Below are 56,104 nucleotides of genomic sequence, written 5' to 3'. Positions count from 1 at the left end.
GCGCCCACCGGCGCGGCGCAGCCGGCCTCGAGGGTGCGCAGCAGCGCCCGCTCGGCGACGACGGACAGGCGGGTGGGTACGTGGTCGATGGCGCGCATGATCTCGCCGAGCGGGCCGCCGTCCAGGTCCTCGGTGCGGCATTCCACGGCGAGGGCGCCCTGTCCGGGGGCGGGCAGCATGACCTCGGGGCCGAGCGTGTCGGTGACGTGCCCGAGCAGGCCCAGGCGCGCGAGGCCGGCGCGGGCCAGGACGACGGCGTCGAGGTCTCCGCGCGCGACCCGGCCCAGGCGGGTGCCCACGTTGCCGCGGATGTCGACGATCTCTAGGTCCGGGCGCGCGACGCGGAGCTGGGCGGCCCGCCGCGGGGAGCCGGTGCCGACCCGCGCGCCGGCGGGAAGGGTGGCCAGCGTCCAGCCCTCGAGCGCGCACAGCGCGTCGCGCGGGTCGGCGCGCCCGGGGGTCGCGCCGATGCTCAGGCCGTCCGTGGGCGCCGTGGGCAGGTCCTTGAGGGAGTGCACGGCGACGTCGCAGGCGCCCTCCAGCAGCGCGTGACGCAGCGCCGCGGCGAAGACGCCGGTGCCGCCGAGGCTGGAGAGGGACGCCTTGGACCGGTCGCCCTCGGTGCGGATGCGGACCAGCTCGACCTCGCGCCCGGAGGCCGCGGCCAGCGCCTCGGCGACGGTGGTGGTCTGTGTCAGAGCCAGGTCGCTGCCACGGGTGCCGATGCGCAGGGGTGGGGTTGACGGGCTCATCCGAACAGTTTGCGCACGCCCCGCAGAAAAGTCCACGCGGCCCTTTTCTGACAAGACGTCAGAAGGTTGCTGACAATCGGTCAGAACAATTCCCGAGACCGTCGAACAATGCCGACGACCTGCGCCAGGTAATCCTCGGTGCTCGTCGGTATGACGGATTCTCCGGCCCTCGCGCGGCACGTGGCGCGACGCATCTCACGTCCGGTGCGGGTCTCGCGCCCGGTGCGGGCCTCGCGCCCGGTGCGAGTCTCACGCCGGGCGGGGCGCGGACGGGTTGCTGGCACGGCGGGCGAGGCGCGCGGCCACCTCCTGGGCGTGCGGCACGACGGCGGCCAGCCCCGTTCCCGCGACCCACGCCCCCGCCAGGCCGAGCCCCGGCAGGGCGTCGGTGCGCGCGACGAGCGCGGCGACCTGGTCGCGGTGCGCTGGGGTGGCGGCGGCGAGCGCGCCCTCCCGGTGGACCACCCGGGCGTCGAGCACCTGGCCGGCCTGCAGGGGCACGCCGAGCAGGGCGGCGGCGTCGCGCAGCGCGAGGGCGGCGTCGACGCCGGCGAGGTCCTCGCCGGGCCGGCCGTAGGACAGGCGGAGCACGTGCACCCCGGGCGGCGTGGCCTCGGCCAGCCAGCGCCACTTCGCCGAGGCGTGGGTCAGGGCCTTGGCGCGCACCGGCCCGGGCCCGGGCGCCACGAGCAGCCCGGCGCCACGCGGGGCGGCGTCGAGCTCGGGGGCGCGGACCACCAGCGTGGCGTGGGTGATGGCGCTGCCCGTGGACAGCGCCACGTGGCTGACGTCGAGGACGCTACCGAGAAGGCCGAGCGCCACGCCCGCCGGCGCGGCGAGGACCACGGTGTCCGCGCGCACGCCCGCCTCGCCGGCGACGCGGACCTCCCACGTGGCGCCCGCGCGGCGCAGCCCCGTCACGGCCGAACCGGTGCGGACCTGCCCGCCCGCGGCCGTCACGGCGGCCGCCAGGGCACGCGGGAGGCGGAAGAGGCCGCCCGAGGTGGTGGCCACGGCCGCGCCGGGCGGCGCGGCCGCGCGCAGCGCGCGCACCGCGGCTGCGAGGGAGCCGTGCCGCACCAGGGCGGCGCGCAGGCCCGGGGCGACGGCGTCCACGACCAGGTCGGCGGGGTCGGCGTTGTGGATGCCGCCGGCCACGGGCCGGACCAGGCGCTCGAGCACCGCCTCACCCATGCGTGCGCGCACCAGGGCGGCCAGGTCGGTGGCGTCCGCGCCGACCTCCGGCGCCAGCTCGGCGTCCCGCGCGGCGCGGGCGGCGCCCTCCGCGCCCAGGGCGGCCACGACGTCCGGGGAGCCCGGGTCGGCGGGGATGCCGAGGATCGACTCGGCCGGGATCGGCGTGGCGCGCCCGCCGTCGGACGAGGACACCCACGAGCCGCCCGCCGGCTGCTCGACGGCGAGCCCCAGGGACCGCGCGAGCGCGCCGACCTCGGGCCGGCGGAGCGCGAACGCCTCCGCGCCCAGGTCGAGCTCGACGCCGCCCACGGTGCCGCCGGTGACGAGGCCCCCCACGCCGTCGCCCGCCTCCAGGACGAGCGGTCGCACGCCCGCCGCCACAAGGGCGTGCGCGGCCGTCAGGCCCGCCATGCCCGCGCCGACGACGACGGCGTCGACGCGGACCGGGGACGCGCCGGGGGTCACAGGGAGTGCACGAGCTCGACGACGCGCGTGAGGACCCCCGGATCCGTCGTCGGCGGGACCCCGTGACCGAGGTTGACCACGTGTCCGGGGGCCGCCCGGCCGCGCTCGACGACGTCGCGGACGTGGGCCTCGAGGACCTCCCACGGCGCGGCGAGCAGCGCCGGGTCGATGTTGCCCTGCAGCGGCGTCTGGCCGCCGAGGCGGCGGTTCGCCTCGTCGAGCGGGAGGCGGTAGTCCACGCCCACCACGTCCGCGCCGGCGTCGCGCATGGCCACCAGCAGCTCGGCGGTGCCCGTGCCGAAGTGCACGCGCGGCACGTCGAGGTCGTCGATGTGGCCCAGGGCGCGCGTGCTGAACGGGGCGGCGTGAGCGGTGTAGTCGCGCAGCGACAGCGCGCCGGCCCACGAGTCGAAGAGCTGCACGGCCCGCGCCCCGGCCAGGACCTGCGTGCGCAGGAAGGCGCCGCTGAGGTCCGCGGCCCAGCGCATGAGCCGGCGCCACGTCTCGGGGTCCGCGTGCATGAGCGTGCGGGCCGCGAGGTGGTCGCGGGAGGGGCGCCCCTCGACCAGGTAGGCGGCGAGCGTGAACGGCGCCCCCGCGAAGCCGATGAGCGGGGTGTCGCCGAGCTCGTCAACGACGAGGCGCACGGCCTCGGTGATCGCGCCGGCGTCGCCCGGGCGGTGCTGGACGAGGCGGTCGACGTCACCGGCGGTGCGCACCGGCTCCGCCACCACGGGCCCCACGCCGGAGACGATCTCGACGTCCACCCCGGCCAGGCGCAGCGGCACCACGATGTCGGAGAAGAAGATGGCGGCGTCCACGTGGTGGCGGCGGACCGGCTGCAGGGTGATCTCGGCCGCGAGGTCGGGGCGCAGGCACGACTCGAGCATGCCCACGCCCTGGCGGGCGGCTCGGTACTCGGGCAGCGACCGGCCGGCCTGTCGCATGAACCACACCGGGGTGCGGGCGGGACGGCGGCCGGAATAGGCCTCGAGCAGCGGCGGCGCTGCCTTTTTCGCGGGGTCGGCCGGGAGGGCGGCGGTATTTGTCACGTGGACATTGTGCCTGGCCCGCGGACAAATGGTTCACTATGGATGCTGTGGTGCTCATCCTCCTCTCCGCGAATCACCACGACCTGGACCTCGCCGACATCGAGCGGCTCAGTGCCGGCGCCAGCGACGTCGGCCGCCAGGTCGTGGCCGACTGGCCTGCCGTGCGCGGGGCGGTCGTGCTCGCGACCTGCAACCGCTTCGAGCTCTACCTCGACGCCGGCACCGACGCCGAGGACGCCGTGCGCGCGGCGCACCAGGCCGTCGCCAGCACCAGCGGCACCGACCCCGCCGAGGTCGCCCGGCTCATGCGCGCGCAGGCGGGCGAGCCCGCCGTCCAGCACCTGTTCGAGGTGGCCTCCGGGCTCGACTCCATGGTCGTGGGCGAGCGGGAGATCACCGGTCAGGTCCGCCGCGCCCTCGACGCCGCCCGCGCCGAGGGGCTGACCTCGCCGCTGCTCGAGCGCACCCTCCAGCACGCCACGCGCACGTCCCGGCAGGTCGCGGTGGACACCGACCTGGCCCGCGCCGGCCGCTCGGTGGTCGCCGTCGCCCTCGACCTGGCCGCCGCGCGCGTCCAGGCCCACGCGTGCGAGCGCCACGGCGGCGCCTGGCCGCAGGACCCCCACGCGAGCCCCGTCCCGCACGGCAGCTGGGCCGGCCGGCGCGCCCTGCTGGTGGGGACCGGCTCCTACGCCGGCGCCTCCCTCGCCGCGCTGCGCGAGCGCGGCGCCACCGACGTCGCGGTGTGGTCCGCCTCCGGCCGCGCCCACGCCTTCGCCGAGAGCCACGGCACGGCCGAGGCGCCGCAGGACCTCGCGACCGCCCTGGCCCGCACGGACCTCGTCGTGACCTGCCGGGGCACGGGCACCCCGGTGCTCGGCGTCGCCACCGTCGCGGAGGCCGTGCGCGCCCGGCGCGAGCGCGGCGAGACCGCCCCGCTCGTGCTCGTCGACCTCGCCCTCCAGCACGACATCGACCCCGCCGCCGCCACGCTCGACGGCGTCGTGCACGTGAACCTGCCCACCGTCCGGGAGCACGCGCCCGCCGCCACCGTCGGCGAGGTCGCCCGCGCCCGCGAGATCGTCGCCGACGGCGTGCGCGCCCTCGCGGACGACGGCGCCGAGCGGCGGATGGCCGACGCCGTCGTCGCGCTGCGCACGACCGTCGAGGAGGCCGTCGCCGCGGAGATCGCCCGGCTGCCCGCCGACGGCACGATGCCGGCCGAGGACGCCGCCCGCGCCCTGCGCCGCCTGGCCGCCCGCCTCGTGCACACCCCGACCGTGCGCGCCCGCGCCGCCGGTCGTGAGGGCCACGGCGCCGAGCACCTGCGCGCGCTCGAGCAGGTCCTGGGTGTCACGGTGCCCGGTCCGGGAGACCCCGCGGCCGGTGCCCCGGCTCCCGCCGCCCCGGGGCCCGGCACCTCGGCTCCCGACGCCACCGGCGCCGCACTCGCGTGTCCCGCCGACGCCGCGGACCGGGCACTCACGTGCCCCGTCGACACCTCCTTGCCGGCACGCCCCGAGGGCGCCGGCACGGATCCCTACCTGGCCGTCGCGACGACGGCCCCGCACCCGGCTCTCCGGCCGGCCGACCTGCAAGGACGCCGTTGATGTCTTCGCTCGCCCCCTACGACGCGGTGCTGCTCCTCTCCTTCGGCGGGCCCGAGGGCCCCGAGGACGTGGTCCCGTTCCTGCGCAACGTCACGGCCGGGCGCGGGATCCCCGACGAGCGCCTCGAGGAGGTGGGCGAGCACTACTACCACTTCGGTGGTCGCAGCCCGATCAACGACCAGAACCGGGCGCTGCTCGCCGCCCTGCGCACCGCGCTGGCGGGGCACGGGCTGGACCTGCCCGTCGTGTGGGGCAACCGCAACTGGGCGCCCTACCTCACCGACACTCTCCGGGAGCTCCACGACTCCGGAGCCCGGCGCGTCCTGACGCTGGTGACCAGCGCCTACGCCTCCTACTCCGGCTGCCGGCAGTATCGCGAGAACATCGCCGCGTCGCTGTCCGAGCTGGCCGCCGAGGGGCGCGAGCTCGCCGTCGACAAGACCCGCGCGTACTACAACCACCCGGGATTCGTCGCCGCCAACGTCGACGCCGTCGTGGCCGCGTACGAGAGGCTCGACGCGGCCACGGACCCCGCCGGCGCGGACCCCGCGGAGGAGACGCCCGCGCCGCTCGTCTTCGTCACGCACTCCATCCCCACGGCGATGGAGATCGCTTCCGGCGCGCAGGCCCCGGGCGGCGCCACGTACAGCAGGCAGCACCTCGAGATCGCCGCCGACATCGCCGCGGAGGCGGCCCGGCGCCTCGGGCACACGGTCCAGTGGCAGCTCGCGTACTGCTCGCGCTCGGGCAACCCGGCCACGCCCTGGCTGGAGCCGGACATCAACGCGACCCTGACCGCGCTGCACGGCGACGGGACCGACCGGGTCGTCGTCGCACCGATCGGCTTCGTCTCCGACCACATGGAGGTCATCTACGACCTCGACACCGAGGCCCGCGAGACCGCCGACGGCCTCGGGATGACCATGGAGCGGGCCGCGACCGTCGGCACCGCGCCGGCGTTCGTCGACGGGCTGGTCGACCTCCTGCTCGAGCGGGCGGCCACCGAGCGCGGCGAGAACCCCGACCGGGCGGCCGTGGGCGCCGTCGGGCCCTGGCACGACGTCTGCTCCCCGGGCTGCTGCCTGCTGCGCGCCGGGGAGCCCACCGGTGTGCCGGCCGCGTGCGAACGACCCGCGGTCGGCGCGGCCGGCTGACCGGCCGCCCCCACACCGCACCGCCCCGCCGCCGACCCATCGAGTACATCCCTCAGCGCATGGCCGAGGGATCTACTCCGGAGCGGGGCACCAGCTCTTGCCCGCGCACGACACCCGAGTCCATGGAGGACCACATGAGCCAGACCAGCCACGCCCTCATCGGTGAGGGCGCCGACAGCGAGCGCATCAACACCGAGATCAACTACACGATGTGGAGCGTCTTCGCGACGGCGTCGCCCCTGCCCGAGAGCGCGCAGGAACGCGCCGCGCTCGTGCGCTCGGCCGAGACCGCCGTGGCGGGCGCCGGCGTCGTGGTGCGCGGCTGGTACGACGTCGCCGGCCTGCGCGCCGACGCCGACCTCATGGTCTGGTGGCACGCCGAGACGATCGAGGCGGTGCAGGAGGCCTACCACCGCCTCCTCGCCTCCGAGCTCGGCGCGTTCCTCGCCCCGGTGTGGTCCGTCGTCGGACTGCACCGCCCGGCCGAGTTCAACAAGCGGCACGTTCCCGCCTACCTGGCCGGCGAGGAGCCGGGCGCGTACCTGAGCGTCTACCCGTTCGTGCGCTCCTACGAGTGGTACCTCCTGCCCGACGACGAGCGGCGGGACATGCTCCGCGAGCACGGCATGGCCGCGAAGGACTACCCCGACGTGCGCGCCAACACGGTCTCGGCGTTCGCGCTGGGGGACTACGAGTGGATCCTGGCGTTCGAGGCCCCGGAGCTGCACCGCATCGTCGACGTCATGCGCGAGCTGCGCGCCGTGGGCGCCCGCCGGCACGTGCGCGAGGAGGTCCCCTTCTACACGGGGCCGCGCGTGGCCCTGGCCGACTGGGCCGAGCGCCAGCCGCGGGGCTGAGCCGGCGGCGCGCCCGGGCTGCGGCGCGCACCGTCGGAGGACCGGTCAGGCGTACCGCGCCGCCGTGCGCACGGTCTGCGCGCCGTAGGGGCCGCCGAACAGGGCCGCGTGCACGACGAGCATGTGGAGCTGGTGCAGGCCCACCCGCTCGCGCCACCCCGGCGCCGGCGGGGACGCCTCGGCGTAGGCGCCCAGGATCCGGTCGAGGTGCGGGGCGCCGAAGAGCGCCAGCTGCGCGAGGTCCGACTCCGCGTGGCCGCCGTGCGCGGCGGGGTCGATGAGCGTCGCCACGACGCCATGCCCCGGCTCGCCGGGGCGCGCGCGATCGCTCGTGCCCGCGCCGTCGCGGGCCCAGAGCACGTTTCCGGACCACAGGTCGCCGTGGACCCGCGCGACCGCCCCGCGGACCAGGCCGGGTTGCGGGGCGTCGAGCGCTCCGTCGGCGACCCGGGCGGCGCAGCGCTCCACGGTCCGCGCGCCGGCGGAGTCGATCGACCCGTTCGCGGTGGCCGCGGCGAGGTAGGGGAGGATCCGCTCCTCGGCGTAGAAGCGCCCCCAGGAGTCGCGACCCGCCGGCGCCGCCGCGCGCAGCGGCAGCGGGGCGCGCCCCATGAAGCCCTCCGCCGACCACCCGGCCGGCGGGGCGCCGAAGTGCGGCGCCCCGGCGGCGTGCGTGCGGGCCACTGCGCGCCCGAAGTCCTCGGCCGCGGCGGCGTCGGGGCGCCCCTCGCTCACGCGCCGCGTCTCGAGCCACCCCGGCCCCTCGGCCAGGACCTCGACGACGGCGGCGCCGCCGCCCGGTACGGCCTCGCCGAGCCAGCGCAGGCCCGCCGCCTCGAAGCGCACCGTGGCCGGGTCGCCGTGGTCGCCCTTCCGGAAACGGGTCATGCGCCCATCATCCACAGGCGCCGCTGACGCCACCGGTCCCACAGGCGCCCACCCGCGCCGGGCCGGCGGGCGCGCCCGCCGGCCTAGCGTTTCCGTGCCGGCCACCGACAGGGCCGGCCCGCCGTCGCCGTGCGACGGGCGCGGGTCACACCCGCGTGCGCACCAGGAGGATGCCATGAGCCAGGACCCCGTGGACCCGGCCGGCTCCGACGCCTCCGCGATGCGGGCGGACGTGCATGCCGCCCTGGGCGCCCTCGCCCTCGCACGGGCGCAGATGCAGGCCTGCTTCCCCAGCGGCTGGGGCGGCTCCGGCGCGGCGGCCTACGCGGACGCCGTCGCCGCCCTCCTCCACCACGCGCAGCAGGTGGCGCGCGAGCTGCGCGCCCTGGACCGGGCGGTCGCCGTCGCGGACCGGGAGCGCGAGCTGCTCCGCGCCGGCGGCGGCGCCTACCTCGCGCTCGGCGGTGGCGCCGCCGCGGCGGCCGGCGGATGAGCCCGGGGACCGGGGCCGTCGACGGCGCACCGGAGTGGGCCGCGCCGGCGCCGCGGCCGTGGACCACGCGCGTGATGGTCACCGGCGGCTCGTCGCCGACGCGGGTGGACACCGCCGAGCTCGCGGCGCTCGGCGCCCGCCTGGAGGAGGCCGCCACCCTCGTCGAGACTGCCACCCGGCACACGCGCGCCGCGGGCGGGCACGTCCTCGAGTACGCCTACCCGCTCATCCCCTCGTTCACCCCGCTCACGGACCGGCTCAACGCCGCGCTGTACCTGGGCCAGAGCCTGATGACGCTCCCGGGCCGGCTCCGCAGCCTCGCCGCCGACCTGGAGATCCAGCGCCAGTGGTACGACGAGGCGGAGCGGCGTGCCGTCCGGGGCTTCCGTCCGCCGCTGTGGCGCTTCCTCGTCTACCTCGCCCCGGGCCCCCTCCGGGCGGCGGTGGGGGCGCTGGACGTCCTGAACGTCGCCGGGCACGTCTCCACTGCGGCCGCGAGCCTCGCGGATCCCCGTGTTCCGCGTGCCATCGTCATGCAGGAGCACGTCGCGGCGCTCGCCCCGGACCTCCAGTACCTCAAGCCGGAGTCGCTCGTGGGCGGCATGCTGGTCGGCGGGCAGTGGGTCGACATCCGCGACAAGACGTCCGTGGAACGAGCCGCGCTGGGCGTGTCCTCGATCCTGGGCACCGCCAGCCTGGTCGCCCGCGGCGGACGCCGGCTCCCCGGTCTCGCGGTCATCCCCGTGCGCGCGCCGGGTGCTCCGCCAGGGCCCGCCGCTGCGCCCTCGCCCGCCGGCGTGCCCGGCCCCCGCGGCGTGCCGGGTCCACGCGGCGGCCGGCCCCCGCGCGGCGCCGCTCCACCACCCAGGGCCGGTGCCGTCCCGACGACCTTTCCGCGCCCCTTGACCGCCCCGCCCACCACGGCGGCGCAGGCGCTCGGACGCATCGCCGCCCTCGAGCGGCACGTCGCGATCTCCGGCACCGGTGTCGTCGAGATCCTGCGCACCACCACCCCCGAGGGGCGGCGGCACTGGACCGTCGTCGTCCCCGGCACCCAGGAGGAGTCGGGTGGCGGCGTCAACCCCATGGACAACGAGACCAACCTGCTGGCCATGGGCGGGGTGGTCAGCGACATGGAGACGGGGGTGGCCACCGCGATGCGCCAGGCCGGCATCGCGCCTCGAGAGCCGGTGGCCATGGCCGTGCACAGCCAGGGCGGGATCGTCGCCGCCCGGCTGGTGGCCGACCCCGTCTTCGCCGCCCACTTCCACGTGACCACCGTGCTGACGGCGGGCAGCCCCATCGGCGCGATCGAGCTCCCGGCCTCGGTCGCTGTGCTCAGCCTCGAGGACGTCAACGACCCCACGGTCGGCCTGGACGGGAATCCCAACGTCCCGGCACCGGGCCACGTCACCGTCGCGGTGGCCCCGGAGCGGCCACCCCACCTGGGCGACGCCCACCACCTGCCCGGCTACGTCGCGGCCGCGGACCTCCTGCCCGACATCGAGGACGACGCCGTCCGCTCCTGGCTGGCGCTCAACGCCCGCGCCATGGGCACCACGGCGCCCGGCGCGCGCACCGACTCCCTGCTGTTCGAGATCCGCCGGACGAGGTGACCACCCGCCCGGCGCCCTAGCGCTTGCCGGGGATCAGGAGGTGGAGGACCCAGCTGATGACGGCGATGATCAGGCCGCCGATCACCGCGGTCCAGAAGCCGTCGACGTACAGGCCGAAGCCGGTCAGCCTGGCGATCCAGCCGGTGAGCAGCAGCATCAGGGCGTTGACGACGAACCAGAACAGCCCCAGCGTGAGGATGTAGAGCGGCAGGGAGAGCAGGTTCACGATCGGGCGGACGAGGCTGTTCACGAGCGTGAAGACGAGCGCGACGACGGCCAGGTCCACCAGGCGCATGGCCGTGGTGGTGGCCGGCGGCACCGTGATGCCGGTGACCAGCAGCGTGCACAGCCAGATCGCCAGGGCGTTGACCAGGAACCTCACCAGGAACCGCATGGCCCGATCCTGCCACCCGCGCCCCGGTGGTAGGCGCAGTCCGGCAAGGCGCGGTTCGGGCGCCGGCCGGTGGTGGGTGCATCCTTGGTGCATGGCCTCCAAGAGTTCCTCGGTCCGGTTGCGCCCCGACGTCGAGAGCCTGCCCGCCTACGTGCCGGGCGAGCGGGCGACCGCCGGGCTCCAGGTGTTCAAGCTCTCGAGCAACGAGATCGCCTACCCGCCGCTGCCCGCCGTCTCGGCGGCGATGGTCGACGCCGGCGCGGACCTGAACCGCTACCCCGACATGTACGCGACCGACCTGACCGAGGCGCTGGGGGAGAAGTACGGCGTCGGCGCCGAGCGCGTGACCGTGGGCAACGGCTCGGTCGCGGTCCTCGCCCACGTCCTGGCGGCGGTGTGCGAGCCCGGCGACGAGGTCGTCATGGCGTGGCGCTCCTTCGAGGCCTACCCGATCGCCGTGCAGGTGGCCGGGGCCCGCCCCGTGCTCGTGCCCGTCGACGCCGCCGGCGGCCACGACCTCGCGGCCATGGCCGCCGCCGTCACCGACCGCACCCGCGCCGTCATCCTGTGCAGCCCGAACAACCCCACCGGTCCGGCGCTGACGCAGACGGAGGTGCGCGAGCTCCTCGCGTCCCTCCCGCGCTCGGTGCTCGTGATCCTCGACGAGGCCTACATCGACTTCGCCACCCTCCCCGACGCGACGGACGGTCCGGCCCTGCTCGCCGAGAACAAGAACCTCGTGGTGCTGCGCACCTTCTCCAAGGCGTACGGGCTCGCCGGGCTGCGGGTCGGCTTCGCCCTGGCCCGCCGCCGCCTCACCGCCGGCTTCCGCGCGACGTCCACCCCCTTCGGGGTGAACTCGCTCGGCATGGCCGCCGCCCTCGCCTCGCTGCGCGTCGAGGACCAGGTCCGCGCGCGCGTCGCCGAGGTGGTCCGCGAGCGGGACCGGGTCGCCGGGGCGCTGGCCGAGCAGGGCTGGACGATCCCGGACCCCCAGGGCAACTTCGTCTGGCTCGACCTGGGCCGCGACGCCGCCGCCTTTGCCGCCCGGGCGCGGGCTGGCGGGGTGCTCGTGCGGGCCTTCGCCGGCGACGGCGTGCGCGTCACCGTCGGGGAGCGGGAGGGCAACGACCTGTTCCTGGCGCTGGCCGGGGAATGGGTCAAGGGCGCCCAGCGGACGCTCGCCCGCGCCTGACCATGTAAGTCGCTGACGGCCTTGCCCGCGCCCGATGGGCGCGGCGCTGTGGTCTCCCACCACGATCGTGCGAGGCCGCCAGTGAACCCGCCGTATTTTTGTGAGATGTCCACACGCGCAACTTACGGTTGCGTAGCCTACGCTGGCGTAGGTTAGCGGCTCGTCGCCACCCTGAGGGGCCGCTCGCTCTCCTGCCGCGCCGTCGCCTACCGGCGACCGGCGCGGCAGGAGCATCACGCGTCCTCCCGGGGCGCCGTCGCCGAGGAGGTACCGCTCCATGCAGCTCGAGTCCACCGTCGTTCCCCAGACCCGACCCGATGAGATGGTCCAGCTCCTCGACCCCGCGGGCCACCGGCACGAGGACCCCCTGTACGGCCCGATCGCCGCCCAGCTGGACGCCGAGGCCCTGCGCGCCATCTACCGTGACATGGTTCTCACGCGGGCCTTCGACGACGAGGCCACCGCGCTGCAGCGCCAGGGCGAGCTGGGCCTGTGGGCGCAGAGCCTGGGCCAGGAGGGGGCGCAGGTCGGCTCGGCCCACGCCCTGGCCGGCCGGGACTTCGTCTTCCCGTCCTACCGCGAGCACGGCGTGGCCGTGGTGCGCGGGCTGGACCCGAACCTGCTGCTGCCCGTCTTCCGCGGCGTGCGCCACGGCGGGTGGGACCCCGCGGCCCACAACTTCCACCTGTACACGTTCGTGGTCGGCGCCCACGCGCTGCACGCCGTCGGGTACGCCATGGGCGTCCAGCGCGACGGCGACGTCGGCACCGGGGACGACGCCCGCGACCGCGCCGTCGTGGCGTACTTCGGGGACGGCTCGACCTCCCAGGGCGACGTCAACGAGGCCATGATCTTCGCCGCCTCGAACAACGCCCCGGTGGTCTTCTTCTGCCAGAACAACCAGTGGGCGATCTCCGTGCCCACGACCACCCAGAGCCCGGTCCCGCTGGTGCACCGCGGCGCCGGCTTCGGCATCCCGTCCGTGCGCGTGGACGGCAACGACGCCCTCGCCTGCTACGCCGTGACCCGCGCCGCCCTCGAGCGGGCCCGGTCCGGCGGCGGACCGACCTTCATCGAGGCCGTGACCTACCGCATGGGTGCGCACACCACCTCCGACGACCCGACGCGCTACCGCGCGGGCGCGGAGGAGGAGAGCTGGCGCGCCAAGGACCCGATCACCCGCCTGCGCCGCTACCTCGAGGACGAGCGGCTCGCGGACGAGGCGTTCTTCGCCGCGCTCGACGACGAGGCCGCCACCCGGCGGGACGGCACCCGCGCCTTCTGCCGCGCGCTCACCGGCGGCCCGCACACGGAGATGTTCGACCACGTCTACACGGCGGCGCACCCGCTGGTGGAGGAGGAGCGCGCGGCGCTCGCCGCGTACGAGGCGGGCTTCGCCGACGCCGGACCCGGCGCCCACGACGATCCCGACCCTGGCGCCGGAGCGCCCGCCGACACCCGGGGCGCCGCGCGCGAGGAGGTGGCCCGATGACCGCCATGCCCCTGGCCCGCGCCATCAACGCCGGGCTGCGCCGCGCCATGGAGCGCGACCCCAAGGTCCTCCTCATGGGCGAGGACATCGGGCCGCTCGGCGGCGTCTTCCGCGTCACCGACGGTCTCCACAAGGACTTCGGGAGCCAGCGCGTGGTCGACACCCCGCTGGCGGAGTCCGGGATCGTGGGCACCGCCGTCGGCCTGGCGATGGCCGGGTACCGGCCGGTGTGCGAGATCCAGTTCGACGGGTTCATCTTCCCCGGATTCGACCAGATCACCACGCAGCTGGCGAAGCTGACGTACCGCTCCCAGGGTGACCTGTCGATGCCGGTCGTCATCCGCGTGCCGTTCGGCGGGCACATCGGCGCCATCGAGCACCACAGCGAGTCGCCCGAGTCCCTGTTCGCGCACACCCCGGGCCTGCGCGTCGTGGCCCCTGCCACCGCTGCCGACGGCTACTCGATGATCCAGCAGGCCATCGCCTCGCCCGACCCGGTGCTCTTCTTCGAGCCCAAGGCCCGCTACTGGGAGAAGGGCGAGGTCGACCTGGAGGCGGAGGTGGACCTCGGCGCGACCGGCGTGACCACCGGCCTGCACGCCGCGCGGACCGTGCGCGCCGGCACCGACGTCACGCTCGCCGGGTACGGCCCCACGGTGAAGACCCTGCTGGCCGCCGCGGACGCCGTGGCGGCCGAGGGCAAGAGCGTCGAGGTCATCGACCTGCGCTCGGTCTCGCCGATCGACTTCGACGCCGTGGCCGCCTCCGTGGAGCGCACGGGCCGCCTCATCGTCGCCCACGAGGCGTCCACCTTCTTCGGGCCCGGCGCGGAGATCGCGGCCCGCATCACCGAACGCTGCTTCTACTCCCTCGAGGCGCCCGTGCTCCGGGTCGGCGGGTTCCACACCCCCTACCCGGCGAACACGCACGAGGAGGAGTACCTGCCGAACCTGGACCGCGTGCTCGACGCCGTCGACCGGGCCATGGCCTACTAGGCCTACCCCGCACCACCCGAGCACCACCCGCGAACACAAGGAGCCCCACCGTGCCGAGCTACCAGCAGTTCCGCCTTCCCGACGTGGGCGAGGGCCTCACCGAGGCGGACCTCGTGGCCTGGCAGGTGGCGGTGGGCGAGACCGTGGCCGTCAACCAGATGATCTGCGAGATCGAGACCGCCAAGTCCGTCGTCGAGCTGCCCAGCCCCTACGCGGGGGTCGTCCACCAGCTGCTCGTGGAGGAGGGCGCGACGGTCGACGTCGGCACGCCCATCATCGTCGTGGACGTCGACCCCGGCGGTGCGACCGCCCCGGCCGGCGACGCCGGTGAGGCCGCGTCCCCGGACGAGCCGGCCGCGACGGCGGGGGAGCCGGAGGGCTCGGGATCCGTGCTGGTCGGCTACGGCACGCGCGCCGGCTCGTCGGCCCGGCGCCCGCGCAAGGGCCCGACGTCGCCCGCGCCGGCCGCCGCCGCGCCCGCCCCCGCGCTCGCGTCCGCACCCGTCTCCGTGCCGGCTCCCGCGCCGGTCGTCTCGGCACCGGCACCGGCGCCCGTGGGCAACGCCGGCGCGTCCGCCGTCGCCGGGACCGCGCTGGACCCCGAGCGTCACGGCGCGCGGGTGATGGCCAAGCCGCCCGTGCGCAAGCTCGCCAAGGACCTCGGGATCGACCTCTCCGCCGTCGCCGGCACGGGCCCGGGCGGCATCATCACCCGCGAGGACGTCCAGGCACAGCACGAGGAGGCCCAGCCCCGCGCCCTGGCCACGTACCCCGGCGACGACGAGCCCTGGCTGGCCGGCGGGACCGTCTCCGCGGACGGGCGCCAGACCCGCGTGCCCGCGAAGTCGGTGCGCAAGCGCACCGCCGAGGCCATGGTCCACTCGGCCTTCACCGCCCCGCACGTCACCGTCTTCCACACGGTGGACGTCACGAAGACGATGAAGCTCGTGGCGCGGCTCAAGGAGGACCGCGAGTTCGCGGACGTCCGGGTCACCCCGCTGCTCATCACGGTGAAGGCGCTGATCCTGGCGGCCCGGCGCAACCCGGAGATCAACGCGGCCTGGGACGACGAGGCCAAGGAGATCGTCTACAAGCACTACATCAACGTCGGCATCGCCGCCGCGACGCCCCGGGGCCTCGTGGTGCCCAACATCAAGGACGCGCACCGCCTGAGCCTCCACGGGCTCGCCGGCGAGCTGAGCGCCCTCACCGCCACCGCGCGGGCCGGGAGGACCCAGCCGCGGGACATGGCCGACGGCACCATCACCATCACCAACGTCGGCGTGTTCGGCATCGACACCGGCACGCCCATCCTGAACCCGGGGGAGTCCGCGATCCTCGCGTTCGGCGCGATCACGCAGCGCCCGTGGGTGCACAACGGCAAGATCAAGCCGCGCTGGGTCACCCAGCTCGCGCTGTCCTTCGACCACCGGCTCGTCGACGGCGCGCTCGGGTCGAAGGTGCTCGCCGACATCGCCCGCGTGCTGGAGGACCCGGCCCAGGCGCTCGTCTGGAGCTGACGGCGGGCGCTGCGCCGCCCCGCCGTGCGCCCGGGCGCCGTGGCGGGTAGCACTGACCCATGACGAACAGCAGCGGGACGACCGGCGCGGTCCTCCTCGACGCCGACGGCACCCTCGTGGACTCCTCCTACCTGCACGTCTCGGCGTGGTCCCGAGCCTTCGACCAGGTCGGCCAACCGGTGGACTCCTGGCGGATCCACCGGTGCATCGGGATGGGCTCCGACAAGCTCCTCGCGGCGCTGCTGGGCGAGCGCGCGGACGAGCTCGGCGACCAGGCCAGCGAGGCGCACTCCGCGTTCTACGCGTCGACGACGGACCAGCTGCGCCGGTTCGACAAGGTCCATGAGCTGTTGCGCGCCCTGCGTGAGCGGGGCCTGAAGGTGGTCCTGTCCACCTCCGCGCCGCCCGACGAGCTCAAGCACATCCGCGCGGCGCTCGACGCCGACGACCTCCTGGACGCGGTCACGGCCGCCGAGGACGTCGAGAACGCCAAGCCGGAGCCGGACCTCGTCGGAGTGGCCCTGGAGAAGGCCGGGGTCCCGGCCGCGCGCGCGGTGTTCCTCGGCGACGCCGTGTGGGACGTCGAGGCGTGCCAGCGGGCGGGGGTGGCCTGCATCGGCGTCCTCACGGGCGGCATCAGCGCCGCCGAGCTGCGCGACGCGGGCGCCGTCGCCGTCTACGACTCGGTCGCCCACCTGCTCGCCGAGCTCGACGGGTCGGCGATCGCGAGCCTCGGGGGCTGACGCGCGACATCCGGGCGTGGCAGGAAGTGGACATGGCATAGACGTGCCTCCCCTGCTGCTGGTATCAGCCCACACCTTCTCGTTACGGTCGAGGAGTTCCACCGGTAGACACCTCTCTCCGAGAGGCGCCCGGCGGGACGGGACACGGCGAACGAGAGGGGGAGCCATGACTGATGCATCGGTGCTGCTGCCATTCGAGCCGCGGCCGTCGGAGCGCGACTCCACCCACCTGGGTGAGGCGATGGCTGCCTACGCCTCCGAGGCCCGCACCGGAGAGCTCATCAGCCTCCGCGCGCGCCGCGAGGTCACGCCTCTCGAGATCGACGAGCGTTCCTACCCCCAGCTTCGTGAGGAGATCAGCCGCAGCATCCTTGCCGCGGCGACGCCCCACCGACTGGACCGGCTTTTCCCCGGCGACCCCCAGCAGCTCCTCAGGCCCCACGGAGGCGTGAGCTTCGGCTCCGGCGCCGCCGGCGTGCTGTGGACCCTGGCGGAGGTCGGGACAGAGGTTCCCACCGAGCTCGTCGACTGGTTGGAGGGGGCGGTCTTCCGGATGGAGGGTCCGGGACCGGGGCTCGTCGACGGGCTCGGTGGGATCGCGCTCGCGCTGGACCGTCTCGGTCGCGTGGACGCTGCACGGCGCCTGTGGGAGACGCTCGAGGAGGTCCCGCTCGCGGGCCTCGGCACCGAGCTGGACGGGGGGCTGCCCGGCCTCGGGCTCGCGCTTCTCGAGCGGGCGCCCTTCGACGACGGCGACGCGCTCCTCGATCGCGTGTGCATGATCGCCGACGAGCTGACCACCAGGCTGGACCCGCAGGGCCGCGCCCTGCTCCGGCCGGGGGTCCTCCACGGCGGCGCGGGTGTGGCGCTCTTCCTCCTTCACGTGTATGAGATCACCGCCGACAAGCGGCTGCTCGCCCACGTGGAGACCGCACTCCGCCGTGACCTCGCGCTCCTCGGCTGGGCACCCTTCGCGGAGCCCGGCGCCCCGGCGCTGTGGCGCCAGCGCCCCTACTTCGGCGTCGGCAGCGCGGGTGTCGGCATGGTCGTGCACGAGGCCATGAACTACATCGACGCGCCGTGGCTCTACCAGGCACGTGAGTCCATCGCGGCCGCCTGCGAGCAGCACGTCAGCTCCCACCCGGGGCTGTTCCACGGGTGGGCGGGCACGCTGGTGGCCCTGCAGTACCTGCGCTCACGGCCGTGGGACCCGCCGTCGGACCGCCTGTCGGTCATCAGCCCCCACCTAGAGCGCCTGGGCGCCGCCACCGCGCGCATCCCGTTCATCGGCGCTGACGCCCACCGGCCCTCCGCCGACCTCGGCTCCGGCGCCGCCGGGGTCCTGATCGCCCTGGACCAGCTCCTGGGCGGCGGCGACCGCCGCATGCCCCTCTTCTGGTGACGACGACCCAGGGAACGAGGGAGGGACTCCGATGAGCGCACTGCCCACCGCGGCACCGACGCACGCCTTCGGCAGCCCTCTTCGCCTCGCGCCCGCCCGGCCGACGACCACCCACGGCATCCCCGGGCGCGCGGGCCACCTCGTCGCCGCCCTCGGGGACCGCGCGGACGTGCACGGCCCGTGCGACGAGGTCGGCGCCGACATCCACGCGGACCTCAGCGACAACGAGATGCACGAGATCCGCGCCGTGCTGCGCACGGTCCTGGCGCTGGAGGGGCCCGTCCTGGACCTCGCGGCCGGGCTCGGGCGGCTGACTGTTCCGCTGCTCGCGCTGCGGCGGGAGGTCACCGCGCTCGACATCTCCGGCGAGATGCTCGACCGCCTCGTGACACGCCTGCACAGGGCGCCGGAGGCGTTGCTGCGGCGCTGCAGCACCGTCCAGGCGGACATGAGCGACTTCTCCCTCGGCCGGGAGTTCGCCGCGATCGTCCTGGGTGGGTCCTCGGTCGCGCTCCTCGACGGGGCCGGGCGCGCGGGCCTGTACCGGTCGGTGTGCCGCCACCTCGCCCCGGGCGGCCGGTTCCTCGTCAGCACCATCGACCACGGCGCGGGCCTGCTGCCGCCCGAGGTCGGCACCGAGCTCGTGACGCCCAGCGGCCGCAGCTACCGCGCGTACGACTACTGGGAGCCCGGCGCGCCCACGTGGACCCTGACGGCCCTGCCGAAGGACACCGGTCGCGGGCGCGTCCCCGTCTTCACGACGACGCAGCGCGTGCTGGGCGGCACTCAGCTCCAGATCGAGCTCGAGCGCGCCGGCCTGGAGGTGGTCTCGCGCACCGTGGTGTCGCAGGGTCGCAGCCGTCAGCCGATCGTGCTCATCGAGGCGTCGCTCCCGACCTACGGCTGAAAAGCCGGCGCGCGCGCAGGCACGGCGGCTGCCGTGGTGCCGGTCGGCGCGCTCCCGTCGTCAGCGCTTTCAGCGTGCGGGCCGACGCGACGCTCGCGCCGTCCGACTCGCGAACCCCTAGAGGCAGCCCAGCTGGGCAGCACGGACTCCCAGCGCGAAGCGGCTCGCGGTGCCCATCCGGCTGCTCAGCGTGTTGATCATGCGCCGGACCGTGCGGATGGAGATCCCCAGCTGCCGGGCGATGGCCTCGTCCTTCATGCCGCGCGCGAGGAGCTGGAGGAGCTCGCGCTCCTCGGGGCGGAGCTGGTCCTCGTCCGCGGCCGTCGGCGCGAGATCCGTGCCGCCCTCCCAGAGCAGCTCGAACAGCGCGCGCAGGGTTGCGACGACGCCGGGCGTGTTGACGATCACCGCGCCGCGCCAGTAGTCCTCGGGGTCGAAGTTGAGGACGGCGACTTCGCCGTCGTAGATGAGGATGCGGTTGGGCACCGTGATCGACGTCCGGGCGGCCGCGCCTCGCTCTGCCAGCCAGGCCGCGTACTCGGGAACCCCTTCCGCGTGGCGGGCGGCCGCGGGATAGATCGAGCGGTTCTTGATGCCGCGTGCCAGGAAGGGCTCTTCGTCGGTCTTGGCCTGTGCGAGCATGTGCGGCGTCGGCGCCATGGTGATGACGGAGTCGAGGGTGTTCGACACATTCTGACTGAGCTCGCGCAGCCGCGACACGATCTCATCAACGCCGGTCAGGTGCTCGACCGCGCCGATGCGCCTGTTCACTGCCCGTTGGTACTCGTCGATGAGCTCGGCGGCCCCGGACCGGATCGCGCTGAGCTGCTCCTGCTCGCGGTGGAGCTTCTCCTCCTGCTGACCGAGGAGCCGCTCGAAGGCCACCTGGGGAGACTCGGTGCGCAGGTCGGTCGGGTCCGTGTGGCCCCGGCGGAGGAACCCGCGCTCCTCGAGCACGTCGATGAGGGCATGTACCTCGTCGTGGCCGAGGCCGGTGCGTTCGACGAGCTGCGGGTGGGTCGCGCCGGGCGAGGACAGCAGGGTGCGATACACCGCGATGGCGTTCGCATCCAGTCCCAGCGTTTCGAACATGGCTCCCCAGACGACGTGATCCTGCGTCGATGATATGCGGGTCGGTTCGTCCCGTTGTACGGGCCCGTTGCTCGGGGGTGTCGCGCACTTCCTGCCATGACAGGAACTGCGCAGAACCGCTTCCTACTATCGCCGTCCGAAAGCGCGATGATCGGCATGAAGGGGCCGCCCCCCCGGCCCCACTCGTCCTAAGGGAGAACGAACATGGTGCGAAAGCTGGGAGCTAGCCTCCTCCTCGCCGTTGGGCTCGTCGGCATCGTCGCGGCGCCGTCGTCCGCCGCGAGCGTGAAGGACGGCCGCGTGTCGACGAACTGTTCAATCTGCTGGCCGATGCCGGGCTCGCGCTGACCGACGCTCAAGGTCCCGTCCAGGACTGAAGCAGCGTGCTTGCGCCCCGGGCCGGAACTCTGGCCCGGGGCGCAGCCGTGTCTTCGTTCGTTGCCGCGCCTACAGAGACTGCTGCTGCGCCACCGCCCGCACGGTCTGTGCGCGCGGCGCCGCCCGCACTGCCCGTGCACCTGGCTGCGGGCACCGTGGGCCCGAGATGTGAGGATGGCCGCGTGCCTTCCGACGTCGCCCCGACCGCACGGCCAGACGAACCAGAGGGACCGCGCCGCCGTGCCGTCGTGGCCCGCCGGCTCGTGGTCGCGCTCGTCGCGCTGGGCGTCGTCGCCATCGGTCTCTACCTCGCGCTGCGCCTGCCGCCGGCCCACGACGGCGTCGCGGCCCCCAGCGCCTCGCCGGTGGCCCCCAGCCCTGAGCCGAGACCCCTCGACGGTCTCCACGTGGTCCTGGACCCCGGGCACAACGGAGGGAACGGCTCCGCCGCCGCCGAGGTCAACGCGCTGGTGGAGGACGGCCGGGGCGCCGCCAAGGCGTGCAACACCGTCGGGACGTCGACGGCCTCGGGTTACCCCGAGCACGCCTTCACCTGGGACGTCGCCGTCCGCGCGCGCGCCGTGCTGGAGGCCGACGGCGCGCAGGTCACCCTCACCCGGGAGAGCGACGACGGCGTCGGCCCCTGCGTGGACGTCCGGGGCCGCATGGCGCAGGACCTCGACGCCGACCTGACCGTCTCCCTGCATGCCGACGGTGCGGACGACCCCACCGTGCGCGGGTACTTCGCGATCGTCTCGGCGCCTCCGCTGAACGAGGCGCAGGGCACGCCCTCCCTCGCCCTCGCCCGCGCGCTGCTCGAGGCGCTGGCGGGGGCCGGCTTCACGCCGTCGTCCTCGTACCCGGGCGCGCTGAGCGAGCGCGCCGACCTCGCGACGCTGAACTGGGCGCAGCGCCCGGCCGTGATGCTCGAGCTCGCCGAGATGCGCAACCCCGAGGAGGCGTCGCTGACGGAGAGCGAGGACGGCCGGCAGCGCTACGCCGACGCCGTGGCCGCGGGTATCGCCGGCTGGGCCGCCGGCTAGACCAGGCGCACCTCAGAAGACGCTGACGCCGGCCCGGGCGACGGAGAAGCCGTGCCCGTTCAGCACGCTCCAGCAGCTCACGCCGGTCTGCTCGCTCGTGCAGGCGAAGCGGCCGGCCGTGGCCGCCTGGCCGTACTCCAGCGTGCCGTTCGCGGCGGCGGCCGGCACGGCGCAGTCGACGCGGGCGTCGCCGCCGGCGCCGACGACGAGCGTGACCGGCCCCGCCGCGCAGCCCTCGGGCGGGGCGAAGGCGTGCTTCGTGATGGTGCACGACGCCGCATCCGCGCCCAGGCTGCACGCGATGTTCCCCGACGGGCTGGCGAAGCTGGTGCGCTCCTGGGCGCCGGGTGGCGCGTGCCGGGCGAGCGCCACCCAGTCCGTGGCTGTCGTCAGCCTGGTCACGAGGGCGGCCGGGGCCTCGGGGTCCGCGACCAGTGCGTCGTTGACGGCGACGGCGTGGGCCGCGCCGCAGGCCTCCTGCAGGCCGGCGAGGGTGATGGTCACGACCTCGCCGTCTGTCGGGTCGGTCCAGGCGCCGTCGGCCGCGGTGGCGCGCGCGTAGGCGGAGAACACCTGGGCGTCCGCGGCGACGTCGGAGCATGCCGACGCGGCAGGCAGGGCCACGAGCGCGGCCCGCGCACGGGCCGGCGCGGCGGGCGCGGTCTCACCCGGGTCCGCCGTGGCCGTGGTCGACGCCGGGGCCGTCGCATCGTCGTCGTCGCCGCGCTGGCTCAAGGCCCACACCAGCGCGCCCACGAGGAGCACGGCGACCACGACGATGAGCGCCCATCGTGCCCGGGGTCGCGTCGGCCGGCCGTCTGAGGGATGTCCGGCCACCGGCGCGGCGGCCGGGGATCCCGCGGCGACGGGGATGCCGGCCACCGGCGTCGTACGGCCCGTGCCGTCGACCGCGCCCGCGTCTCGGTCCGTACCCGTGCCGTCGTCCGCGCCGCCATCCACTGCCCGGTCGCCATCCGTCGCCCCGCTGCCGTCGACGCCGTCGACGCCGTCGACGGCGACGGATCGGCCGGCCGGGGCGAGGACCGCGGTGATGTTCCCGGTGGGGAAGTCCTCGGCGCCCGCGTCGTCCAGCCGGTCGCCGATCGTCGTGCGGGGCGGGATCGAGGGCGGCAGCACCGGCTGGGCGGCTGACCCGCGCCGGGACGGCCGGTCACGCCCCGACGCCGGCTCGTCCCGAGCCTCGCGGCGCGGAGACGCCGGTGGGATCGAGGGCGGTAGCGCCGGCTCGGCGCGGGCCGCGAGCGCGGCGTCGATCTCCGGCACGCCGAGCCGGCCCAGCCACCCGAGGAGCGCCGGGTAGGTCGAGGGGTTCGTGGCAATGGCCGCGCGCAGCCCCGGATGGTCCTGGGCGAGGCGATGCAGGGTGGTCAGCGGCGTGCCAGGGTCGGCGGCCTGGCGTGCCAGATCCACGTCGTCCACGTCACCACCCATTCCCGTCGGTTTCCCGACGACCCTACACACGGCCCGCGCGCCGGCCGGCGCGCGCCGTGTGCAGGCCGGGCGCCGACGTCCCGCCGGGGCGCGAGCCCCTACCGTGGAGACATGCGCCGATTCGTGGCCTGGGCGGCCCTGATCCTCGTCGTGCTCCTCGCCGCCGCAGTGGTGGTGGACCGGGTGCTGCACGCGCGCGCCGAGACCGAGGTGGCCAAGCAGCTGACCTCCTTCATGGAGGTCGACGGCGAGCCCGACGTGACGATCGACGGCTTCCCCTTCCTCACCCAGGTCGCGGCCGGGACCATGACGAGCGTGCGGGCCAGCGCCGCCGGCGTCGTCGCGGAGGGGACGCAGCTGGACGACGTTAAGGTGCACGCGCGCGGGGTCGCGCTGACGCAGCCGATCACCGCCGGGCGCCTGGAGGTGACGGGCACGTTGCCGGACGCCGAGATCCAGCGCCTCGTCGACGAGCGGCACGGCGACCTGGGGCTGGCCGTGAGCACCCACACCGAGGGCGTCACCCTCCGGGCGACCCTGCTCGGCATGCCCCTGGAGGTCCTGGCGGAGCCCACGGTCGCCGGGCAGTCCATCCAGGTCCGCGTCGTCCGGCTCACGCTCGGCGGCCAGGAGGTCGACGCCGGGGCCCTCGCCCCGTTGCTGGGCTCCACGCCGCTCAGCTTCGACCTGGCGGTCCCGAACCTGCCGCAGGGCCTGGCCGTCGACGGCGTCCGCGCCCAGGACGGCGGGGTTCGGCTCACGCTCGCCGGCGAGGACGTCGTCCTGGGCTAGAGCTCGGGGTACCCCGGCGGGGGCAGGATGCCGTCCTCGACGGCCCGCTTGTACAGGTCGACCTTCGTGTCCGCGGCGCGTCCCGCCGTGCGGTACTTCGCGCGGATGCGGGCGACGTAGTCGTTGACCGTCTCCCGGGAGATGCCCAGGCGCTGGGCCACGCGCTCGGACTTCTCGCCCGCGGCGTAGAGCGCGAGGGTCTCGCGCTCGCGCGGGGACAGCGGCGCGTCGCCGCGTGACCACTCCAGGTCCGCGGCCACCAGGCCCACCTGCTCGCCCCGACCTGCCGCGGTCAGGGCCTCGACGAGCATCGGGGCCGGGGCGGTCTTGTGCACGACCCCCCGCATGCCGTTGGCCGCGGCGAGCCGGTGGAGGTAGTGGCCCCCGCCGGCGGCGAAGAGCAGGACGTGCGCCCCGGCCGCCGTCACGGCGGCGATGTTGCGGCCGGGGGAGGAACCGTCGGCCAGCTGCAGGTCGAGGAGGACGACGTCGGCGGGGCGGCGGCTGCCGAGCCCGTCCACGAGCGTGGCCACGGTGGGGAATGCGCCGAGCAGGTGCAGCGCGGGGGCCCCGGCGAGGATCTGCTGCACCCCCAGGACGACGGCGGGATGGTCGACGACGACGGCGACGGTCACCTGCCCGGAGGTCGGCGTGCCGGCCGACGGCGCTGAGACGGACGTGACGGCCATGCAGACCTCCCTTGGTCAGCGGCGGGTACGACACCGGTCGGGGCATCACACCCGTGTTGTGTCGCGCCTGTGTCGCACGGGGCGGGAATGCCCGGTGGATAGCCGCACAGCGAGGGCGTGGGGCCGCGACAATGAGGAGATGCTGAGCAGTGGTGGCCGGCAACCGGACCCGGCGGTCCCGGTATGCAGACACCTGCGCCTGCTGCTCTCCACCACTCCTTCCTACCGGTCCCGGTGGCGGGTGTACGTGCGCCGCGACAGCCACCAGGACATCCACCAGGGCGCGATCGCGCAGGTGCTCGCGGACCACCTCTGGGAGACGGGCGAGGTGCCCGAGACGGAGACGGACCTGCCCCGGCGGCTCAAGGACCGGGTGAACCGGGCGCTCGCGGGGCACTTCATCGCGCCGGCCACGCTGCGCATGTTCATCGAGGCCTTCGACATGGAGCCGCGCGACGCCAACGCGCTCTGGGCGCTGTTCACGCACCCGGACCCGGCGGGCCCCCCGGCACCGGCGCCGGCGCCGCGCCCCGGCGACGGCCCGGTGCCGCCGTCACCCGCCTACGAGACCCTCGCCGCGCGCGAGTCGCACCGCATCGGGGCCGACGGCCTGCCCGCCGAGCACCACGCCCTCGAGGTCATCCGCGCGCGCGAGCCGATGGACCGGTACGTCTACGAGCTGGACAACCGCGCCGCCGCCGTCGAGGTGGTGCGCGGCGGGCGCGCCGGGCCGGTGCGCCGGTCGAGGGGCCCCGGGATGTACGGCGTCGAGGTCGCGCTCACCAGCCCGCTGGCGCCCGGGGAGACGGCCTCGCTCGAGTACCGCATCTTCTTCAGCCGCTCCGAGCGGCCGCCCCCCACGTTCCGCCGCGGGGCGCGCCCCCGGCTCGGCAACCTCGAGATGCACCTGCAGTTCCATCCGCACCGCGTGCCGCTGCGGGTGTGGTGGGGCCGGTGGGACCCCTGGTCGGTGGAGCCGTTCGAGGCGGAGCAGGTCCAGCTCTCCGGCGAGCTCGACGTCCACCGGTTCCTGCCGTCCCTCGAGGGCGAGGTCGTCGGCTTCACGTGGGACTGGCCGGAGGTGTGAGTCAGCGCTGGTGCCTCAGCTCCTCGTCGCTCTGGCGGGCGCGTGCGGCGAGCATGTCGTTGTAGGCGCGCAGCTCGGCGTCCTCGTCGCGGTCCGCCTTGCGGTCGGAGCGGCGCGCGGTGCGGTCATCCGCCGTGGACCACGCGACCGCCACACCGATCGCGAGCGCCAGGGTGGGGATCTCCCCGATGCCCCACGTGATCGCGCCGCCCTTCTCCTGGTCGGCCATGGCGTCGACCCACCACGGCAGGCCGAGCCGGCCGAAGTAGTCCGCGGCGAGGAGGGAGGTCATCGAGATGACCGAGATGCCGAAGAAGGCGTGGAACGCCATGGTGGCGAACAGCAGGAGCAGCCGGAGCGGGTAGGGAGGCCGCGAGGGGCCGGGGTCGATGCCGATCATGACGTTGGCGAAGAGGTACCCGGCCAGCGTGAAGTGCACGACCATCAGCACGTGCCCGAGGTGGGTGGTCAGCGCCCCCTCGAAGAGCGGGGAGTAGTAGAACACGATCAGGGAGCCGGCGAAGTTCAGGGCCGCGACGATGGGGTTCGAGAAGAAGCTCGCCACGCGGGAGTGGACGAGCACGAGCAGCCACTCCCGGGGCCCGCGCGAGCCGTCGAGGCGGTGGGGCAGCGCCCGCATGGCGAGGGTCACCGGCGCGCCGAGGACGAGGAAGACCGGCACCACCATCACCAGGAGCATGTGCTGGATCATGTGGGCGCTGAAGAGGACCTTGCCGTAGACCGCCGGGCCGCCGTTGGTCACCCACGTGAAGAGCAGGACGCCCGCGACCCAGGCGGCCGTGCGGGCGGGGGACCAGGCGTCGCCCCGGCGGCGCAGCCGCAGGGCCCACCCGACGTAGACGACGAGGGCGGCCGCGCCGACGAGCGCGAACAGGGGGTCGAGGCGCCACTGCGTCAGGTAGGTCAGCGCGGTGGGGTACGGCGGGACGGGGTGGCCGGTCAGGAGGTAGACCGGCCCGGCGTCGGGCACCGGGGCCTGCGGCACGGGCGGCGCGGAGGAGCCCAGGGCGACGGCGACGCCGACCACCGCGCCCATGACCAGCACCTCGACCCCGGCCAGCCGCCAGAACGCCCGGCCGGCGGACGGCCCCGGGTGGGCGCGGATCGCGGGGATGGTGGCGCGCCGGTGCTCCCAGCCCGCCAGGCCGAGCGCCACGGTGAGCACGAGCTTGATCAGCAGCAGCTGGCCGTAGGGGTGGGTGACCAGCTCCGCCGGGGAGTTCAGGCGGATCCAGGCGTTGGCCGAGCCGGAGAGCGCGACGATGACGAAGCACCACAGGGCCAGGTGGGAGTAGCGCTGGACGGCGTCGGGAAGGTCACGGCCCGTCCGCGAGGCCACGAGGCACAGCACGGCGAGGCCGCCGACCCAGACGGTGACCGCGCCGACGTGCAGCCACCACGACGACACGGCCAGCTCGTGGCTGGCGGCGCCGGCCGCGTGGCCGGTCAGGGCGGTGGGGAAGAGCGCGGCCAGCGCGAGCGCGGCCACCCACGCGGCGGAGGCGTAGCCCCCGACGGAGACCGCGACGACGGCGACCAGCGCCGTGAGGACCGTCGCCCACATCAGGTCCCGGCCCAGCTCGATCTCGGTGACGAACTGCGCGAGCTGGCTGCCGTAGCCGGGACCGCCGATGCCGGTGCCGACGATGGAGGAGTGCGTGAGGACCACGTGGGCGAGCTGCGCGAGGGCCCACACGACCGCGGCGACGGCGCCGGCGCGGGCGGCGAGGGTCCAGGCGGCGCCGTCCACCGCCGTCGCGCGCGCGGCCCGGGCCGTGGCCGCCGCCGTGCGGTGGGACGCGCGGGCGGGCGCGGGCAGGACGAGCGCGCACAGCGCGAAGGCCCCCACGGTCAGGGTCCCGGCGGCGTGCGTGAGGAGCGTGGCCACGGGGAGCCCCCACCGCACCAGCGCGCCGGGGTCGACGAGCACGGAGGGCGCGGCGGCGCCGGTCAGCGCGAGGCCGGCGATCATCGCGAGCAGTGCCAGCGGCAGGGATCCGGCGGCGTACCACCACAGTCGTTGGCGCCGGACGGAGGAGGAGTCAACCACGTACCCAGGGTAGGCGCCGCGTGCGGGCGGCCCTACCTGGCCGGGGAGCCGGCGCCGCCCCCGGCGGGCGGCGCACGGCCGTTCCGGGGGCGGCCTCCCCGGGGCGGGCCGGCGATGCCATGATGGAGGTTCCGGCGTCGCCGCACCCGGCGGGCCGGCCACGCCGATGGCAGGTGCCCGGGCCAGGCATGTCGGTGCCGGCTGACATAGTCTCGACCAGCACCTGCCGACCGACCGGGGATGAGATGAGCCCGCAGCAGCTCCAGACGATCACCGAGACGGACACCGAGCTGGCCTCGCGGCTGATCGCGCGGACCACGACCATCTTCGGGCGGCGCGTCGTCGGCCAGGAGGGCCTGCGCACGGCGCTGGTCTCCACGCTCATCGCCGGCGGGCACGTGCTGCTCGAGTCCGTGCCGGGCCTGGCCAAGACGACGGCGGCGCAGACCCTGGCCGAGGCGGTCTCCGGCACGTTCCACCGCATCCAGTGCACGCCGGACCTCATGCCCAACGACATCGTGGGCACCCAGATCTTCAATTACGCCACCGGCGAGTTCACCACCCAGCTCGGGCCGGTGCACGCCAACCTCGTCCTCCTCGACGAGATCAACCGCTCCTCCGCCAAGACCCAGTCCGCCATGCTCGAGGCGATGCAGGAGAAGCAGACCTCCATCGGCGGGGAGGTCTACCCCCTCCCGAGTCCGTTCATGGTGCTGGCCACGCAGAACCCCATCGAGGAGGAGGGCACCTACGTGCTGCCCGAGGCCCAGATGGACCGGTTCCTCATGAAGGAGGTGCTCACCTACCCCACCCCGGCCGAGGAGGTGGACATCCTCCAGCTCGCCTCCACGGGAGCCCTCACCGCCCCGATCACCGACGAGCCGGTCACGCTGGCGGACGTGCTGTTCCTCCAGGGGCTCGTCAACAAGGTCTACGTCGACCTCTCGATCAAGCAGTACATCGTCGCCCTCGTCAACACCACCCGCGGCGGCGGCCCGCGGCCCCTGCCGGACCTCCACCACCACGTGCGCGTGGGCGCCTCGCCCCGCGGCGCCATCGCCCTGATGCGGGTGGCGCAGGCGGTGGCGCTGCAGGAGGGGCGCACCTACGTCGTGCCCGACGACGTCAAGCGGCTGCGCCATCCCGTCCTGCGGCACCGGCTGGTGCGCACCTATGACGCCCTGGCCAACAACGTCGCGCCGGAGGCCCTGGTGGACGCCGTGTTCGCGGCCGTCCCCGCGCCCTGAGCGGCGGGACGCATGGACGCCTCCTCCCGCCTCGCGAAGGTCCGGGCCCGCCTGGACCTGCCGACCGTGCGCCGCGCGTCGGGCCTGCTGGACGGGCGGCACCGCTCGATCTTCTCCGGCCACGGCCAGGACTTCGACGACCAGGTCGAGTACCGCCCCGGCGACGACATCGGCGACATCGACTGGAAGTCCTCCGCCCGGGCCGGGCACCCGATCATCCGGCGCTTCGTGCGCGAGTCGAACCTGTCGATGGTCCTGGCGGTCGACACCGGCCGGAACATGGCCGCCACGTCCCTGTCGGGGGAGCCGAAGTCGCAGGTCGCGCTGTTCGCCGCGGACGTCGTGGCGTACCTGGCCCGCGCCCGCGGCGACCTCGTCGCGCTCGTCGCGGGCGACGCCGAGCGGATGGTGCAGGTCCCTGGCCGGGGCGGCACCGCCCACCTCGAGATGCTGCTGCGCACCGTGGAGCGGAGCCTGACCCTGGACGCCCCGCCGTCCGACCTCGGCCGGGTCCTCGACCGGGTGACGACCTGGTTCACGCGCCGCTCCCTCGTGGTGGTCCTCACGGACGAGGCGCGGCCCGCCCCCGCTGACGAGGACGCCCTGCGGCGCCTGCGGATCCGCCACGAGGTCATGGTCGTCGCCGTCGCCGACGCCCTGCCGACGCTGCGGGGCATCGGCCCGACGGCGGACGTCGACGGCGCGGCACCCCTCCCCGCGTTCCTCCGCGACGACGCCGCGCTGCACGCCGAGGCGCTGGCCGCGGTCGAGGCGCGCCGGGCGCAGGCGGACGCCATGCTGCGCCGCCGGGGCATCGAGCACATCCGGGTCGGCAGCGAGGACGACGTCGTCGACTCGCTCGTCGACATGCTCGGGAGGCAGCGCCGTGCCCGACGCTGACCTCTTCCCGCCCGAGGCGTACAGCTGGTGGGTCCCCGCGCTCGGGGCCCTGCTGCTCGTCGCCGTGGCCGCGTGGTTCGTCCTCGTCCACCGCCGCACCGACCCGGGGCGCATGGCGCGGCCGGGCCGGGCGCCCGCGCGGATGACGCCCGGGCTGCGCCAGCGCTACACCGCCGAGGTGGAGGAGCACCACGCGCGCTTCCGCGCCGGCGTGTACGACCTGCGCGCCCTCCACCTCGAGCTCGCCCGGACCATGCGCGAGTTCGCCTCGGAGCGCGTCGGCACGGACGTGCGGGCCTGGACCCGCGGCGACGTGGCCGGGTTCGACCCCACCAGGCGGGTGGGCCACCTCCTCGCCCGGTGGGAGGAGCCGAGCTTCGCCCCCGACTCCGACGCCGAGGCGGCCGCCTCCACCGAGCGGGCCAAGGAGGTGATCGCGACGTGGTGACCCCCTGGCTCGTGCCGCTCGTCCTCGCCGGCGTCGCGCTCGCGGCGCTCGCCGGCTGGTTCCTGCGGCGCCCCCCGGCCAGGCAGGCGGTGACGTGGGTCGCGAACTCCGAGTACCTGCGCGGCCTCGTCAGCTACCGCCGCCGCCTGCGCGTGCTGCGCGGGGGCCTGGCGCTCGCGGCCGTGGCGACCGCCGTCACGACCCTGGCGACGGCGTCGCTCGCCGCCCGGCCGGTGGACAGGGACGTGCGCTCCGAGGTCCTCGCCACCCGCGACATCGTGCTCTGCCTGGACGTCTCGGGCTCGATGATCGAGATGGACACCGAGATCGTCAGGAAGTTCTCCGCGCTCGTGGACTCCTTCCAGGGTGAGCGCATCGCGCTGAGCGTCTGGAACAACACCACGCGCACCGTGTTCCCGCTCACGGACGACTACACGCTGGTCAAGAACGAGCTGGACGACGCCGCCGTCGCGCTCAACTTCGACCTCGACGCCTGGGTGTACGACCAGGAGGCCCTCGACCGGCTCGAGACCTTCCTCGCGGGCACCGTCTCGCTGGACAACGACTCGTCCTCGCTCGTCGGCGACGGGCTCGCCAGCTGCGCGCTGGGCTTCGACGAGCAGGACACCGCCCGCTCCCGCTCGATCATCCTGGCGACCGACAACCTCGTGCTCGGCACCCCGATCTACACCCTGCCCGAGGCCGGCGCCCTGGCCGCCGAGAAGGGCATCACGGTGCACGGGATGTACGCCTCGCTCGGGGGTGCCGGGGCGGCGGACGCCAAGGCCGAGATGGCCCAGGTCATCCAGGCCGGCGGCGGGCTGTTCTTCGAGGCCGACGACCCGGCCGCCGTGGACGGGATCATCGAGGACATCGCCGCGCACCAGGCGGTGGACCTGGACGCGAACCCGGAGATGGTCGTCACCGACCGGCCGGACCGCTGGCTGGGGTGGCTCGTGGCCGGCCTCGCCGTGCTCCTCCTGGTCGCCTGGAAGGTGCGGGCATGATCCTCCGGCTCGTGTGGCCCGCGTGGGTGCTCCTGCTCGTCTTCGTGCCCCTGGTGGTGCTGTGCGGCCTGGGCTGGTGGCGGGCCCGGCGCACCGGGGACGGCACGGCCGGCAGCTGGCTGCGCCGGGGCGCGATGGTGGCGTGCGCGCTCGTGATCGGGCTGGCGCCGGCGGTCCCGGCCGAGACGCGGCGGGTCGAGACCAACGCGGAGGTCTACTTCGTCGTGGACCGCACGGGGTCGATGGCGGCCGAGGACTACGACGGCGCACGCCCGCGCCTCGAGGGCGTGCGCCACGACCTGGTCGCGGTCATGGAGGCCCTGCCCGGCGCGCGCTACTCGGTGATCGGCTTCGACTCGCAGGCCACCCGGCAGCTCCCGCTGACGACCGACGCGCGCGCGGTGCGCACCTGGGCCGAGACGCTGCGCCAGGAGATCACCTGGTACTCCGCCGGCTCGAGCATCGACCGCCCGATCGGCGCGCTGACGGACGCGCTGAGGGGCGCCGCCCAGCGGAACCCGGCCGACGTGCGGCTCGTGTTCTTCCTCTCCGACGGCGAGAACACCCAGGGCGACGCCCCCTCGTCCACGCCCGACGCCGCCGACCTCGCCCAGCTCGTGCCGCTCGTCGACGGCGGCGCGGTCCTCGGGTACGGCACCACGGCCGGCGGGCACATGCGCACCTACGACGGCACCGACGACACAGGTGCGGGCACGAACGCCCCCTACATCACCGACGAGTCGCAGCCCGGCTCGCCCCCGGCCGTCTCGCGGATCGACGAGACGAACCTGCGCCGCCTCGCCTCTCAGCTCGGGCTGGCGTACAGCCACCGGATCGCCCCCACCCCCGTGGACGCCCTGGTCGCGAATATCGACGTCGAGGAGATCGCGAGCGACGGGCGCCGGGACGTGAGCACCTACCGCGACGTGTACTGGCCGGCCGCCGTCGTCCTGGCCGCCCTGGTGGCCGGCGAGGCCTTCGCCCAGGCGGCCCGGTGGCGGCGCCTGCGGCTGAGCGAGGCGGCGGCATGAGCGCCGGCGCCGGACTCGAGCTCGGCCCGGGCCGCGGTCTCGGCCCCGGCGGCGGTCTGGACCCCGACCGCCGGAAGGAGCGCCCGCCGCTGCCCGCGCACCTGCGCGCGCGACGGCGGATGCTGGCCTGGTCGGCGCCGGTGGTGCTCCTCGCGCTCATCGCCGGCAGCGTGCTGCTCGGCGCGGGGCTCGGCGCCACCTACGCCCGCTCGGCGTACGACGCGGGTGACTACGGGAGCGCGGCGGAGCGGTACGACCACCACAAGCCGTACACCAGGGCGGTGGAACCGTGGAAGGCCTGGTTCAATGCCGGAACCTCCCGGCAGCGCACCGGGCAGGCGTTCGAGGCGGTGGAGGACCTGCGCGAGGCGCGCCGGCTCGTGCCGAAGGGCACCACGGACGCCGACGGCCGACCCGATCCCGCCGCCCCCGAGTGCCGGGTGCGCACCAACCTCTCCCTCGCGCTGGAGGCCATGGGGGACGGGTCCCGCGCCGACGGCGACCCCGCCATGGCCCTGTCGTACTACCTCGAGGCGATGAGCACCCTCGGGCCCTGCACCTCCGACGGCGAGGCCGACAAGCCGCCGGAGACCCCGAGCGAGAACCCGAGTGAGCAGCCCTCGGACCAGCCGTCCGACCAGCCGAGTGACCAGCCGAGTGACCGGCCGTCCGACCAGCCCAGTGAGCAGCCCTCCGACCGGCCGTCGGACCAGCCGTCGACCCCGGACCAGATCGAGCAGCGCCAGCGTGAGAAGGCCTTGGAGCAGCAGCAACGTCAGCAGCAGGGTCCTGCGCGGCCCGACCAGCCGGGTGAGGAGAACCGGGACGGGCGGGGCGGCCCCCAGGGGGACCCGCCCTCCGGGTCGCCGGAGGATCCGCAGCAGCGGCAGCTCGAGGAGCGCAACTGGCAGGCGCAGCGTGACCGGCAGGAGCAGGAGCAGAGGTCCGGCGGCGGCTTCGGCGGCGGGCAGAACTGGTGAGGGAGCGTGGGCCGGCGGCGAGGCGCCCGGCTCGGGCGCCCGGCTCCGCGGCCGGCCGCCGCGGGCAAGGTGGTCAGGCCACCTCGACGGCGCGCATGGGCTCGGCCGCACGCGCCCCGACGGCACGCAAGACGAAGAGCTCCGTCGCCCGGATGAACTCGCCGCGCGCGGGCTCGGAGCGCGGCAGGATCCGCCCGCTCAGGCAGGCGTGGACGAGCTGGACGACCGCGTCGAGGTGCTGGCTCGGGATGTCACCGGCGTCGATCGCGCGCGAGAGGATCTTGCGCAGCAGCTGCTCCACCTGGCCGACATGCTCACGGAGATGACCCAGGGCGTCGTTCGAGATGACCTCGCGCAGATCCGGGCCGGGGGCCACGTGATAGGAGCGCTCGAGCTTGAGCTGCTCGCGCACGTACACGCGGAGCTGTTCCACCGGCTCCTCCACCTCGGCGAGCGACTCCTCCAGGGCACGCACGTACGTGGCGGTCTCGTGCTCGATGAACGCCAGGAGCAGCGACTCCTTGTCCGGGAAGTGGTTGTACACCGCAGTCCGCCCGATCCCCGCCTCGGCGGCGATGTCCGCCAGGGAGACGGCGTCGAAACCGCGTTCGCGCATCAGGTGGGACAGGGCGGAGAAGAGCGCGCTGCGGGTGCGTTCGCGATGCTCCGCGAGCGAGCTACCGATGATCTTGGGCACCGAGAGATTATGCCACTTTCTGACGCAGAGACGTCAAGCGTCGTAAAACCGCCACGTCGGCGCAGGTCGCCGGGGTTGCGGGGGCCGGGAGAGCGGCATAGGAAGGGCGCGACCGCCGGCGAAGCTGCCGGGGCGGCGGCGAGGTCCACGGCCCGGCACCACGGCGTGACCCGTCCCGATCAGCAGGCGACGGGAGCACCAGAGAGGACGAGCAGATGCGTGCGCTCACCATCATCCCGGGCCAGCCGGACTCGCTCGCGGTGACAGACGTGCCCGACCCCGCCGCGGGGACCGGTGATCTGCTGGTCGATGGCGTCGGTGTGGGCGTGTGCGGGACGGACCGGGAGATCGCCGCGGGCGACTACGGGGCGGCGCCTCCCGGCCACCAGCGGCTCGTCCTCGGGCACGAGTCCCTCGGGCGGGTGCGCGAGGCCCCGGGCGGCTCGGGGTTCTCCCGAGGGGACCTCGTCGTCGGGGTGGTGCGCCGGCCGGACCCTCAGCCGTGCGGCGCCTGCGCGCACGGCGAGTTCGACATGTGCCGCAACGGCCGGTACACCGAGCGTGGCATCAAAGAGCTCGACGGCTACGCGAGCCAGGCGTGGCGGGTCGAGCCGGGATTCGCCGTCGGGCTCGACCCGCGCCTGGCCGACGTGGGGACGTTGCTCGAGCCGACCACGGTGGTGGCCAAGGCGTGGGAGCAGGTGGAGAAGATCGGCGCTCGCGCCTGGTTCGAGCCGCGCACCGTGCTCGTCACGGGCGCCGGCCCCATCGGGCTCCTCGCCGCGCTGCTGGGGATCCAGCGCGGGCTCGAGGTTCACGTGCTCGACAGGGTGACGGAGGGGCTCAAGCCGGAGCTCGTCGGGGACCTCGGGGCCACGTACCACAGCGGGACCGTCGACGACGTGGCCGCGGCGGTGACGCCGGACGTCGTCATCGAGGCGACCGGCGTCAGCGGTGTCGTGCTCGACGCCATGGCCGCGACCTCGCCGTACGGGATCGTGTGCCTCACGGGTGTGTCCTCGGCGGGACGACGGCTGACCGTGGACGCCGGGGCGCTGGGCCGCCAGATCGTGCTGGAGAATGACGTCGTCGTCGGATCGGTCAACGCCAACCTCACCCACTACGCGGCCGCGGCCGACGCCCTCGCCCAGGCCGACCTCCGCTGGTTGTCGCGACTGATCACCCGCCGCGTGCCGCTCGAGAGGTTCGCGGAGGCGTTCCACCCCGAGCCCGACGACATCAAGGTCGTCCTCGATCTCCAGGGGTCCTGACGTGAGCGCCCCCGTGGAGCCGAGCGTTCGCGCAGCAGGGGTCGGTGCCCGGTGACGGGCTGGCTCGCCGCCGGGGCGTGGGGCCTGCTGGGCGGCGCCGCGCTGGTGGTCGGCGCGGCGATCGCGTGGTTCGTGGCGGTGCCCCCGAAGGCCACCGCCAGCGTGATGGCCTTCGGGGCGGGCGTCCTCATCTCGGCGCTCGCCTTCGACCTGGTCCAGGAGGCGGCCGACAGCGGCGGGCTGGGGACGGCGGCGGTGGGGTTCCTCGTCGGTGCCGTGGCGTACATGCTCGCGAACGCCGTGCTCGCGCGCCACGGCGCGCGCCACCGCAAGCGCTCCCGGGACCAGCAGCCCTCCGAGCGCGACCAGGCCGGGAGCGGTGCGGCGATCGCCGTCGGCGCGCTCCTGGACGGGATCCCCGAGTCGGTCGTCCTGGGCGCGAGCCTCCTCGGCGGGGGCGCCGTGAGCGTGGCCGTCGTGGCCGCCGTCGTGATCTCCAACGTGCCCGAGGGTCTGTCCAGCGCGGCCGGGATGAAGAACGCCGGGCGCTCCGCCGGGTACGTCTTCGGCGTGTGGGGGACGATCGCCGTCGTGAGCGCCGTGGCCGCGGCGCTGGGCTACCTCCTGCTGGGGTCGGCCTCGCCGCAGGTGGGCGCCGTCATCACGGCGGTGGCCGCCGGGGCGATCCTGACCATGGTCGCGGACACGATGATCCCGGAGGCGTTCGAGCGCACCCACGCCTTCACGGGGCTCATCGCCGCGCTGGGCTTCCTGTGCGCCTTCTCGATCAGCAGGCTGGGGTCGTGAGGCCGGTGCGCGCGCCCGCCGGGGCCGCGCTCAGCCGGGCGCCCGCCACGCGGCGCGCACGGCGGCGATGATCGGCCGGTCGGGGTCGAGCCAGTCGAGCTCATCGAGGTTGTCGTCGGCCACCCAGCGGAGCGCGGAGTGGTCCTCCAGCGGCGCCGGCGTGCCCGCCGCGAGCTCGGCGAACCAGACCCGCATGGTGCGGTGGGCCAGGATCGGCCAGTCACCGTGGAGCGGACCCGCGAGCACCGGCCCGACCCGGACCGTGACGCCGAGCTCCTCGGCCAGCTCGCGGTGGAGCGCGTCGACGGGCACCTCGCCCGGCTCCACCTTGCCGCCGGGAAGCTCCCACCGTCCGGCGAGGTGCGCCGGTGCCGACCGCTGGGCGCACAGGAGCCGGGTGGGTCGCGCGAGCGAGTCGACGATGGCGGCGGCCGCCACGAGGCGGTCGGTGGGCGGCAGGGCGCCGTTCATCGCAGCACCGCCTCCCCGCGCCGGGCCCGGATCTCCTCGGGGCCGACCGCGGTCAGGTCGACCTCGACGGACAGGCTGGAGCCGGTGCCGGGGGTGAAGACGATGCCGCGCAGCGGGGAGACGTCGCGGACGTCCCTGCCCCAGCCGAGCACCACGTACCGGTTGTCGATGAACTGGTCGTGGGTGGGGTCGATGTGCACCCAGCCGCCGCCAGGGATCCACACCGACGCCCAGGCGTGCGAGACGTCCGCCCCGCGCAGCCCGTCCCGTCCCGGCGAGGGGACGGCCTCCACGTACCCCGTGACGTACCGCGCCGCCAGGCCCATCGCGCGCAGGCAGCCGACCATCAGGTGGGCGAGCTCCTGGCTCGCGCCCGCGCGCCTCTCGAGGAGGTCGGCCAGGCGGGAGGGGGCGGTGGTGGCCCCGGGCCGGGACGGGAGGTCCCCGCGGATGCGGTGCGAGAGATCCGCGACCACCCGCACGAGCGGGGTGCCGGGCCCGAACGAGGGGAGGGCGTACTCGAAGACCTCGTGCTCGGGCTCGATCATGGCCGACGGCAGCGCCGACTCGACGATCGCCAGCACGGAGGACGGCCCCTCGCCCTGCTCGCCCTTGCCGGTGGCGCGCATGGCGCTGACCGAGGCCACGGCCCGCTCCCAGGGCACCTGCGGCACGGCCTGGATGTCCAGCCGCCGGCGGGTGACCGTGACCAGCGAGGAGGCGACCACCTCGAGCGCCGTGTGCTCCTGCGTCACGTGGAAGTAGCTCGACCGGTTGCCGCTGACGTCCCGGTGCTCCGCCGTCTCCGCGGGCGTGGGCGTCACCACGAGCGTGGCCTGGTGGACGCGTTGGCCGTGGATCTCACGAGGCAGCAGCATCGCCGTGCCGTAGCTGCTGGTGACGGGCTCGGCGTAGGTGTAGGCGGTGCGGTGCACGAGCGCGTAGTGACGCTCGTTCTCGCCGCCGCGGCGCGCGGACGTGGTGCTCACTGCTGCCACCCCTCCTCGGGCCACCGCGCGGCGACCGGGTGGGTGAAGTGCACGCGGATGATCTCCGTGCCCAGCTCGTCCAGCCGCCAGTGGATGGACTCGAGCGTCTGGGCGAGCTGCACCCGGCGCCCGCCCACACCCTCGACGCGGTCCGTGCGCAGCTCGGCGAGCAGGTCCGTCACCTCCGCCAGGAGCTGGTCGCGCGACGCCGGACCGCGTGCCAGGGCGGGCAGCTCGGCCAGGTGCGTGCGCAGCTGGGCGAGCTGGAAGGCCAGCGCCCGCGGGTTCGTCTCGTCGGTGAGGAGCAGGTCCAGCATCGCGCCCAGCCCTCCCGTCGGGTAGCGACGGCGGAAGGTGATGACCGACTCGTGCGCCAGGAGGACGGACTCGATCACCAGCGACTCGACGGCGCGCTCGCGGCGCACGCTGACGCTCGCGCCGAGCGCGGTGACCAGGTGCCGGGCGCGCTCGAGCCGCCGTCCGACCTCGAGGAGGCGCCAGCCGATGTCGCGCACCAGCGACTCGGTGAAGATGCCGTGCAGGGCCATGAGGCTCTCGAGCAGGCGGGAGAGGACCGGCCCCAGGCCGAGCTGGGCCCCGTCGCCGTCGTGACGGCGGGCCCGCTCGAGGGCGAGGGTGCGCTCCAGGGAGGAGATGGCCAGCCAGACGTCGGGCGAGAGGTTGTCCCTCACCCCAGCCGCGTCCCGTGACATCTGCGCCACGGACCACGCCACCGAGCCGGTCACCGACTCGTCGGTGACGAGCGAGGGCAGCGGGGCGTCGTCGGCGAGCTCGTGGAGGGCACCGAGGAGGACGTCGAGGGCCCGCGTGCCTGCGGCGTGACCGTGGCCGGGGGGCGCGGGGTGGTTGCCGGCGGGGTCCGTGCCGGCGGGGTCGGTTCCGGCCGGGGCGGTGGCCGGCGCGGTGGGCCGGGAGTGGTAGTCGTCCCACCGGTCGGCGACGGCGGCCAGCAGGCGCACCGTCGCCTCCGCCCGCTCGGTGGAGCGCCCGAGCCGGAAGAGGTCCTCGGCGGCTCGGGGGGAGATGGCGGCGTCGGCGGAGCGGGCCGGCGGGAGATCTAGCGTGGGCAGCGCCCGGTCGGCGACGGCGCGTGGTTCGGCGGCCAGGACCCACACGTCCTTGGCGGTGCCGCCCATCGTGGGGCCGGCCAGGGCGGCCTGCGGGGCCGGGCCCACGCTGCCGAGCGCCCCGCTCATGACGACGTAGCCCTCCCCGTGCGCGACCGCGAAGGTGCGCAGCGACGTGGGCTGCGGCACCAGGGAGCGCCCCAGGACCGTCGGTGTCGTGGAGGCCTCGACCGGCTCCTGGCCGACCCACGCCGACGGTCGCGCGGCGATCGCCGCGGCGAGGTCGGCGCGCTCGTCCATGGTCAGCTCCCACCCGGCGACGGGCGGGTGGCCGGAGGTGGTGGACCGGATGACGAGCCGGCCGAGGTTGGCGATGACGTGGGAGCACATCGACCGCTCACCGCACCAGTAGGTCACCGCGGAGGGCAGGGCCAGCTCCTCGTCGCGGAGCGCCCGGGCCAGGCGGGGCAGGTAGGTGAGCAGGGCGGGGCTCTCCAGCACGCCGGAGCCCAGCGTGTTGACGATCGTCACGCCCCCCGTGCGGGCGGCATGGACCAGACCCGGCGTGCCGAGGCGTGAGGTCCCGTCCAGCTCGAGGGGGTCGACCTGGGTGGCGGCGACCCGGCGCAGGAGCACGTCCACGGGCTCCCGGCGGCCCAGGGACCGCGCCCACACGCGGCCGTCCTCGACCACCAGGTCGCCGCCCTCGACGAGCGGCAGCCCGAGCATGGTCGCGAGGTAGCCGTGGTCGAACGTGGACGGCGAGGACTCGCCGGGGGTCAGGACCGCGATGCGTGGGCTGTCCCCGGCCGGCGCCGGGGCCGCGGCCTGGAGCGACTCCCGCAGCGCCTGGAAGAAGGGCCCGACCCGTCGCGTGCGCGAGGTGCGGTAGGAGCCCGCGAGGACCTCGGAGACCACCCGGCGGTCGGCCATGACGTATCCCAGGCCGACGGGCGAGTCGCTGCGGTCCGCGAGCGCCGTCCATGCGCCGTCGGCGTTGCGGGCGAGGTCGACGGCGGAGTGGAACAGCTGGTGGGCGCCCGGGATCCGGATGCCGGCCGCCTCTCGCACGAAACCGGGGTGGCCGAGCACGATCTCGGGCGGGAGCAGGCCGGAGGCGAGGAGCTTCCGCTCGCCGTAGAGGTCGGTGAGGATCTGGTCGAGCAGCTCGGCGCGCTGGCGGAGGGCCGCCTCGAGCGGGTGCCACTCGAGCTCGTCGACGAGCACGGGCAGGGGGTCGAGCTGCCACGCCTCCGCGGCAGGACCCGCCTGGGGGAGCCCCTGGTCCTGCAGGAGGCGGACCACCTCGGCCCTGCTGGCGTCGAGCCGGGCGCCCTGCCCCAGTCGCGCCTGCTCGGCGAGCTGCTCCCACGCGGCACGGGCGGGCCCGGTGGCCTGCAGCATCTCGTCGTGCCCTGGGCCGTTCGCGCGGTAGGAGGTGAGCAGGTCGACCAAGGCTTCTCCTCCTGCGGGCCATCCGGGCGGGACCGGAGCGCGAGCAAAGCGATGGGCAACGGAATGGGCAAAGCGCTGGGTAGGCGGTGACGAGTCGTCCGCACGCGACTTTACTGGAAATTTGCCCGACAGGGAGGAGTGGCGCCCCGACAACGTGGGGGACCGCTGGGATCTGTTGCGGCGGTCCATGTCGGGGAAGGTGCCCCTGGACGGTCCTTCATGGGCCTCGTTGTGCCGCTCGACGAACCTGGCCTCCTGGGTCACACGACCTGAGCCGGTCCCAGCTGCCGGTCGCGCCGGAGCGGAGGAGCCACGGCCACGCGGGCCGGCTGCACGGAGGGCTGCACAGAGCGCCACTCCTGCACGGGCTGGCGGCCGCCGCCGCCGGGACCGCCGCCGGCGCGGCCGCCTGCGCGGCCACCGGCGCGGGCGTCGCGCACCATGATGCCGCGAGCAGCGAGCTGGCGGCGGAGCAGCTCGGCGTCACTGTGGGCACCGGCGGCCAGGGCATCGGCGCGCGCGGCGAGCAGGCGGTGCTCCTGAGCCACGAGCCCGGAGGCGTGGGGATGCCAGAGGGCGAACGCGGCGTCGTTCGGATCGGTGCCGACCGGCGCGGGGAAGCCGTGCTCACGCAGCGCCGAGCGCAGCTGCTCCCGGTCCAGGTTCATGTGCACCCGGGCGAGCTCGACGGTGCCCGGCCCGAGCAGGACCAGGTCCTCGCCCATGACGACGGCGGCGACGAGCGACCTCGGCACACTGACCCGCGCGTCGCACCAGGTCAGGGTCAGGGACCGGCGGCCCACGCTCGCCCGCAGCGACTCGCCGAGGACGGACGCCGCCCAGACCGCGCCCATCAGCATGCCGAGGACACCGCCGACGATCAGGGCGACGGGCTCGCCCACGCGGTCGCCGCGGCCCAGGACGCCGTCGAACGAGCTGCTCGACTGCGCGATCCACTCCCCGAGGAGGGTCAGCGCCAGGCCCGCCAGCACGCCGGCGAGCGGGTACCCGCTCCACAGGACGAGACGTGCGCGGCGGGGCAGGCGCACCACGGTGCTCTGCGGCATGACCGACCCTTCGTATCTCACCGACCGCGGACGGGCGCCCGCTGCTGCCAGCATGGCCCGGGCCGGTCCCGGCCACATCGGCCACAAGAATGAGGATCGACCGCCCGCCTACGACCCCAGGCGTAAGGGACCTCACCTACGGTTGATCCATGACGAACCTCGAGTTGCGGCCCACGGAGCAGGTCTGCGTCGCGGGTCCGGAGGGCGAGGGCGTCGAGCTCATCGAGCCGCGGGAGGTGCCGCTCGGGGGCCCGCGGGCCATGACGGTCCGCCGCACGCTGCCCTCCAAGCAGCGCTCGCTCATCGGCCCGTTCTGCTTCGTCGACCACTACGGCCCCGACGACGTCGCCCTGAGCGGCGGCATGGACGTCGCCCCGCACCCGCACACCGGGCTCCAGACGGTCACCTGGCTGTTCGAGGGGCGGGTGCGCCACCGCGACGCCCTCGGCTCATGTCAGGACATCCGGCCCGGTCAGCTCAACCTCATGACCGCGGGCCGGGGGATCTGCCACTCCGAGGAGGACACGCCGGCCCTGTTCCCGGCCGAGAGGCGCCTGCACGGCGTCCAGCTCTGGACCGCCCTGCCCGACGCCGACCGCCACGGTCCGGCCGCCTTCGAGCACGTGGCGCAGCTGCCCACGCTCGATCTCGACGGCGCCCGGGTCCAGGTGGTCATGGGGTCCCTGGCCGGGGCCGCCTCGCCCGCGCGCGCCTACTCCCCGCTGGTGGCCGCGCAGCTGGACCTCCCGGCCGGCGCCGTCGTGCGCCTGCCGCTGGACGTGCGCTTCGAGCACGGCGTCCTCGTCGACGACGGCGAGCTGGTCGTCGCCGGGCGGACGGTGCCGCCCGCGTGGCTCTCCTACGTCGCGCCGGGACGGGACGAGCTCGTCCTGGAGGCGGGCGCCACGCCCGTGCGGGCGGTCCTGATCGGTGGCACCCCCTTCGACGAGCAGATCCTCATGTGGTGGAACTTCGTCGGCCGCACCCATGAGGAGGTGGTCGCGGCCCGCGAGGAGTGGCAGCAGGCCGCCGCGGGGGCGGCCGGGCCCGGCCTGGAGCGGTTCGGGCGGGTCTCCGGGTACGACGGCGACCCGCTGCCCGCCCCCGTCCTCCCCAACGTCCGGCTCAGGCCCCGCGGCCGGTGATGGGACGCCGCCCCGGCGGCGACGCGGAGGGGTGCCGCCGTCAGGGCAGGCGACGCTCGCCGTCGTGCCGCACGCGCAGCCACCGGTAGCCGTACCCGTCCAGGGTGACCTCGGCGGCGCCGTCGGGCGAGACCGGCGTGGTGCCGTCGCGCAGCAGGTCCACCAGGTCGCTCCCGCCCGGCACGTCCAGCGTGAGCGGCACGGTGAGCGGCTCGGGGCCCAGGTTGTGCACCGCGACCACGGAGGACGTGTGCCACGTGCTCTGGTGCGCCATGACCTGGGCGTGCGGCTGCTCGAGCACGGTGAACTCGCCCCAGCCCAGCTCGGGACACGAGCGGTAGGCCTGGATGAGGTCGCGCATGAAGTTCCACAGCGAGCCGGGATCGCGCACCTGGTCGGCCGCGTTGACGTGCTCCGGGCCGTAGCCGTCACCGACGACGGGGGAGATCAGGCGGGAGGGCGCGGCCGTCGAGAAGCCGCCGTTGACGTCGTCCGACCACTGCATGGGCGTACGCACCGCCATGCGGCCCTCCGCCGCCAGGTCCTCGCCCATGCCGATCTCCTCGCCGTAGTACAGGGTCGGCGTGCCGGGCAGGGAGAAGAGGAGCGAGTAGACCATGCGCACGCGCCGGGGGTCCCCTCCGAGCATGGGCGGCAGCCGCCGCTTGAGGCCGCGGCCGTAGACCTGCATCTCCTCCTCGGGCCCGAAGGCCGCGAAGACCTCCGCCCGCTCGTCGTCGGAGAGCTTGTCCAGCGTCAGCTCGTCGTGGTTGCGCACGAACGTCGCCCACTGGCAGTCCGGCGGGATCGCGGGCCGGTCCTGCAGGGCGGTGGCCAGCGGCCCGGCGTCGGCGCGCGCGAGGGAGAGGTACAGGTTCTGCATCGAGATGAAGTCGAACATCATGTTCAGCTCGTCGCCGCCGTTCTGCCCGAAGTAGAGCTGCTGCTCCTCGTGGGGCAGGTTCACCTCCCCCAGGAGGATCGCGTCGCCCTTGCGCCGGCCGAGGAAGGCCCGGATCTGCTTGAGGTAGGTGTGCGGGTCCCGGGGGGCGTCGTCGGCCCCCTCGCCGAGGCCGACGTCCGCGAGGAAGAAGGGCACGGCGTCGACCCGGAAGCCGTCGATGCCGAGCTGGAGCCAGAACCCGATGGTCTTGCTGATCTCGTCGCGGACCTTGGGGTTGGCGATGTTCAGGTCCGGCTGGTGGGAGTAGAAGTGGTGGAGGTACCACTCGCCGGTCTTGTCGTCGAGCGCCCAGATGGAGTCCTCCTTGTCCGGGAAGACGACCTGGTCGGAGGTGTCCGGCGGCGGGTCCGCGCGCCAGACGTAGTAGTCGCGGTACGGGTTGTCCGTGCTGCGCCGGGCCTGCTTGAACCAGGGGTGCTGGTCGGAGGTGTGGTTGATGAGCAGGTCGGCGATCACCCGCATCCCCCGGTCCTTCGCGGTCCGGATCAGCTCGACGACGTCCCCGTGCGTCCCGAGGCGGGCGTCGACCCCGTAGTAGTCGGTGACGTCGTAGCCGTCGTCGCGGTCCGGCGTGGGGTAGAACGGCATGAGCCACAGGCAGGTCACGCCGAGCTCGGCGAGGTAGTCGATGCGTTCGGCGAGCCCCCCGATGTCGCCGACGCCGTCGCCGTCGGCGTCGAAGAAGGTCTCGATGTCCAGGCAGTAGATGACGGCGTTCTTCCACCACAGGTCCGACGTCTCGGTCATTCTCATTGCATCAACCTTTCGGCGAGCCACTCCCTCGGCCCATGTCCCAGGGCCGGGTCGGGCGTCTCGGTCACGCGCGTGCGTGCGTGGATGTCGGCTCGGCGTCAGGCCCGCAGCGCGGGCAGCACCTCGGTGGCGGCGGTCTCGAGCCAGGCGCGCTGGTCCTGGCCCACGTGGTGGAGGTAGATCTCGTCGAAGCCGAGCTCCGCGTACTCACGCAGCCAGGCCACGTGCTGGGCCGGGTCGGCCGAGATGCGCACCGCCCCGGCGACCGCGGCGTCGGTGACGTCCGCGCTCGCGATGTCGAAGTGCTCCGGGGTGGGCAGGTCGAGGCTGAGCGGCTCGGCGAAGACGTTGCTGCGCCACTGGTCCCGGGCGATCGCCGCGGCCTCGGCCTCCGTGGGCGCCCACGAGAGGTGGACCTGCAGCGCGAGGGGACCGGCGCCCCCGGCGTCGCGGTAGGCGGCCACCACCTCGCGCAACGTGTCGTGGGGCTGGTTGATCGTGATCAGGCCCTGCGCCCAGCGCGCGGCCCGGGCGGCGGTGCTCGCGGAGATGGCGGCGCCGACCAGCGGCACCGGTTCGGCCGGCAGGTCGTACAGGCGGGCCCGGTCGACGGTCACGAGGCCCTCGTGGGTGACCTCCTCGCCGGCGTGGAGGCGGCGGATGATGCGCACGCACTCCTCCAGCCGCTCCAGGCGGACCTCCTTGCGTGGCCAGGGCTCTCCGGTGATGTGCTCGTTCATCGCCTGGCCGGAGCCCAGCGCGAACCAGAACCGTCCCGGGAACATCTCGCCCAGGGTCGCCGAGGCCTGGGCGACGATCGCCGGGTGGTAGCGCTGGCCCGGCGCGTTGACGCAGCCGAGCCGGAGCGACGTGGTCGCCAGGGCGGCGCCGAGCCAGGACCAGGTGAACCCGGAGTGGCCCTGCCGCGCGCTCCACGGCGCGAAGTGGTCGGAGCACATGGCCATCTCGAAGCCGGCCTCCTCGGCGGCCTTGACGTCGCTCAGGAGCCGGCTGGGGGCGATCTGCTCGTGCGAGGCATGGAATCCGTAGGCGGTCATCCCTCCTTCCTAAGGGGGTTCTGGTCCGGGCGCCTCCCGAACGGCCCGGGCCGGGGGAGGATGGGCCCGTGACAGAGCTGATCACGGAAGTGGGCCGGTGGTGGGCGCAGGCCTGGCAGCGCCTGCAGCCCGACCTCGTCCCGGCTAGCGCCTGGCCCGTCGCGGCGCTGGTGCTCGCCGTCGTCGCGGCCGTGGTCCTCGCGCCGCCGCTGTGGCGCGGGGCGCGGGTGCTCGTCACGGTGGTCCACGAGCTGGGGCACGGGCTCGTCGGGCTGCTCTGCGGCCGCCGGTTCACCGGGCTCGTGCTGCGCGGGGACATGTCCGGCCACGCCGTCACGGTCGGCCCGTCCCGCGGGGCCGGCCGGGCGCTGACCACCTGGGCGGGCTACCCGGCCCCGGCCGTCGTCGGCGCCGCCGCCGTGCAGCTCGCGGCCGCCGGGTGGGCGCCGCCGGTCCTCGCCGTGACGGCGCTGCTGCTGCTCGGCGCCCTCGTCCGGGTGCGCTCGATCTACACGGCCGCCGTCATGGTCGCACTCACCGCCGTCACCGCCGCGCTCTGGTGGTGGGGCTCCGGCGTGGCCCAGGCGTCGGTGGTCCTCGGGATGGGGGCGTTCCTCCTGGTCGGGTCCTGGCGGCACCTGGGCGCCGTCGTCCGGCACAGCTCGCCCGCCTCGGACCCGGCGGTGCTCGCCCAGCTGACGCGGGTGCCGCGGTGGTGCTGGCACCTGACGTTCGTCGTCGTGCTGGCCGCGGCGAACTGGTGGGCGCTCGCGCCGGTGCTCGAGCTCGGCGGTCTCGGGCGCTGAGTGCACACGACTGTCCGCGCGCGGCTGTGCCCCGCTCGGTACGATGCGCATGCCTTGAACCTGGCGACGGCGCCTGGAGCCGCGATGAACCTCGAGAAGGTGGTCTTCGGCTTCTTCGTGGTGCTCGCCGCCACCCTCAACTTCGGCTTCTTCATCGGCGACATCTCGGACCCGGCGGTCCACAACATCTTCGAGCTCTTCGCCGCCGTCGTGGTCAACCTCATCGCCACCGTGCTGAAGTTCGGCGACCGCACCCAGATCGGCGCCGTCCACCTGGCCACCAGCCTCGTCGCGGACCTGCAGCTCATCGCGGCGGCGACCGTCTGGGCGTACGCCTCCGCCGCGTCGGCGGGCCCGCCCGGCCCCGAGGCGACGGCGAGCGTGGTGTCCCTGTCCGGCGGCGCGCTGCTGGCCAACCTCGTCTCCGTCACGCTGCTCCTCATCGAGACCGTGTCGTTCCACCGTCGCTAGCCACCGGAGAGCGTCGTGGGGAACCCGCTGCTGACCTTCTGGTACCGGTTGTTCGGGCCCGGCGCCCGGCGGGCGGCCGACGACGAGCGGCTCCGACGCGACGACGCCTCCGCCGAGCAGGCGACGGCCACGGTGTTCCTCGTGCTGCGCCGGATGCGCCCGCCGCTGATCGTGCTCGTCCTGATCTTCGCCGTCACGGTGCTCGGACTGATGCTGATCCCCGGCCGGGACGCGTCCGGGCAGGCGGTGCGCGTGGGGCTGCTCGACGCGTTCTACGTCATGAGCTACACCGCCACGACGATCGGCTTCGGCGAGATCCCCGCCCCGTACACCGAGGCCCAGCGGCTCTGGCTCACGTTCTCCATCTTCCTGACGGTGGTCGGCTGGGCCTACGCCATCGGCACGCTGCTCGCGCTGCTGCAGGACCGGGAGTTCCGCCGGGCGGTGGCCCTGCAGCGTTTCGTGCGTCAGGTCACCCGGCTGCGTGAGCCCTTCTGGCTCATGGCCGGGCAGGGGCAGACGGGGAAGCTGCTGGGGGAGTCGCTCGACGCGCTCGGCCGCCGCTTCGTCGTCGTCGACGGCTCCGAGGCTCGGATCGCCGAGCTGGACACGCAGTCTTACCGCTCGGACGTCCCGGGCCTGGCGGGGGACCCGGGCAACCCCGGGAACCTCGTCGCCGCCGGCCTGACGCACCCGCGCTGTGCGGGGGTGCTCGCGCTGGCCGAGGACGACCGGACGAACCTTGCCGTCACGACGGCGGCGGCGCTCCTGCGTCCCGATCTGCCGGTGGTGGCGCGCACGCTCTCGCGCACGATGGCGCAGCGGATGGCGGCCTTCGGCGGTCCCACCGTCGTCAACCCGTTCGACGTCTTCGGGGAGCGGCTCCGCCTCGCGCTGCAGGCGCCGGCGGGGTACCAGCTGATCCAGTGGCTGACGGCCCTGCCGGGGGACACGATGCCCGCCCGCGGCGCGCCGGTGCAGCGGGGCCGCTGGGTGGTCTGCGGCTACGGCCGCTTCGGGCAGGAGCTCACGGCGGACCTGCGCCAGAGCGGGCTGGAGGTGACCGTCGTCGACCGGGGCACCACGACCAGCGACGACCCGACCGTGATCCGCACCGACGAGCCCGAGGACGTGGTGATGGCCCGGGCCGACGTCGCGCGGGCGGTCGGTCTCATCGCCGCGAACAACGACGACATCGCGAACCTGACGCTCGTCGCCGCCGCGCGGCGGGCGAACCCGGCGCTGTTCCTCGTCGCGCGCCAGAACTCCCGTGCCAACGACCCCCTCTTCGAGCAGCAGGACATCGACCTGGTGATGGTGCCCGCGGAGGTGGTCGCGCACGAGGTGCTCGCCCACCTGGGCAGCCCGGTGCTGCTGTACCTGCTGAAGGAGATCGGCGCCCGTGACGAGGACTGGGCCGAGGAGGTGGTCGCCCGCCTAGCGGAGCGGTGCGGGACGGACGCGCTGACGACCTGGAAGCTGGCGCTCGGCGAGGCCGAGGCGGCGCCGCTCCTCTCGTGGCTGCGGATGGGGCAGGCCCGGATCGGCGACCTCCTGCGCAGCCCGGACGACCGGGACCGGCCCGTCGCCGCCGTGCCGCTCGTGGTGGTCAGGGGGCAGGAGCGGACCATCGCGCCGGACGACGACTTCGTGCTCGCGCCGGGCGACGAGATCCTGCTCGCCGGGCAGCCGGGTGCGCGCCTGGACCTGGAGAACACCGTCGTGGACGAGGCGACCCGGGAGTACGTGATCCACGGCCGCGAGGTGCCGTCGGGCTGGCTCTGGCGCACCCTCGCGCGGGAGCGGACGACGGCGGGGGCGCGGCGGCCATGACGTCCCGGGCCGTCGTCGCGGCCTCGGCAGTCCTGGCGGTCCGCCCTGGTGGTCCTGGCCGCCGGGCGTCAGCGGTGTCGCGGGGGGTGCTGGGCGTCAGGCGCCGGCGGCGGTGCGAGGTGTGATCTGCTGGACGGCCCACCGGTTGCCGTCCGGGTCGGCGAAGAAGACGAAGGAGCCCCAGGGCATGTCCTGGATGTCGCTGACGTCCGTCCCGCGCGCCGCGAGCTCGTCGTGGGCCGCCTCGATGTCGGTGACGACCAGCTGCAGGCCCTCCACCGAGCCCGGCGCCATCGTGCTCAGCCCCGTGCCGATCGCGATCGACGCCGGCGAGCCCGGCGGGGTGAGCTGGACGAAGCGGATGCCGCCGCCGACGTCGTGGTCGTGGTCGACGTGGAAGCCGGCCTTCTCGGTGTAGAAGTCCTTGGCGCGGTCGACATCGGAGACGGGGACCTGGACGAGCTCGAGGCGGAAGTCCATGGCCGGGAGGCTACGCGCGCGGTCCGCGCGGCGCACCGCGTTTGGTCCAACTCGGTGCCGGTTCCCTCCACCGAAGTGGTCCGTGGCACTGGAGCGGCCCCGCCCCCCGATCATCATGAGCGACGTCTGTGCCGGCTGGTTTACGACAACCTTCGTCGAGACGGCAAGAGCCGCATCGGACTACCTCCGACTGCGGCTCTTGCCGTGCACCTCCATGTGGAGCGGGTGACGGGAATCGAACCCGCGCTATCAGCTTGGGAAGCTGAAGTTCTACCATTGAACTACACCCGCGTGCGCCTGTGACGCGTCGCCACTATACCTATATCGGTCCGTGCACGACGAACTCATCCTAGGTGACGAGAGGCCAGAGGCATGACGACCCCCACGAATCCCGGTCCGGACGACCCGCACGCCGGCGGTCGACCCGTGCCTCCGGAGGGGGCCGGGCAACCGGACGGCCCGCACCTCCCCGGCCCAGGCCAAGAGGTCCCCGGAGCTCCCGGCTTCGACCGGCCGCCAGCGTACGGCGCCGCGCCTTCCGGGCCGGGGCCGGGCCCCAGCCAGCGGGACTTCGGCCAGCCGCCCTCCAGCCAGGGCCAGCCGCCCTTTGACCAGCCTCAGTACGGGCAACCGCAGTATGGCCAGCCCACTTCCGGTCAGCCGCCCCAGGGGCAGCCGTACGGCTACCAGCCGTACGCGGATCCCCACGCCCGGTCGCGGGTCGTGGCCGGCGTCCTCGGCATCCTGCTCGGCGGCCTCGGCATCCACCGCTTCTACCTCGGATATACCGGGATCGGCATCCTCCAGATCGTCGTGACGATCCTGACGTTCGGGCTCGGCCACCTGTGGGGACTCGTCGAGGGTGTGCTCTACCTCGTGTCGAGGACGGGGTACTACAGCGTCGACGCGGACGGGCGACCGCTGACCAACTGACCACCCGCCGCGTCGTCAGTAGATGACGCGTCGTCGTCAGTAGACGACCTGTCACCGCACAAGGGCGGGCACCACACCTGCGGCTGGCCGCGGTTGCTTGGATGGCAGGATGGTCGCCGTGCTGCTCTCCGACCGCGACATTCGCGCCCAGATCGACGCAGGACGGGTCCTCATCGACCCGTACGAGCCCGGGATGATCCAGCCCGCGAGCTACGACGTGCGGCTCGACCGCCTCTTCCGGCTCTTCGACAACCACAAGTACCCGGTCATCGACCCGGCGGAGGACCAGCCCGAGCTCACCCGCCTGGTCGACGCCGGCCCGGACGCCCCGCTCGTCCTCCACCCCGGCGAGTTCGTCCTCGGCGCCACGTACGAGACCGTCACGCTGCCGGACGACATCGCCGCGCGCCTGGAGGGCAAGTCGTCACTCGGCCGCCTCGGCCTGCTCACGCACTCCACCGCCGGCTTCATCGACCCCGGCTTCACCGGGCACGTCACCCTGGAGCTGTCCAACACGGCGACGATGCCGATCATGCTGTGGCCGGGGATGAAGATCGGCCAGCTGTGCTTCTTCCAGCTATCCTCGGCCGCCGAGCGTCCCTACGGCTCCGGCGCGACGGGCTCGCGCTACCAGGGTCAGCGCGGGCCCACGGCCTCCCGTTCGCACGTGAACTTCGAGCGCACGGTCATCGAGGCGGGCCTCCCGTGACCGAGACGGCCGCGTTCGAGGACGGGCTGGCCGCCGACCACCACCTCCTGCTCCTGCCCGGCGACATCGACCCGGACGAGCTCGAGGCGCTCGCCGTCTCCCGCAGCGCCGACGCCGGGTGGGCCGCGCCCGGCCAGCTGCAGCTCCTGTCCGGCGTCCACCTCACCGGCCCCTGGTCGGTGAGCGCGGGTGTGCGCACCGGCCTGGATCTGCCTGAGTGGACCGAGCAGGCCTATCTCCTGCTGTGCCCGCCGCAGCGCGGCGGCCCGCTGCCGGCCGAGCTGCGCGGCATGGACCCGGTGCTCGACGCGTTCCCGCAGGGCGTCCCCGAGGGAGCAGAGGCGACGGCGCTCGAGCACCTGCGCGCCTTCGCCCGCCGCCTGCACGGGGCGCTGCGGCTCGCCGGCACGGGTGCCGTCGTCGTGCCCGACCCGGACTCCGCCCTCGACCTGACCGTCCTCGCACCCGTGTGGCTCGAGCACGACGCCTGCCTCCAGGTGCTCGCCGGGGTGCTGCCGAGCGTGCGCTCGCTGCTGGACGAGATCCCCGAGGAGCTCGCGGAGAACGAGCTCGAGGGCTACGCGCTGGTCACCGACGTCGGTGGCGGCGACCTCGTCGTCGTCGACGTGACCGGGCTCCAGCACCCGCCGACGGTGCTGCGCGGCACCGACTGGGCGCTCGGCGGCGTGGTGTCCTACGAGATCCGGTGGCGACCGACACGGCCAGAGCTCGCCTACGTGACCCGCCCGACGCTGGCCGTGCGGCAGGCCCGGGCCGAGGCGGCCGCGGTGATCGAACGCGCCGCGGCGGCCCTGCACGGCACCGTCGGCGGGGAGGTCTGCGACGACGACGGCTTCCTGGTGGCGCCCGAGGACCTCGCGGGCTGACGGCGCCCGAGGACTCGCGCGCTGACGGCTCCGTCTCACCCGCGGGCATCCGCTCACGCCAGAGAACCGGCAGCACGAGCACACCCGCCGCCGGCTGGCCGGCCCTCGCCCTCGGGACCCTAACCATTTCGTATCGCTGGGCGTGGTGGGGGCGTCGAGTGGCACCTTGCGGTCGGGTCTGGCGCCGGGGAGGCAGCCATAACGTGTCGTTCGGCGCGGTGGGGGCGTCGAGTGGCACCTTCTGGTCGGGTCTAGCGCCCGGGAGGCAGCCATCACGTGTCGCTCGGCGCGGTGGGAGGGGCGCGGCGTTGCGGGGAGCGGCTGGTCGGCCTGGTCCGCGGGCGGCGTCGACGGCGTTTCCCACGGGGCCCTACGGCCCCCCATGCCGCTGGCGCCGAGGTCGCCTTGTTAGGCGAGGTCGCCTTGTTAGGATGGTGGCAATCCCCGTTGTGCTCTGCCCGGGCCGTGACGGCTCGGGATCGCATGGTGCCCGGTCCGGGGACAACTGCACACGTCCGACCGCACCCCGCCCGACGCCCACGCTTATCCAGGAGCGGCCTTGCTTGAACTGCTGATGATCCACGCTGTTGCGGCCATCGTCGCGCCAGCGGTCGTCGGCAGGTTCGGGCGACGGGCCTTCCTGGCCCTGGCCCTCGTCCCCGGCGCGGCAGCCGTGTGGGCGGCGATGCAGACCCCCGCGGTCCTCGCCGGGAACTTCCCGACGCAGGCCGTGTCGTGGGTGCCCTCCCTCCACCTCGACCTGGTATTCCGCCTCGACGTGCTGTCCTGGCTGATGGTGCTGGTGGTCGGCGGCGTCGGGGCGCTGGTGCTCGTGTACTGCGCCGCGTACTTCTCCGCCTCGGCGACGGCGCTGGGCCGGTTCGCCGGCGTGTTCGTCGCGTTCGCGGGGGCGATGCTGGGCCTGGTCGCCACGGACAGCTCGATCATGCTTTACGTGTTCTGGGAGCTGACGACCGTCTTCTCCTTCCTGCTCATCGGCCACTACCACGAGCGGCAGAGCTCCCGCCGGGCGGCCATGCAGGCGATCATCGTCACCACCGTCGGCGGTCTGGCCATGCTCGCCGGGCTGGTGATCCTCGGGGAGGTCGACGGCGGCTCGTACCGCCTCAGCGAGCTGGTCGCCGCCGCGTCCGCCGGCCAGGTCGGCGCGGGCGCACCCCCGGCGCTCGTGCCCACGGCGATCGCGCTCGTGCTGCTCGGCGCGCTCGGCAAGTCCGCGCAGGTCCCGTTCCACTTCTGGCTGCCGGCCGCGATGGCCGCGCCCACCCCCGTCAGCGCGTACCTGCACGCGGCAGCCATGGTCAAGGCGGGCGTGTACCTCGTGGCGCGGTTCGCCCCCGGCTTCGCCGACGTGCCCGTCTGGCAGGTCCTGGTGCTCATTGCGGGGCTGGGCAGCCTGCTGCTGGGCGGCTACCGGTCGCTGCGCCAGCACGACCTCAAGCTCCTCCTCGCCTTCGGCACCGTCTCCCAGCTCGGGCTGATCATCGTCCTGGTGGGCTACGGCGACAGCGCCGTCGCCCTCGCTGGCCTGGCCATGCTCGCCGCGCACGCCATGTTCAAGGCGTGCCTGTTCCTCGTCGTCGGAATCATCGACTGGTCCGTGGGCACCCGCGACCTGCGCGAGCTCTCCGGGCTGGGGCGCCGCATGCCGGTGGCGGCGGTCGCCGCGGGCCTCGCCGTCGCCTCGATGGCGGGCATCCCGCCGCTCGCGGGCTACGTGGCGAAGGAGGCCGCGTTCGAGGGCCTCGTCCACCGCGGCGGGGCGCTGGACGTGGTGGTGCTCGTCGCCATCGCCGTGGGCTCCGCGTTCACCCTGGCGTACGGGCTGCGCTTCTGGTGGGGGGCGTTCGCCGACAAAGCGGGCGTGGCCGTGCCGGCGTCCCAGCGCACCTCCCGGCTGATCATGGCCTCGCCCGTGGTGCTCGCCGCCGGCGGCCTCGTCGTGGGCCTGGCGCCTGCCACGACGGAGCGGTTCCTGGCCCCGTACGCCGCGGCATACCCCGGAGAGGCCGGGCACCTGACCCTGTGGGGCGGGTTCGGTGCCGCGTCCTTCACGACGGTGCTCGTGATCGTCACCGGTGTCGCGCTGTTCCTCGGCCGGAGCCGCGTCGAGCGGTTCCAGGACTCCATTTGGGAGCCCCGGGGCGCGGACCAGGTCTACCGCGCGATCCTGCGCGGGCTCGACAACCTCTCCGCCGACGTCACCGCCTTGACTCAGCGTGGCTCGCTGCCCGCCTACCTCGCCATCATCAGCATGACCATGGTGGCGCTCGCCGGCGGGACGGCGCTGGCCCTGGGCGACAGCTGGCCCGAGCGGCTGCGCCCGTGGGACCGGCCCATGCAGGCCTTCGTGGCCGTGATCATCGTGGTCGCCGCCGTCCTCGCCGCCCGCGCCCGCCGCCGCCTCAAGGCCGTCGTGCTCCTGGGCGTCGTCGGCTACGGCGTCGCGCTGCTGTTCGAGCTGCACGGCGCGCCCGACCTGGCGCTGACACAGGTGCTCGTCGAGACGGTCACCCTCGTCGTCTTCGTCCTCGTGCTCCGCCGCCTCCCGGCCTACTTCTCCAACCGCCCGCTGGCGGCCTCCAGGTGGTGGCGCGCCATCCTCGGCGGCATCGTCGGCATCACGGTCGCCATGCTCGGCGTCCTCGCGGCCGGGGCGCGGATCCACGTCCCGGTCTCGGTGGACTTCCCCCGGGAGGCCTTCGAGTTCGGCTACGGCAAGAACATCGTCAACGTCACGCTCGTCGACATCCGCGCCTGGGACACCATGGGCGAGATCTCCGTGGTCGTGGTGGCCGCCACCGGCGTCGCCTCCCTGATCTTCCTGCGGGCCCGCACGGGCATGATCGACCGGACCAGGCACCTCGCCGAGGCGGTGCAGCGACACAGCGTGTGGTACAACGGCCCCGACGCCGCCGCCCGGCTGCGGCGTCCGCCCGGGTCCGAGACGCCCGCCCGCGGCGTCCGGGTGCCCGGCCGCAACCGCACCTGGCTCTCCGCCGGGGCCACCCTCTCCCCGCAGCGGCGGTCCGTCATCTTCGAGATCGGCACCCGTCTGGTCTTCCAGTCGATGCTGGTGTTCTCCCTCTTCCTGTTGTTCTCCGGGCACAACGCGCCCGGCGGCGGGTTCGCCGCCGGGCTCGTGGCCGGCGTCGCGCTGATCGTGCGGTACCTGGCCGGCGGGCGCTACGAGCTCGGCGAGGCCGCGCCGATCCACCCGGGTGTGCTGCTGGGCGGCGGACTGTTCCTCTCCGCCGGGGCGGGGCTCGTCCCGCTGCTGGTCGGCGGGACCGTGCTCCAGTCCACGATCTTCGACTTCCACCTGCCCGTCTTCGGCGGCGTCCACCTGGCCACCGCCCTCTTCTTCGACATTGGGGTCTACCTGGTGGTCATCGGCCTGGTCCTCGACATCCTGCGCTCCCTGGGGGCGGAGGTGGACCGCCAGGGCGAGCTCGAGGGCAAGCAGGCCCCCGAGATCGCGTTCGACGACCCGGCCCGGGTGCTGGACGACGCCCTGCCCGCCGAGGACCGGCGCGCCGTCGCCGCCGTCGTCCCCGCCCCGCCCCCCGAGGGGGCAGGCCGATGACCATCGACATGGCCCCCGCCGTCACGCTGGTGCTGCTCGTCGCCGTGCTCGTGGGCACCGGGGTGTACCTCATCCTCGAACGCTCGCTCTCCCGGGTGATCATCGGCACCGCCCTGATCTCCAACGGCGTCAACGTGCTCATGCTCATCGCCGGCGGCCGGGCAGGCGGCCCGCCGATCCTGGGCGAGACCGCCCCGGCGGACATGTCCGACCCGCTGCCGCAGGCGATGGTCCTCACGGCCATCGTCATCACCCTGGGCATGACGGCGTTCCTGCTCGCCATGGCCTACCGCTCCTGGCAGCTCAACGGCCACGACGAGGTGCAGGACGACCTGGAGGACCGCCGCATCGCCCGGCGCGCCGCCCGCGACGAGCTGTCCGCGCGCGCCACCGACGACGCCGGCACGACGCTGGCCCAGGACGCCGCCACCACCCGCGACGAGACGGCCACCGCCGAGGACGAGCACGCGCCGCGCGGGCACCACCCCGCCGCCGTGGGCGCCGACGACGAGGAGGCCCGCCCGTGACGTGGCTCCTCCCGCTGCCCGTGGTGCTGCCCCTGCTTGCCGCGGGCGTCGCGCTGGCCCTGGCCCGCTACCGGCGCCTCCAGGGCATCATCTCCGTCTCCACGCTGAGCGTGGTGCTCGTCGTCGCCGTGACCATGCTGGTGCGGGTCAACTCCGGGCCGCTCGTGCTCGACGTCGGCGGCTGGGCCGCCCCCGTCGGCATCGCCCTGGTCGCCGACCGGCTCTCGGCCCTCATGCTGGTCATCTCCGTGACCGTGACCCTGGCCGTGCTCGTGTACTCCCTGGCGCAGGGCATCGCCGACGGCGACGAGGGCGCCCCGGTGGCGATCTACCACCCGACGTTCCTCGTGCTCTCCGCCGGGGTCTCCAACGCCTTCCTCTCGGGCGACCTGTTCAACCTCTACGTCGGCTTCGAGATCCTCCTGGCCGCCAGCTTCGTGCTCATCACCCTCGGTGGGACGCGCGAGCGGATCCGGTCCGGGACCATCTACGTGGTCGTCTCGCTCATCTCCTCGGTCGTGTTCCTCGTCGCGCTCGCGCTGATCTACGCCGCGACGGGGACCGTCAACATGGCGCAGCTCGCGCTGCGGCTGCCGGAGATCGCGCCCGGCACCCAGCTCGTGCTCCAGCTGATGCTGCTCACCGCGTTCGCCATCAAGGCGGCCATCTTCCCGCTGTCCGCGTGGCTGCCGGACTCCTACCCCACCGCCCCCGCGCCCGTGACGGCGGTGTTCGCCGGGCTGCTCACCAAGGTCGGCATCTACGCGATCATCCGCACCCAGGTGCTGCTCTTCCCCGGTGGCCGGCTCGACGACCTGCTCATGTGGGCGGCCCTGGCGACGATGATCTTCGGGATCCTCGGCGCCGTCGCGCAGGAGGACATCAAGCGGCTGCTCTCCTTCACGCTCGTCAGCCACATCGGGTTCATGGTCTGGGGCATCGCCACGGGCACCGCGGCGGGCCTGTCGGCGGCGATCTTCTACGTGGCCCACCACATCACCGTCCAGACCTCCCTGTTCTTGGTGGCCGGGCTGATCGAGCGCCGCGGGGGGACGACGTCGCTGGTGCGCCTGGGCTCGCTCGCCCGCGTGGCGCCGGGGCTCAGCGTCGTCTTCTTCATCCCCGCGATGAACCTCG

At 74.5% G+C, this 56,104-nt stretch carries 51 protein-coding genes and 1 tRNA gene (2 of these 52 only partly in view); 34 read left to right on the top strand and 18 right to left on the bottom strand.

Translation table 11 applies throughout. The features are described from left to right. From hemC to hemE, 3 genes are all read right to left on the bottom strand, one after another. A protein-coding gene (gene hemC / locus EJK16_RS13245; protein WP_127130068.1) for a hydroxymethylbilane synthase crosses the window boundary here: on the bottom strand, nucleotides 1–752 show its 5' portion. 349 nt of this gene lie to the left of the window's left edge; the window shows 752 of its 1,101 coding nt (coding positions 1–752); the start codon lies at nucleotides 750–752; the stop codon falls past the left edge of the window. Between the two features lie 249 nt (nucleotides 753–1,001). Beyond that, nucleotides 1,002–2,414 carry an NAD(P)/FAD-dependent oxidoreductase gene (locus EJK16_RS13240; protein WP_240646048.1) on the bottom strand — a complete coding sequence of 471 codons (1,413 nt, stop codon included), beginning with the start codon at nucleotides 2,412–2,414 and terminating at the stop codon, nucleotides 1,002–1,004. After that, on the bottom strand, nucleotides 2,411–3,466 hold the full coding sequence (hemE, locus tag EJK16_RS13235) for a uroporphyrinogen decarboxylase (RefSeq protein ID WP_240646046.1): 1,056 nt from the start codon (nucleotides 3,464–3,466) through the stop codon (nucleotides 2,411–2,413). The genes EJK16_RS13240 and hemE overlap by 4 nt, the downstream gene beginning before the upstream one ends. Before the next feature lie 47 nt (nucleotides 3,467–3,513). Here hemE and EJK16_RS13230 point away from each other — a divergent pair, with 47 nt between their 5' ends. The 3 genes from EJK16_RS13230 (at nucleotide 3,514) to hemQ (ending at nucleotide 7,087) form a co-directional block, all read left to right on the top strand. Beyond that, on the top strand, nucleotides 3,514–5,076 hold the full coding sequence (locus tag EJK16_RS13230) for a glutamyl-tRNA reductase (RefSeq protein ID WP_240646044.1): 1,563 nt from the start codon (nucleotides 3,514–3,516) through the stop codon (nucleotides 5,074–5,076). Next, the gene (locus EJK16_RS13225) at nucleotides 5,076–6,230 is read left to right on the top strand and encodes a ferrochelatase (RefSeq protein ID WP_127130062.1); all 1,155 of its coding nucleotides are present in this window, start codon (nucleotides 5,076–5,078) and stop codon (nucleotides 6,228–6,230) included. Before EJK16_RS13230 ends, EJK16_RS13225 begins: the two co-directional genes overlap by 1 nt. Before the next feature lie 134 nt (nucleotides 6,231–6,364). Then, complete coding sequence (gene hemQ / locus EJK16_RS13220) at nucleotides 6,365–7,087, top strand: hydrogen peroxide-dependent heme synthase (protein ID WP_127130060.1); 723 nt, start codon at nucleotides 6,365–6,367, stop codon at nucleotides 7,085–7,087. Nucleotides 7,088–7,132: 45 nt separating this feature from the next. Here hemQ and EJK16_RS13215 read toward each other — a convergent pair whose 3' ends face one another. Further along, a complete protein-coding gene (locus EJK16_RS13215) occupies nucleotides 7,133–7,975 on the bottom strand; it encodes a fructosamine kinase family protein (RefSeq protein ID WP_127130058.1) in 843 nt (280 codons plus the stop codon). A gap of 175 nt (nucleotides 7,976–8,150) precedes the next feature. Between EJK16_RS13215 and EJK16_RS13210 the strand changes: the two genes are divergently transcribed. Continuing rightward, entirely contained in the window at nucleotides 8,151–8,468 is a 318-nt protein-coding gene (locus EJK16_RS13210) for a hypothetical protein (protein ID WP_127130056.1), read from the top strand. Next, nucleotides 8,465–10,084, top strand: a complete 1,620-nt coding sequence (locus EJK16_RS13205; protein WP_127130054.1) for a hypothetical protein — start codon at nucleotides 8,465–8,467, stop codon at nucleotides 10,082–10,084. Before EJK16_RS13210 ends, EJK16_RS13205 begins: the two co-directional genes overlap by 4 nt. A gap of 16 nt (nucleotides 10,085–10,100) precedes the next feature. Here EJK16_RS13205 and EJK16_RS13200 read toward each other — a convergent pair whose 3' ends face one another. Then, complete coding sequence (locus tag EJK16_RS13200) at nucleotides 10,101–10,478, bottom strand: phage holin family protein (RefSeq protein WP_127130052.1); 378 nt, start codon at nucleotides 10,476–10,478, stop codon at nucleotides 10,101–10,103. 91 nt (nucleotides 10,479–10,569) lie between these two features. On the opposite strand from EJK16_RS13200, the gene hisC reads away from it, so the two are divergent. The 7 genes from hisC (at nucleotide 10,570) to mpaM (ending at nucleotide 18,732) form a co-directional block, all read left to right on the top strand. Beyond that, nucleotides 10,570–11,673 carry a histidinol-phosphate transaminase gene (hisC, locus tag EJK16_RS13195; RefSeq protein ID WP_127130050.1) on the top strand — a complete coding sequence of 368 codons (1,104 nt, stop codon included), beginning with the start codon at nucleotides 10,570–10,572 and terminating at the stop codon, nucleotides 11,671–11,673. 277 nt (nucleotides 11,674–11,950) lie between these two features. Then, nucleotides 11,951–13,165 (top strand): pyruvate dehydrogenase (acetyl-transferring) E1 component subunit alpha, encoded by a 1,215-nt coding sequence (gene pdhA / locus EJK16_RS13190; protein ID WP_127130048.1) that lies wholly within the window; start codon nucleotides 11,951–11,953, stop codon nucleotides 13,163–13,165. Beyond that, nucleotides 13,162–14,160 (top strand): alpha-ketoacid dehydrogenase subunit beta, encoded by a 999-nt coding sequence (locus EJK16_RS13185; protein WP_127130046.1) that lies wholly within the window; start codon nucleotides 13,162–13,164, stop codon nucleotides 14,158–14,160. Before pdhA ends, EJK16_RS13185 begins: the two co-directional genes overlap by 4 nt. Before the next feature lie 50 nt (nucleotides 14,161–14,210). Continuing rightward, the gene (locus tag EJK16_RS13180) at nucleotides 14,211–15,680 is read left to right on the top strand and encodes a dihydrolipoamide acetyltransferase family protein (RefSeq protein ID WP_127130044.1); all 1,470 of its coding nucleotides are present in this window, start codon (nucleotides 14,211–14,213) and stop codon (nucleotides 15,678–15,680) included. 59 nt (nucleotides 15,681–15,739) lie between these two features. After that, a complete protein-coding gene (locus EJK16_RS13175) occupies nucleotides 15,740–16,423 on the top strand; it encodes an HAD family hydrolase (RefSeq protein ID WP_127130042.1) in 684 nt (227 codons plus the stop codon). A gap of 166 nt (nucleotides 16,424–16,589) precedes the next feature. Further along, nucleotides 16,590–17,825: a lanthionine synthetase LanC family protein gene (locus EJK16_RS13170; protein ID WP_127130040.1), complete on the top strand. Its 1,236-nt coding sequence runs from the start codon at nucleotides 16,590–16,592 to the stop codon at nucleotides 17,823–17,825. 31 nt (nucleotides 17,826–17,856) lie between these two features. Continuing rightward, nucleotides 17,857–18,732 carry a daptide-type RiPP biosynthesis methyltransferase gene (gene mpaM / locus EJK16_RS13165; RefSeq protein ID WP_127130038.1) on the top strand — a complete coding sequence of 292 codons (876 nt, stop codon included), beginning with the start codon at nucleotides 17,857–17,859 and terminating at the stop codon, nucleotides 18,730–18,732. A 117-nt stretch (nucleotides 18,733–18,849) separates the two neighbouring features. Here the strand turns inward: mpaM and EJK16_RS13160 are convergent, their stop codons facing one another. Beyond that, the gene (locus EJK16_RS13160; RefSeq protein ID WP_127130036.1) at nucleotides 18,850–19,824 is read right to left on the bottom strand and encodes a LuxR family transcriptional regulator; all 975 of its coding nucleotides are present in this window, start codon (nucleotides 19,822–19,824) and stop codon (nucleotides 18,850–18,852) included. A 204-nt stretch (nucleotides 19,825–20,028) separates the two neighbouring features. On the opposite strand from EJK16_RS13160, the gene EJK16_RS19640 reads away from it, so the two are divergent. Both EJK16_RS19640 and EJK16_RS13155 read left to right on the top strand, forming a co-directional pair. Then, nucleotides 20,029–20,172 (top strand): hypothetical protein, encoded by a 144-nt coding sequence (locus EJK16_RS19640; RefSeq protein ID WP_164737346.1) that lies wholly within the window; start codon nucleotides 20,029–20,031, stop codon nucleotides 20,170–20,172. A gap of 212 nt (nucleotides 20,173–20,384) precedes the next feature. Next, nucleotides 20,385–21,245 (top strand): N-acetylmuramoyl-L-alanine amidase, encoded by an 861-nt coding sequence (locus tag EJK16_RS13155; protein WP_127130034.1) that lies wholly within the window; start codon nucleotides 20,385–20,387, stop codon nucleotides 21,243–21,245. Nucleotides 21,246–21,257: 12 nt separating this feature from the next. Here EJK16_RS13155 and EJK16_RS13150 read toward each other — a convergent pair whose 3' ends face one another. Beyond that, a complete protein-coding gene (locus EJK16_RS13150) occupies nucleotides 21,258–22,685 on the bottom strand; it encodes a hypothetical protein (RefSeq protein ID WP_164737345.1) in 1,428 nt (475 codons plus the stop codon). Nucleotides 22,686–22,808: 123 nt separating this feature from the next. Here EJK16_RS13150 and EJK16_RS13145 point away from each other — a divergent pair, with 123 nt between their 5' ends. After that, entirely contained in the window at nucleotides 22,809–23,489 is a 681-nt protein-coding gene (locus EJK16_RS13145; RefSeq protein ID WP_164737344.1) for a DUF2993 domain-containing protein, read from the top strand. Here EJK16_RS13145 and EJK16_RS13140 read toward each other — a convergent pair. Next, nucleotides 23,486–24,178, bottom strand: coding sequence for a response regulator transcription factor (locus EJK16_RS13140; protein WP_127130028.1), 693 nt, complete (start codon nucleotides 24,176–24,178; stop codon nucleotides 23,486–23,488). The two genes, EJK16_RS13145 and EJK16_RS13140, sit on opposite strands and share 4 nt — an antisense overlap. A gap of 139 nt (nucleotides 24,179–24,317) precedes the next feature. Here EJK16_RS13140 and EJK16_RS13135 point away from each other — a divergent pair, with 139 nt between their 5' ends. Continuing rightward, nucleotides 24,318–25,265 (top strand): hypothetical protein, encoded by a 948-nt coding sequence (locus EJK16_RS13135; protein ID WP_127130026.1) that lies wholly within the window; start codon nucleotides 24,318–24,320, stop codon nucleotides 25,263–25,265. A 1-nt stretch (nucleotide 25,266) separates the two neighbouring features. Here the strand turns inward: EJK16_RS13135 and EJK16_RS13130 are convergent, their stop codons facing one another. Then, entirely contained in the window at nucleotides 25,267–27,336 is a 2,070-nt protein-coding gene (locus EJK16_RS13130; RefSeq protein WP_240646042.1) for a bifunctional copper resistance protein CopD/cytochrome c oxidase assembly protein, read from the bottom strand. 245 nt (nucleotides 27,337–27,581) lie between these two features. Between EJK16_RS13130 and EJK16_RS13125 the strand changes: the two genes are divergently transcribed. The 6 genes from EJK16_RS13125 to EJK16_RS13100 are packed head-to-tail and all read left to right on the top strand — an operon-like array spanning nucleotide 27,582 to nucleotide 32,949. Next, nucleotides 27,582–28,583 carry a MoxR family ATPase gene (locus EJK16_RS13125; protein WP_205739752.1) on the top strand — a complete coding sequence of 334 codons (1,002 nt, stop codon included), beginning with the start codon at nucleotides 27,582–27,584 and terminating at the stop codon, nucleotides 28,581–28,583. Between the two features lie 12 nt (nucleotides 28,584–28,595). Further along, nucleotides 28,596–29,483 carry a DUF58 domain-containing protein gene (locus EJK16_RS13120; RefSeq protein ID WP_127130020.1) on the top strand — a complete coding sequence of 296 codons (888 nt, stop codon included), beginning with the start codon at nucleotides 28,596–28,598 and terminating at the stop codon, nucleotides 29,481–29,483. Next, entirely contained in the window at nucleotides 29,470–29,931 is a 462-nt protein-coding gene (locus EJK16_RS13115; protein ID WP_127130018.1) for a hypothetical protein, read from the top strand. Before EJK16_RS13120 ends, EJK16_RS13115 begins: the two co-directional genes overlap by 14 nt. Next, entirely contained in the window at nucleotides 29,925–30,938 is a 1,014-nt protein-coding gene (locus EJK16_RS13110; protein ID WP_127130016.1) for a VWA domain-containing protein, read from the top strand. The genes EJK16_RS13115 and EJK16_RS13110 overlap by 7 nt, the downstream gene beginning before the upstream one ends. Next, entirely contained in the window at nucleotides 30,935–31,969 is a 1,035-nt protein-coding gene (locus tag EJK16_RS13105; protein WP_127130014.1) for a VWA domain-containing protein, read from the top strand. Before EJK16_RS13110 ends, EJK16_RS13105 begins: the two co-directional genes overlap by 4 nt. Beyond that, nucleotides 31,966–32,949, top strand: a complete 984-nt coding sequence (locus EJK16_RS13100; RefSeq protein WP_127130012.1) for a hypothetical protein — start codon at nucleotides 31,966–31,968, stop codon at nucleotides 32,947–32,949. Before EJK16_RS13105 ends, EJK16_RS13100 begins: the two co-directional genes overlap by 4 nt. A 73-nt stretch (nucleotides 32,950–33,022) precedes the next feature. On the opposite strand, the gene EJK16_RS13095 is transcribed toward EJK16_RS13100, so the two are convergent. Continuing rightward, entirely contained in the window at nucleotides 33,023–33,646 is a 624-nt protein-coding gene (locus EJK16_RS13095) for a TetR/AcrR family transcriptional regulator (protein WP_127130010.1), read from the bottom strand. Between the two features lie 215 nt (nucleotides 33,647–33,861). On the opposite strand from EJK16_RS13095, the gene EJK16_RS13090 reads away from it, so the two are divergent. Together EJK16_RS13090 and EJK16_RS13085 are read left to right on the top strand one after the other, a co-directional pair. Continuing rightward, nucleotides 33,862–34,917, top strand: coding sequence for a glucose 1-dehydrogenase (locus EJK16_RS13090; protein WP_127130009.1), 1,056 nt, complete (start codon nucleotides 33,862–33,864; stop codon nucleotides 34,915–34,917). A 51-nt stretch (nucleotides 34,918–34,968) separates the two neighbouring features. Next, nucleotides 34,969–35,724, top strand: coding sequence for a ZIP family metal transporter (locus EJK16_RS13085; RefSeq protein ID WP_127130007.1), 756 nt, complete (start codon nucleotides 34,969–34,971; stop codon nucleotides 35,722–35,724). Between the two features lie 30 nt (nucleotides 35,725–35,754). Here EJK16_RS13085 and EJK16_RS13080 read toward each other — a convergent pair whose 3' ends face one another. The 4 genes from EJK16_RS13080 to EJK16_RS13065 form a co-directional block, all read right to left on the bottom strand. After that, nucleotides 35,755–36,195, bottom strand: coding sequence for a (deoxy)nucleoside triphosphate pyrophosphohydrolase (locus tag EJK16_RS13080; RefSeq protein ID WP_127130005.1), 441 nt, complete (start codon nucleotides 36,193–36,195; stop codon nucleotides 35,755–35,757). After that, nucleotides 36,192–37,184 (bottom strand): transglutaminase family protein, encoded by a 993-nt coding sequence (locus EJK16_RS13075; protein ID WP_240646040.1) that lies wholly within the window; start codon nucleotides 37,182–37,184, stop codon nucleotides 36,192–36,194. Before EJK16_RS13075 ends, EJK16_RS13080 begins: the two co-directional genes overlap by 4 nt. Next, nucleotides 37,181–39,727, bottom strand: a complete 2,547-nt coding sequence (locus EJK16_RS13070) for a circularly permuted type 2 ATP-grasp protein (RefSeq protein ID WP_164737343.1) — start codon at nucleotides 39,725–39,727, stop codon at nucleotides 37,181–37,183. The genes EJK16_RS13075 and EJK16_RS13070 overlap by 4 nt, the downstream gene beginning before the upstream one ends. 260 nt (nucleotides 39,728–39,987) lie before the next feature. Further along, nucleotides 39,988–40,794: a hypothetical protein gene (locus EJK16_RS13065; protein ID WP_127130001.1), complete on the bottom strand. Its 807-nt coding sequence runs from the start codon at nucleotides 40,792–40,794 to the stop codon at nucleotides 39,988–39,990. Nucleotides 40,795–40,943: 149 nt separating this feature from the next. Here EJK16_RS13065 and EJK16_RS13060 point away from each other — a divergent pair, with 149 nt between their 5' ends. Continuing rightward, nucleotides 40,944–41,939, top strand: a complete 996-nt coding sequence (locus EJK16_RS13060; RefSeq protein WP_127129999.1) for a pirin family protein — start codon at nucleotides 40,944–40,946, stop codon at nucleotides 41,937–41,939. Nucleotides 41,940–41,979: 40 nt separating this feature from the next. On the opposite strand, the gene EJK16_RS13055 is transcribed toward EJK16_RS13060, so the two are convergent. Together EJK16_RS13055 and EJK16_RS13050 are read right to left on the bottom strand one after the other, a co-directional pair. After that, nucleotides 41,980–43,656 carry an alpha-amylase family protein gene (locus EJK16_RS13055; protein ID WP_127129997.1) on the bottom strand — a complete coding sequence of 559 codons (1,677 nt, stop codon included), beginning with the start codon at nucleotides 43,654–43,656 and terminating at the stop codon, nucleotides 41,980–41,982. Nucleotides 43,657–43,754: 98 nt separating this feature from the next. Next, nucleotides 43,755–44,714, bottom strand: coding sequence for a TIGR03885 family FMN-dependent LLM class oxidoreductase (locus EJK16_RS13050; protein WP_127129995.1), 960 nt, complete (start codon nucleotides 44,712–44,714; stop codon nucleotides 43,755–43,757). 68 nt (nucleotides 44,715–44,782) lie between these two features. Here EJK16_RS13050 and EJK16_RS13045 point away from each other — a divergent pair, with 68 nt between their 5' ends. Genes EJK16_RS13045 through EJK16_RS13035 form a run of 3 tightly spaced genes read left to right on the top strand, consistent with a single transcriptional unit; the run spans nucleotide 44,783 to nucleotide 47,824 of the window. Beyond that, on the top strand, nucleotides 44,783–45,520 hold the full coding sequence (locus EJK16_RS13045) for a M50 family metallopeptidase (RefSeq protein WP_240646038.1): 738 nt from the start codon (nucleotides 44,783–44,785) through the stop codon (nucleotides 45,518–45,520). A gap of 54 nt (nucleotides 45,521–45,574) precedes the next feature. After that, entirely contained in the window at nucleotides 45,575–45,991 is a 417-nt protein-coding gene (locus tag EJK16_RS13040) for a DUF6394 family protein (protein ID WP_240646037.1), read from the top strand. 15 nt (nucleotides 45,992–46,006) lie between these two features. After that, a complete protein-coding gene (locus tag EJK16_RS13035) occupies nucleotides 46,007–47,824 on the top strand; it encodes an NAD-binding protein (RefSeq protein ID WP_127129991.1) in 1,818 nt (605 codons plus the stop codon). Between the two features lie 96 nt (nucleotides 47,825–47,920). Here the strand turns inward: EJK16_RS13035 and EJK16_RS13030 are convergent, their stop codons facing one another. Further along, entirely contained in the window at nucleotides 47,921–48,304 is a 384-nt protein-coding gene (locus tag EJK16_RS13030) for a VOC family protein (protein WP_127129989.1), read from the bottom strand. A gap of 217 nt (nucleotides 48,305–48,521) precedes the next feature. After that, nucleotides 48,522–48,595: transfer RNA gene (locus EJK16_RS13025), tRNA-Gly, on the bottom strand. Between the two features lie 432 nt (nucleotides 48,596–49,027). Here EJK16_RS13025 and EJK16_RS13020 point away from each other — a divergent pair. The 6 genes from EJK16_RS13020 to EJK16_RS12995 form a co-directional block, all read left to right on the top strand. Continuing rightward, nucleotides 49,028–49,237, top strand: a complete 210-nt coding sequence (locus tag EJK16_RS13020) for an NINE protein (protein ID WP_127129987.1) — start codon at nucleotides 49,028–49,030, stop codon at nucleotides 49,235–49,237. 118 nt (nucleotides 49,238–49,355) lie between these two features. After that, nucleotides 49,356–49,946 (top strand): dCTP deaminase, encoded by a 591-nt coding sequence (gene dcd, locus EJK16_RS13015; protein ID WP_127130378.1) that lies wholly within the window; start codon nucleotides 49,356–49,358, stop codon nucleotides 49,944–49,946. Beyond that, nucleotides 49,943–50,833, top strand: coding sequence for a hypothetical protein (locus EJK16_RS13010; RefSeq protein ID WP_127129985.1), 891 nt, complete (start codon nucleotides 49,943–49,945; stop codon nucleotides 50,831–50,833). Before dcd ends, EJK16_RS13010 begins: the two co-directional genes overlap by 4 nt. 559 nt (nucleotides 50,834–51,392) lie before the next feature. After that, nucleotides 51,393–54,440, top strand: coding sequence for a Na+/H+ antiporter subunit A (locus EJK16_RS13005; RefSeq protein WP_127129983.1), 3,048 nt, complete (start codon nucleotides 51,393–51,395; stop codon nucleotides 54,438–54,440). After that, nucleotides 54,437–54,967, top strand: a complete 531-nt coding sequence (locus tag EJK16_RS13000) for a Na(+)/H(+) antiporter subunit C (protein WP_240646035.1) — start codon at nucleotides 54,437–54,439, stop codon at nucleotides 54,965–54,967. Before EJK16_RS13005 ends, EJK16_RS13000 begins: the two co-directional genes overlap by 4 nt. Beyond that, nucleotides 54,964–56,104 carry the 5' portion of a Na+/H+ antiporter subunit D gene (locus EJK16_RS12995; RefSeq protein WP_127129981.1) on the top strand. Its footprint extends 470 nt past the window's final position, so the window shows 1,141 of its 1,611 coding nt (coding positions 1–1,141); it begins with the start codon at nucleotides 54,964–54,966; its stop codon lies off the right edge, out of view. The genes EJK16_RS13000 and EJK16_RS12995 overlap by 4 nt, the downstream gene beginning before the upstream one ends.

This window comes from Georgenia sp. SYP-B2076, assembly GCF_003991205.1.
Lineage (GTDB): Bacteria > Actinomycetota > Actinomycetes > Actinomycetales > Actinomycetaceae > Georgenia.
The sequence above is the reverse complement of the archived record's forward strand: the minus strand, read 5'-3'. Positions and strand labels throughout refer to the sequence as shown.

Excerpts from the sequence above, each read along its gene's own strand:
- EJK16_RS13135 (WP_127130026.1), top strand. The coding sequence starts at position 24,318 with ATGCTGAGCAGTGGTGGCCGGCAACCGGACCCGGCGGTCCCGGTATGC.
- pdhA (WP_127130048.1), top strand. The coding sequence starts at position 11,951 with ATGCAGCTCGAGTCCACCGTCGTTCCCCAGACCCGACCCGATGAGATG.
- EJK16_RS13080 (WP_127130005.1), bottom strand. The coding sequence starts at position 36,195 with ATGAACGGCGCCCTGCCGCCCACCGACCGCCTCGTGGCGGCCGCCGCC.
- EJK16_RS13185 (WP_127130046.1), top strand. The coding sequence starts at position 13,162 with ATGACCGCCATGCCCCTGGCCCGCGCCATCAACGCCGGGCTGCGCCGC.
- EJK16_RS13225 (WP_127130062.1), top strand. The coding sequence starts at position 5,076 with ATGTCTTCGCTCGCCCCCTACGACGCGGTGCTGCTCCTCTCCTTCGGC.
- EJK16_RS13140 (WP_127130028.1), bottom strand. The coding sequence starts at position 24,178 with ATGGCCGTCACGTCCGTCTCAGCGCCGTCGGCCGGCACGCCGACCTCC.
- EJK16_RS13175 (WP_127130042.1), top strand. The coding sequence starts at position 15,740 with ATGACGAACAGCAGCGGGACGACCGGCGCGGTCCTCCTCGACGCCGAC.
- EJK16_RS13120 (WP_127130020.1), top strand. The coding sequence starts at position 28,596 with ATGGACGCCTCCTCCCGCCTCGCGAAGGTCCGGGCCCGCCTGGACCTG.
- EJK16_RS13205 (WP_127130054.1), top strand. The coding sequence starts at position 8,465 with ATGAGCCCGGGGACCGGGGCCGTCGACGGCGCACCGGAGTGGGCCGCG.
- hisC (WP_127130050.1), top strand. The coding sequence starts at position 10,570 with ATGGCCTCCAAGAGTTCCTCGGTCCGGTTGCGCCCCGACGTCGAGAGC.
- EJK16_RS13160 (WP_127130036.1), bottom strand. The coding sequence starts at position 19,824 with ATGTTCGAAACGCTGGGACTGGATGCGAACGCCATCGCGGTGTATCGC.
- EJK16_RS13215 (WP_127130058.1), bottom strand. The coding sequence starts at position 7,975 with ATGACCCGTTTCCGGAAGGGCGACCACGGCGACCCGGCCACGGTGCGC.
- EJK16_RS13060 (WP_127129999.1), top strand. The coding sequence starts at position 40,944 with ATGACGAACCTCGAGTTGCGGCCCACGGAGCAGGTCTGCGTCGCGGGT.
- EJK16_RS13200 (WP_127130052.1), bottom strand. The coding sequence starts at position 10,478 with ATGCGGTTCCTGGTGAGGTTCCTGGTCAACGCCCTGGCGATCTGGCTG.
- EJK16_RS13145 (WP_164737344.1), top strand. The coding sequence starts at position 22,809 with ATGCGCCGATTCGTGGCCTGGGCGGCCCTGATCCTCGTCGTGCTCCTC.
- EJK16_RS13090 (WP_127130009.1), top strand. The coding sequence starts at position 33,862 with ATGCGTGCGCTCACCATCATCCCGGGCCAGCCGGACTCGCTCGCGGTG.
- EJK16_RS13055 (WP_127129997.1), bottom strand. The coding sequence starts at position 43,656 with ATGAGAATGACCGAGACGTCGGACCTGTGGTGGAAGAACGCCGTCATC.
- EJK16_RS13210 (WP_127130056.1), top strand. The coding sequence starts at position 8,151 with ATGAGCCAGGACCCCGTGGACCCGGCCGGCTCCGACGCCTCCGCGATG.
- EJK16_RS13030 (WP_127129989.1), bottom strand. The coding sequence starts at position 48,304 with ATGGACTTCCGCCTCGAGCTCGTCCAGGTCCCCGTCTCCGATGTCGAC.
- EJK16_RS19640 (WP_164737346.1), top strand. The coding sequence starts at position 20,029 with ATGGTGCGAAAGCTGGGAGCTAGCCTCCTCCTCGCCGTTGGGCTCGTC.
- mpaM (WP_127130038.1), top strand. The coding sequence starts at position 17,857 with ATGAGCGCACTGCCCACCGCGGCACCGACGCACGCCTTCGGCAGCCCT.
- EJK16_RS13050 (WP_127129995.1), bottom strand. The coding sequence starts at position 44,714 with ATGACCGCCTACGGATTCCATGCCTCGCACGAGCAGATCGCCCCCAGC.
- EJK16_RS13100 (WP_127130012.1), top strand. The coding sequence starts at position 31,966 with ATGAGCGCCGGCGCCGGACTCGAGCTCGGCCCGGGCCGCGGTCTCGGC.
- EJK16_RS13170 (WP_127130040.1), top strand. The coding sequence starts at position 16,590 with ATGACTGATGCATCGGTGCTGCTGCCATTCGAGCCGCGGCCGTCGGAG.
- EJK16_RS13065 (WP_127130001.1), bottom strand. The coding sequence starts at position 40,794 with ATGCCGCAGAGCACCGTGGTGCGCCTGCCCCGCCGCGCACGTCTCGTC.
- EJK16_RS13105 (WP_127130014.1), top strand. The coding sequence starts at position 30,935 with ATGATCCTCCGGCTCGTGTGGCCCGCGTGGGTGCTCCTGCTCGTCTTC.
- hemQ (WP_127130060.1), top strand. The coding sequence starts at position 6,365 with ATGAGCCAGACCAGCCACGCCCTCATCGGTGAGGGCGCCGACAGCGAG.
- EJK16_RS13125 (WP_205739752.1), top strand. The coding sequence starts at position 27,582 with ATGAGCCCGCAGCAGCTCCAGACGATCACCGAGACGGACACCGAGCTG.
- EJK16_RS13000 (WP_240646035.1), top strand. The coding sequence starts at position 54,437 with ATGACCATCGACATGGCCCCCGCCGTCACGCTGGTGCTGCTCGTCGCC.